This window comes from Corynebacterium sp. 045007, from assembly GCF_040743205.1.
GTDB classification, from domain to species: domain Bacteria; phylum Actinomycetota; class Actinomycetes; order Mycobacteriales; family Mycobacteriaceae; genus Corynebacterium; species Corynebacterium jeikeium_D.
In genome coordinates, this window is the sequence record NZ_JBFLKW010000016.1 from 1 (window position 1) to 57,671 (window position 57,671).

Here is a 57,671-nt window from a genome sequence, read left to right on the forward strand (position 1 = left end):
ACACTCGATAGGAATCAGAAAAGGCCCCATGAAGTAACAAACGGTGTGCCCGCCCCGCAACACGCCGAGCGGACACACTTTTTGCTACTTAACCCTCCGCTTCACCGCTAACAGCCCAGAAACAGCAAATTCCCGTCGATAAGCGAAATGCTATCGACGGGAATTTTTATTGCTTAAAGGCCTGCGGTGGGGCGTGCTGCGTGCGGAACCTACCAGCCGAAAGTATTGAACAGCAGCAACAGGACAATGCAGAGCAACCAGATAATCACGGTCACAATAGTGACGCGGTCAAGGTTCTTCTCCACCACAGTCGAACCGGACAGATTCGACTGCATGCCGCCACCAAAGAGGCTGGACAGTCCGCCACCCTTACCCTTGTGGAGCAGGATAAACAGCGTCATCAGGATGGATGTGATGACCAGGACAATCTGAATGGCGAGGTACACGCGCACTTCCTTTTGAAACGTCGCTTCTTTAAGAACTCCAACTATACTAGCGCAATTGCTCCGCTGGCTAGGTATCCCTAGCCGTATCCCTAGGCGAATTCCTAGCCGGAGTTGCGCAGTGCAGTTGCCAAACCATTCATGGTCAGCTGAATGCCCCGACGCACCTTGTCGCGATTATCGCCGGCACGGTAGCGACGCAGCATCTCCAGCTGGATGATGTTCAGCGGCATAAGGTACGGGAAGCGCATGTCCACCGAGCGCCTGAGCAGCGGGTTGTCCTCCAGCAGGTGCTTGTACCCGGTTACCTTCAGGAACATCTCCAAAGTCAGGTCGAACTCTGCCTTGATGATGCCGTAGATGCGCTCACCGTCGGCCTTATCTTGGCACAGGCTAGCGTAGGCGCGCGCCAGGTTCAGGTCAGCCTTGGACATGACCTGCGCCATGTTCGACAGCACCGAATTGAAGAACGGCCAAATCTCGTTGAGCTGACGGAGCTCAGCCAGGCGGGAACCGTCTTCGTCCTCGCCGATCCACTCCTGCAGTGCAGAGCCGACACCAAACCAGCCCGGCACCATAGAACGCTGCTGCGACCAGGACAGTACCCACGGAATTGCGCGCAGGTCAGAAATGGTCTGGGTCTGCTTGCGTGAGGTCGGACGCGAACCGATGTTCAGGCTGCCGATCTCATCGACCGGGGTCGACGACGTGAAGAAGTCAATAAAGCCCGGGTCCTCGTGCATGAGCTTCGAGTAGGCCTCGCGAGACAGGTCGGAAATCTCCGACATAATCTCGTGGGCGCGAGCTGGGTTCTTCAGGTCATCGACGTCGAGCAGAGTCGACTCAATCGTTGCCGAAACAAGTGCGGCGAGGTTCCTGCGTGCCGCTGCAGGGTGACCGTACTTTGCAGAGATAATCTCGCCCTGCTCAGTGATACGCACGGACCCCTGGACTGCACCCGACGGCTGCGCCAGGATTGCTTCGTAGGACGGACCGCCACCACGGCCGACAGTACCTCCGCGGCCATGGAAGAGACGCAGGCGAATGTCGTTGTCCTTCGCAGCTGCCACGATGGCGACCTCCGCGTCGTAAAGCGCCCAGTTTGCAGCGAAGTACCCGCCGTCCTTGTTGGAGTCGGAGTAGCCAAGCATGACTTCCTGCAGATCTCCGCGTGCGGACACGTATGCGCGGTAGACCGGAATGTCCCACGCAGCACGCAGCACGTCGGCACCAGCCTGCAGGTCTTCGATGGTTTCGAACAGCGGAATGACGTCAACAGAACCGGTCGGCTGGGAGCCATTCGGGCGAATCAGACCGACTTCCTTGAGCAGAATCATCGGCTCCAGCAGGTCGGAGACCGATGTACACATCGAAATGATGCAGTGCGGTACCGCGTCGTGACCGTACTTGCGCACCGCACGAGATGCCGCACGCATAATGCCTAGCTCGCGAGCCGTAGCTTCGGAAAGATCTGCGGAAGTCGAAACCAGCGGACGGGAGGACTGCAGTTCCTTGGTCAGCAGCTCGACCTTGTCAGCTTCCTTCAATCCCGCGTAGTTGTCCACCACACCGGCAGCGGAGAACAGCTCGGTGAGGATTTCCTCATGAGAGTCCGAATTCTGGCGGATATCAATCGAGTACAGGTGGAAACCAAATACCTCCACTGAATCCATCAGGTCGCGCAGGCGGTGATCGGCGATGAGGTCATCGTGGCTGGACCGCAGGGAGTCGTCGATAATCGAGAGCTCTTCAAGTAGCTCCTCGGCGCTGTCATACGGAGTGAATTCCGACCAGTCGCCCTCGATGATGGACTCGTCGAAGAAGTTCACCGCTGTTGCCGCCACGCGACCGCGGATACCGTGAACCGCACGACGGTACGGCTCATCTTCGCGGTTAGGTACGTCATTGTGGCCGCGGCTGGCCAGAGCGACCAGATCCACGGTGACCTTGGTCAGGCGGTCGCTGAGACTGAGCTCGCGCTCCAGCAGGTGCAGCTGCGAGAAGTAGTGACGCAGGATCGTACCCGCTGCCCTATCGGAGGCGTAGCGCAGCGTCTCCTCCGTCACGTATGGGTTGCCGTCATGGTCACCGCCGATCCACGAGCCCATGCGAATCGTTGGGTTAGCCGGCAACTTGTTTCCGCCGAGCTGACGCAAGTGCTTGACGACGTCTCGGTTAATCTGTGGCACAGCTTCCAGCAGAGAAAGCTGGTAGTAGCGAAGACCAACCTCGACCTCATCGCGAATGTCCGGGCGGTTCATGCGAATGAGAGCCGTTTGCCACAGCGTCAGGATACGGCGGCGGATATCGGCATCAATCTCAGCGAGTCGGTCCGCGGTGCGCGCATTCATCGGGGCCGCCTGAATCTCGTGGCGGCGCCGCATTGCGGCCGTGATGTGCTTCTGCACATCGAACACTGTGCGACGACGAGTTTCCGTTGGGTGTGCGGTCAGAACCGGGACGACCTCAATGTGGTCCATCATGTCCGCAATGGCGCTGCTGGAAACCTTGGCGTCGCGAAGCTTCTGCCATGTTGCCTCCAGAGTGGAGTCCTGCGGTGGATCGCCAGCATCGAGAGATGCCTCGATGCCCAGCTCCTCGTGCAAATCCTCAGCGAGGTTAGCCAAAAGTGCGAAGTGCGTGAAAGCACGGATGACAGGGCTTGCCTCGGCTGGGTCAATATCGCGGAAGAGGCCGGTGAGCTTCTCGATGTCGCCATCGCCACGATGGAGTTCGAAGGCTGCACGGCGAGCATTTTCGACCAGGTTAAAGACCTCGTCACCCTCTTGCTCGCGGATTACCTGCCCAAGAATTCGACCCAGGTGGCGAATATCCTCCCAGAGCAAGTCCTGCTGCTTCGCGGTAGCGGTCGATGAAGATTGCTCACTGCTTGCAGTGTGTCGGTCAGTGTCACGATGTACTTGTTCGTTCATTGAGCACGTCCTTTGAAAATTGCCGGGCATTCCAAGTGGAAAGCCACGGGAAATGTATTGCGCTAAAACATTGCCAGTCGGTGTGCCTGGGTTGAGTCCGCCTAAAGGCAATAACCCCGAATCGGTTTTATGAGAATCAATAAAACCAATCCGGGGTCGCGCATGACGCCTATCTTATCAGTTGTTCTGAATTTATATGCACTTAGGTGTTCTGAGCGGCATCTGCAGCAAGTGCGCAGAGCTTCGCGAATGCTTCACCGTCGAGCGAAGCGCCACCGACGAGGCCGCCGTCGACGTCGGGCTTGCCGACGATCTCAGCGACGTTCTCGGCCTTGACGGAACCACCGTAGAGGATGCGCATCTCCTTTGCGATGTTCTCGTCCGCAATTTCTGCGACGGTCTCGCGGATAGCTGCACAGACTTCCTGCGCGTCTGCAGCCGATGCGACCTTACCGGTGCCGATAGCCCAGACAGGCTCGTAAGCGATGACGGTCTTGGCTAGCTCAGCGTTGGTCAGGTTAGCCAGGGATCCCTTGACCTGAGAGACAACGTACTCGACGTGCTCTTCGGCCTCTCGGACCTCCAGCGGCTCGCCGACACAGACGATTGGGTTCATGCCCTCGCGCAGTGCTGCCTTGGCCTTCTTTGCGACCAGCTCATCGTCCTCTGCGTGCATATCGCGACGCTCGGAGTGACCGACGACGACCCAGGTGCAGCCGAGCTTTGCCAGCATCGATGCGGAAATCTCGCCGGTGTAAGCGCCGGACTCGTGGACTGAGACATCCTGCGCGCCGTAAGTGACGCCGAGCTTATCGCCCTCAACCAGAGTCTGGACCGAACGCAGGTCGGTAAACGGCGGGATGACAGCGACGTCAACCTTGTCGTAGTACTCCTTTGGCAGAGCGAACGCGAGTTTCTGCACCACACCGATAGCTTCGAGATGGTTCAGGTTCATCTTCCAGTTACCAGCAATAAATGGTGTACGTGCCATAGTGGTGGAATTCACTTCCCTATCAATTAGCGGATTTTTAAGCGATGAAAATCCGGTGGTGGAAAAATCTTAGTCTTCCAGGACGGAGACGCCCGGCAGAGTCTTACCCTCGAGGAACTCCAGCGAAGCGCCACCACCAGTGGAGATGTGGCTGAAGCCGTCCTCGTTCAACCCCAGAGTACGTACTGCTGCTGCGGAGTCGCCGCCACCGACGACGGAGAAGCAACCGTTGTTAGTGGTGGCATCGATGATGGCCTGTGCAACCTCGCGGGTGCCAGCTGCGAAAGCCTCCATCTCGAACACGCCCATCGGGCCGTTCCAGAACACAGTCTTGGACTCAGCGAGCACCTTGCCGAATGCCTCGGCGGAAGCCGGTCCGATGTCCAGGCCCATCCAGCCTTCCGGAATCTCGGTGGCGTCTACCACCTTGTTTTCAGCGTCTGCAGCGAACTTGTCAGCCACGACTACGTCGGTTGGCAGAACGATCTTATCGCCGTAGCGGTCCAGCAGATCCTTACAGGTGTCAATCATCTCTTCCTGCAGCAGGGATGCACCAACGGCGTAGCCCTTGGCAGCCAGGAAGGTGAAGCACATGCCGCCGCCGATGACCAGGGAGTCAACCTTCGGCGCGAGAGCCTCAATAACGCCCAGCTTGTCGGAAACCTTGGAACCGCCGAGCACGACGGTGTACGGCTTCTCCGGGGTCTCTGCGACCTTGCGCAGAACTTCTAGCTCAGCCTGAACCAGGTTGCCGGCGTAGTGCGGCAGCTTCTTAGCGACGTCGAAGACGGAAGCCTGGGCGCGGTGAACAACACCGAAACCGTCGGAAACAAATGCTCCGTCCGGAACAAGTGCAGCCAGCTCGGCTGCGAACTCGGCGCGCTCTGCCTCGTCCTTGGAGGTCTCGCGCGGATCGAAGCGGACGTTCTCCAACAGGAGTACATCGCCCTCGGTCAGACCATTAGCGCGCTCGTGCGCGTCCTCACCGGAGACATCACCGGCGAGCGCGACGTACTGCTCCAGGCGCTCAGACAGCGCCTCAGCGACCGGGGCCAGGGAGAACTCGGACTTAACCTCGCCCTTCGGTCGACCCAGGTGAGCCATAACAACGACCTTGGCACCGGCCTCGACAAGCGCGGACAGGGTGGGCAGCGAAGCATCGATTCGACCCGGATCGGTGATAACGCCGTCCTTCAACGGAACGTTAAAGTCGGAGCGGACGAGGACGTAACGGCCTTCAATACCTTCGTTGATCAGGTCTTTGACAGTCTTAACAGTCATCTCAATGAAATCCTTGTGAAAGTGTGTAAAAAACGGGCCGTGGGTGGCGTGCCCTACTCAGGCGCAACCACCCCGGCCCGTTCGGGGTCTGGGATTAACCAGGTGAGTTATTAGAGGCGCTCACCGACGTAGACAGCCAGGTCGACGAGGCGGTTGGAGTAGCCCCACTCGTTGTCGTACCAGGAGACAACCTTGACCTGATCGCCGATGACCTTGGTCAGCGGTGCGTCGAAGATCGAGGAACGCGGGTCGCCCTCGATGTCCTTGGAAACGATTGGGTCCTCGTTGTAGCCCAGAACACCCTTGAGCTCGCCCTCAGCAGCTTCCTTGATGGCAGCATTGACGGACTCGACGGTGACCTCGCTCTTCGCAGTGAAGGTCAGGTCGGTGACAGAGCCGGTCGGGGTCGGAACACGCAGTGCGTAGCCGTCCAGCAGACCCTTGAGCTGCGGCAGAACCAGAGCGACTGCCTTTGCAGCACCGGTGGAGGTCGGAACAATGTTCAGTGCAGCAGCGCGGGCGCGACGCAGGTCCTTGTGCGGAGCGTCGTGCAGACGCTGGTCACCGGTGTATGCGTGGATGGTGGTCATGAGACCGCGCTCGATGCCGAACTTGTCGTCCAGGACCTTAGCCATCGGAGCCAGGCAGTTGGTGGTGCAAGAAGCGTTCGAAATGATGTTGTGCTTCTCCGGGTCGTAGTCAGTGTGGTTAACACCGACAACGAAGGTTGCGTCTTCGTTCTTAGCCGGAGCGGAGATGATGACCTTCTTGGCGCCAGCCTCGATGTGAGCCTTGGCAGCGTTGGCATCGGTGAAGAAACCGGTGGACTCAATGACGATGTCGACCTCGTGCTTGCCCCACGGCAGGTCCTTCGGGTCGCGCTCAGCGTATGCCGCGATGCGCTTGCCGTTGACGGTGAGGGACTCATCGTCGTAGGTGACCTCTGCGTCAAGCTTGCCCATGATGGAGTCGTACTTGAGCAGGTGAGCCAGGGTCTTGTTATCAGTGAGGTCGTTTACAGCAACGACTTCCAGGTCAGCGCCCGCAGCGAGCAGGGAGCGGAAGAAGTTGCGGCCAATGCGACCAAAACCGTTAATACCTACACGAACCGTCACAATAATCTCCTTAATGGATTGGTGAATCGATGCCACTTGTCAGGGCGCTGATTGCGCTCCAACAGGTTCACTACAGAAGTGTACGTTGGGTTTTTCATTCGCGCAGCGGTGGTTTGGTGCGAAAATCCCAAATAAACGGAGATTTATCAAAAATTACGCACCTGACTAGGCATAACAGGTGCTTTACTCGTCAACTTCTTTGTCAAAAAGTTCGTCTGTAACGACTGCAGTTGTGGGGGGAATTCCGAGTTCGTTTGCTCTTTTGTCCGCCATGGAGAGCAAACGGCGGATACGTCCTGCGACGGCGTCCTTGGTCATTGGCGGATTTGCCAGCTGCCCAAGTTCTTCCAGTGAAGCCTGCTTGTGCTCGATGCGCAGCTGTCCTGCAGACACCAAATGGTCTGGTACATCGTCACCGAGAATCTCTAAAGCACGCTCTACTCGCGCTGCTGCAATAACGGCCGCACGAGCCGAGCGCCGCAGGTTGGCATCGTCGAAGTTTGCCAAACGAGTGGCCGTCGCTCGCACTTCACGACGCATTCGCTGTTCTTCCCACTGCAGGCGAGTAGTCTGGGCTCCCATTCGCGTCAGCAGCGCACCGATTGCATCGCCCTCCCGGATGATTACACGATCGCCACCGCGGGTTTTATTCTCCTTGCTCTTAGCCGTAATTCCGAGCCTACGAGCACATCCCACCAATGCAAGTGCCGCTTCAGCAGAGGGAGCAGTGACCTCCAAAGCTGAGGAACGGCCCGGCTCAGTCAGCGAACCATGTGCCAAAAAAGCACCCCGCCATGCAGCTTCTTGATCAATCTTCTGCCCCATAATCAGCTTGCGTGGTAGCCCACGTACGGGACGTCCCGCAGAGTCAATCAGGCCAGTTTGCCTAACGACGAGTTCCGCGCCATCGGTTACCCGCACGATGTACTTCGAGGTCTTTCGCAAGCCACCGGGAGACAAGACATTGAGGCTGGCTTTGACATCGTAGAGTTCGGCCAGCATGGAGCGTAGGCGGCGTGCGACAGCGCCGGAATCCAACTCAGCCTCCAGCACAATCGAACCTGCCACCAGGTGGAGTCCTCCTGCGAAGCGGAACAGGGTCGCAATCTCCGCTGCCTGAGCGCTTTCCTGCGAAACTGACACGCGGGCTAGTTCGTCTTTGACCTTCGCCGTCAATGCCACGATGCTGTCCATCCTCATTTCATGTGTACGAGCTGGGTTTGGGCCTGGTTAATTTAGGTGAAATTAACCCCATTTGAGCTTTAGCAATAAACCTCAAGGATAGTATCCGGAACCAATCGAGTGGCAATTAGTTGATTGCCTGCTGCATCCCCGCAGGAGAATGCATAAAAACCCTCGATTGACAGGACGCTTTAGAGGAACTGACGAAGTGCGACAGCTAGCTTCTCCGGCGAATGTCGACCTGTCAAAGCTCCGTGGTCATCAACTTCTTGCACATCGGCGAAGACAACCTGCGCGTCTAGGCTATCCGCCGCTCGCTGCAGGTATTCTCGTTCGGTATCCGCGAGCGGCGTGTTGTCGTCGACAAGCACGTAATTGAGCTTCAAGTTAGGTGCATGCTGCGTGAGCATATGGATGTGCCGTTCGGAAGAAAAACCGGCGGTCTCCCCCGGCTCGGCGACAAGATTCAGCACCACGACGGTTGTGGCATTGGTTTCTTGCAGAGCATCCCGCAGCCCGGGCACCTGAAGATGTGGCAGAACCGAAGTAAACCACGAACCCGGACCCAGCGTCACCAAATCGGCATTGAGGATAGCTTCAATGGCCTCCTCGGATGCCGGCGGAGTCTCAGGAATCAGCCGGATTCGGCGCACCTGGCCAGGTGTCGTGGCCACTGCGACCTGGCCGCGGACCTGACGCACAACGCGAGCATCCTGCTCCAAGCCAACGACTTCGGCCTCAATCTCTAGCGGGATCGGCGACATGGGCACGACGCGACCCCGGATTTGCAGCAACCGGCCAATTTCGTCAAGCGCGTCGACTTCATTTCCCATCACACTGGTGAGGCCAGCGATAATCAGATTGCCAATCGCATGCCCTGCCAGTGCGCCAGTTCCGCCAAAGCGGTGCTGCAGTGTCTTTTCCCACAGATCGCCTTTTTCCGTATCTGCGGAAAGCGCGGCGAGTGCCATGCGAAGGTCTCCAGGGGGAATCTGCCCCAGCTCACGACGAAGGCGACCCGAAGATCCGCCGTCGTCGGCAACTGTGACCACCGCTGTGACATGGTCCGCAACCTGACGGTCAGCTCTCAGCGTGGCAAATAGACCATGACCGCCACCCAGACTGGTAATTGATGTCAATTTCTACACCTCCACGAAAACCGCTAGTTGCGGTCAATATCGCGGTGGACGACGTTGACGTTGATCCCGGAAACTCCCTCGAGCTTCTTAGCCAGCGCCTCCGACATGGCCACACTTCGGTGATGGCCTCCGGTGCATCCCACAGCGATAGTCATAAAACCCTTGCCCTCACGGCGGTACCCGGGCAAAACCAATTCAATCAAGTTTGTGACGTTGTCCAAAAACCCCTGAGACTCAGGTTGGGACAGCACGTAGTCGGCCACGGCTTTGTTGGTACCGCGGCCCGCACGCAGCTCAGGTACCCAATAGGGATTGGGGAGAAAACGGACGTCGAAAAGCATGTCGGCATCGCGCGGCGCACCGTGCTTAAACCCAAAGGATTCGATGGTGATCTGCTGAATCTTGCTAGCGGTATCCGACAACTGATGCTCTAACTCACGGCGCAAATCGTGCACGCTCATGTCAGAGGTATCCACTACTAAATCCGACATGCCCTTTATTGGCAGCAACATCTGACGTTCAGCGGCAATACCCTGTGAAAGCGTGCCATTTTCCTGCAGCGGATGGGTGCGGCGGACAGAGTCGTAGCGGGCGATGAGGGTGTCGTCGTTGGCATCAAAGAAGATGACATAGGGCTGGCGCCCCTCATTGCGGAGTCCGTCGAGCACCTCCCCCAAACTGCCGGCGAACGCGCGCGAGCGCACGTCGGTGACGATAGCGAGGCGCTCTACTGGAGAGTCCGCCTCAAACGACAACTCGACCATGCGCATAATTAACTCCGGTGGCAGGTTGTCTGCGACATACCAGCCCATCTCCTCCAAGACGCTGGCGGCCGTATTGCGTCCGGAACCGGACATGCCGGTAATCAACACAAGTGACTTTTCAGCCTGAGGGGAATAACCCGAAGTAATCATGCCATCACTCTAATACAATTCCGCCCAACCGCTCTCGGTTTTACTAGCGGAAGTAAACCCCCTAGCACTGTTTCAAGTGCGGTTTTAGCCACTTGTTTACCTACTTCTACGCCTACTCTCCCGGACCGACATCCGAGTTTGGATCTGACGGCTTCTCGTCTGGATGGAGGTAATCGTAAACAGTTTTCGCGAGCATCGGCCCGAAACCAGCCACTTCTTCGATCTGCTCGACGCTGGCCTTCTTCAGCGCCGCAACGGAACCAAAGTGCTTGACCAACTCACTGCGGCGTGCTGGCCCCAGCCCCTTAATGCCATCAAGCACCGAAGAACGCATGCGTTTAGAGCGCTGCTGGCGGTGATAATTAATGGCAAAGCGGTGCGCCTCATCACGAATTCGCTGAATAAGGTACATCGCCTCCGAATTGCGCGGCAGAATGAGTGGCTCATCATCGTCGGGAATCCACAGCTCTTCTAAGCGCTTGGCAATCCCCACCAACGTCACATCGGTGACCTCGAGTTCATCGAGGACCGCCTGTGCGGCTGCGACCTGCGGTGCACCACCGTCGACGATGAACAACTGTGGCGGGTAGGCAAACTTGCGGTTACTCCGCGACTGCTCATCGACGGCATCAGTCGTCTCTTCGACGAACATCTCGCTTGCATCATCGGGCATGGCGAGCTTGTCCTCGTTATGGCGCAGAAAACGACGGCGCACCACCTCAGCGATAGAACCGACGTCGTCCGAGCGACCGTCACCCGCTGCATCTTTGATTCGGTAGCGGCGGTAGTCGGACTTCTTGGGCAATCCATCCTCGAAGACCACCAACGAGGCCACCACATCGGTGCCCTGAATATGCGAGATGTCAGTGCACTCGATGCGCAGCGGCGCTTCATCCATAAATAGCGCGTCCTGGAGTTCGGAGAGAGCCTGCGATCGAGTAGTTAGATCTCCACTTCGCTTTAGCTTGTGCTGGCGTAGCGCTTCAGCTGCATTTTTCTGCACGGTCTCCATGAGCGTCCGCTTGTCACCGCGTTGTGGGACGCGAATATCTACATTGGTGCCACGAATATCGGTCAAAAATGCAGTAACCTCGTCAAGATCGTCGGGCGTGGCCTGAACGAGAATTTCGCGTGGCACAACCTGGGCGGCAGTGGTTGATTCATCGCCGTCGACATCCGCGTGCTTGGCGGCGTCGCCATAGAACTGTGTCAGGAACTGCGTTAGCAGCCCACCCAAGCTGGGGTCAGTTTCTCCCTCTCGAAACTCCGTAGTCGCGTACTCGCCGGACTTCTCCACTACCCAGCCGCGCTGACCGTAAATACGTCCCGCCCGAACATGGAAAATCTGCACGGCCGCTTCCAGTTCGTCGGTTGCCAGCGCAATAAAGTCGGCATCGGCGGCGTCGGAAAGCACGACTGACTGCCGCTCCATGACCTTGTCGATGGCAGCGAGGTTGTCGCGCAGACTAGCGGCGCGCTCGAAGTCTAACTCGCCGGCAGCTTCCTCCATTTCCTTTTTTAAGCGCCTCGTGACCGGGCCCGTATTTCCCGACATGAAGCTGGTAAAACCACGGACAATTTCGCGGTGTTCCTCGGCACTGACACGGCCGACACAAGGCGCCGAGCATTTGTCGATATAGCCGAGCAAACAGGGCCGCCCCAGGGCTTGCTGCCGGTTGAAGACTCCCTTTGAACAGGTGCGGGCTGGGAAAACTCGTGTAAGCAAGTCGAGCGTTTCTCGGATAGCCCACGCGTGTGAATAAGGCCCGAAATAACGCACGCCCTTCCGGCGCGGTCCTCGGTAGAGAAAGAGCCGCGGGTACAGCTCTCCAACGCTGACGGCCAACATCGGATACGACTTGTCGTCGCGGTACATCACGTTGAACCGCGGATTAAAGCGCTTGATCCAGGTGTACTCCAACTGCAGCGCTTCGACTTCATTGTGGACGACAGTCCACGTCACCTTCGAAGCGGACTGCACCATCTGGCGGGTGCGGGGATGAAGCCGAGTTAAGTCCTGGAAATAGTTAGACAAACGCGCACGGAGATTCTTCGCCTTGCCGACGTAGAGAACGCGCCCGGTTGAATCGAGAAAACGGTACACCCCCGGCTCCGTGGGAATGGTGCCGGGGGCGGGACGGTACTGAGAAGGGTCAGTCACTTACGGTGTCCTTAAAACGTGTCCTTGGGTTAGTCCTCCGGCATGAACTCGTCTTCAAGTTCACGGAACCGGCGGATGTCTTCCACGACGCGGCTGCCGTCGGCCGACTGGATCGCGAGCATCGGCACAAACTCAAAGTCAGGCAGCTCCAAGCGAGCCCAGCGGGACTTCTTTGGAAAACTCAGGCCGTAGATATCGACCCACGGGTAAAACTTCGCATTGAGTAGATTGCGGACTTCCACACCCCTGGCATTGACGCGAACGCGAGCCCGAGTCAGCAGCAGGATTACCCCGGCGATGATCAAACCAATCATTGGGAAAGCCAGCTGGTCGATAGCGGTCACCGAAGCTCCGGTGTTACCAAAGTCCACCACGATACCCATGAAGATATGGATAGCGAAAACCACAACTGCAGCGATAATCGCCCACAGACGCAGCTTTTGCGAGGTGATTTCCAACAGCCATTTGTCTTCGCTACCGGTGTCGACGGCAGTCGAATTGCTGTGGCGTTCGGAGTTACCCATTCTTACTCAGCTCCACCTTCACGAAGGGACTTCAACACTGCGACGGTGTGCAGCGCTGCGGCCATGGCCTCGCGACCTTTATTCTCCGCGGCGCCCTCACCGCCGGCACGATCAATTGCTTGCTGTTCAGTGTTGCAGGTCAACACACCATTGCCAACTGGCGTTTCACAGTCCAGTGCGATCCGCGTCAGGCCCTCAGTCACCGAGTCGCAGACATAGTCGAAGTGCGGCGTACCACCGCGGATAACGCACCCCAGCGCCACCACGGCGTCGTGAGTTCGCGCGAGCTGTTGCACCACAACCGGAATCTCCAGAGCACCGACGACAGTCACATCCGTGACTACAGCGCCGACCTCCTCGGCCTGGGACAGCGCTTCACGACGAAGCTGCCCAGTAATCTCCTCGTTCCAGTGAGAGGTGACCAGACCGACGGTCACACCAGTGGAATCGGGAACGGAAATTTCAGGAAGACCTGCGCCACTCATCTACTGTGCTCCTTCTGTCGAAATGCCGTGGGTCTCCATGTACTCATCCAACCAAGGGAGCTCATGGCCCATGCGTTCGCGCTTTGTCAACAAGTATTTCAAGTTATCCTCGTTGACCTCAACTGGCACCGGTACCCGGCGGCTCATCTCCAGTCCATAACCACCTAGGCCGGCACGCTTGGTCGGATTGTTCGTCAGCAGCGCCATAGTGGTGACTCCAAGATCCTGCAGAATCTGTGCACCAGTGCCGTACTCACGGGCATCCGACGGCAAACCGAGCGCAAGATTGGCATCAACGGTGTCAGCGCCTTCATCTTGCAGATGGTAGGCCTGCAGCTTCGGCATCAGACCAATGCCTCGGCCTTCGTGACCGCGCATGTAGAGGATGACGCCACGCCCCGCTTCGTGAACCATGCGCATGGAGTTGTGCAGCTGCTGACCGCAGTCGCAGCGGCGAGATCCCAGTGCGTCGCCAGTGAGGCATTCGGAGTGCACACGCACGAGGACGTCCTGACCATCGTTGGAAGACACATCCCCCACAACGAGAGCGACATGCTCAACACCGTCGATAAGGCTCCGGTACCCAATGGCACGGAACTCGCCGTAGTCGGTCGGCAGCTTGGTTTCGACAACGCGTTCAATCAAGTGCTCGTTGTGGCGACGGTATTCGATCAGCTGCTCAATGGAGATCAGCGCTAAATCGTGCTTGTCGCAGAAGCGACGCAGTTCCTCCGCGCGCGCCATACCGGTCGGGTCTTCCTCGGAGACAACCTCACACAGCACGCCAGCAGGACGAAGCCCTGCCAGGCGGGCGAGATCGACCGCAGCCTCGGTGTGGCCGGCACGGACGAGGACGCCACCATCGCGAGCTCGCAACGGAACCACGTGTCCTGGTCGGGTGAAATCGTGCGGGCTCGACGTGGGATCAGCCAGAGTACGAATGGTGTTCGCACGATCTGTGGCGGAAATACCGGTCGTACCGGTGTTGGCATCCACGGTCACTGTGTATGCGGTACCGCGGGCATCCTCATTCTCTGACACCATCGGTGGCAAATTCAGACGCTCGCAGTCCTCGGCGGTCAGCGGCGCGCAGATGTAACCAGAGGAATAGCGAACCATAAAGGCAACAAGTTCAGGCGTTGCCTTCTCGGCGGCGAAGATGATGTCGCCCTCGTTCTCACGATCTTCATCGTCGACGACGACCACGGCCTTACCGGCTGCGATGTCCGCAATGGCCCGCTCTACAGAATCGAACTTAATCACAGTCTTGTAGCTTATCTTTCCAACATTTTCTCGACGTACTTGGCTAGCACATCGACTTCCAAATTGACCTTGGCGCCTACCGCGGTCGAACCAATAACGGAGTCCGTCAGCGTCGTCGGTATCAGGCTGACCTCAAAGAACCCCTCGCCTACTGCAGAGACGGTCAACGAAGTACCATCCACGGCAATTGAGCCCTTTTCCACGACATACTTGGAGAGATGCTCCGGCAGCGAAATCCGCACTACTTCCCAGCGCTCCCCTGGCGTGCGCGAAATAACCTCGCCGGTGCCATCGACATGTCCCTGCACGATATGGCCGCCGAGGCGTTGACCCACTGCGGTTGCACGTTCGAGGTTGACCTTGGAGCCGACCTCAACCTGGCCGAGGCTCGACCTATCCAGAGTCTCTTGCATGAGATCAGCGGTAAAGAAATCATCGCCAAACTCCACGACGGTCAAACAAACGCCATTGACAGCAATGGAATCACCGTGGTGCACGTCGTCAAGCACGGTGGTCGCGCGAATGGTCAGAGTAATGGAATCGGCTTCGCGGTGGATTTCGCGAATTTCGCCGAGTTCCTCAACAATTCCCGTAAACATAGTGGTCAGGAAAATCCTTTACCGTTTGTTATAAATTGAAAGATTTTTACAAAATTAACTCTAGCCGGTCTACCCGCGATCTTTGCCACTGCGGAGAGCCGTAATCAAAATGTCATCTCCCAGAGTCTCGACCGCGACGGTACGAAAGCGCGAGATGTCAGTGATGGTGGTCTCATGGTTGGCCGATGTCACCGGCAGACCAGCTCCGAGAAACGCCGGGGCAATGTAAGACTCAATCGCGTCGACAGCATCGGCTTCTAAGAAAGCGCTGGCGAGCCGTGGGCCGCCTTCTACCAGCACGTCAATAAGTCCCATATCCGCCATTGTCTCCAGCGCCACTTCCACATCGTGAGTGCGAATGTGGCGGAAGTTATCGCCGCGGATATTCGCATCGGCGGCGACCTCCGAGGTGCCGATCGCGATGCGCAGGGGTTGCGTTGACAGCTCCTCGCCGTCTGGTGTGCGCGCGGTCAATCGCGGATTGTCAGCGAGCACTGTTCCCGTTCCGACGACAATCGCTTGCCGACGTGCACGATCGATATGTACCCGTGCCCGCGCCTGCTCCCCCGTAATCCACTGCGAGGTGCGGTCGGTAGCGGCGGCGAAACCATCCAGCGTGCCCGCCGTCTTCAGCGTGATGTGTGGGCGCCGAGTGCGCTGCCAGTGTAACCATGGACGCAGATAGCCATCCGCCACACGATTGCGTTGGAACTCCTCGACCACGTCGATTCCCTTGTATCGCAACCACTCGCTGCCGCCAGCGGCCACGGGATTAGGATCGGCGACCGCAAATATGACGCGGGAAACTCCGGCTGCCGCAAGTGCCTCGGTGCACGGTGGTGTACGGCCGATATGATTGCACGGCTCTAGTGTGACCACTGCAGTACCGCCCTGAGCTCGTGCCCCCGCCATTTCTAATGCTTGTGGCTCTGCGTGTCGGCCACCTACCGGCTCAGTTCCGGCCACTCCTACCGCAATCCCTGCGGTATCGAGGATGACGCAACCAATCGGTGGATTGGGATAGGTGGTGCCCCGAACTCGCTGGCCGGCTTCTATGGCCAATGCCATAGCTTGAGCGTCAGTCAGCGGCTGTGCGGAGACGAGATCCGGAAACTGTGCCACCGTGCTTCACCGCCGTCTACTTAGTTGCAGCAGTAGTGGCCAATGCGCGCAGCTCATCGACAGCCGCCGCACGATCATCAGCGCCGAAAACGGCCGACCCTGCAACGAAGGCGTCGCAACCGGCGGCGGCAGCGGATTCGATGGTCTTGGCGGAGATACCACCGTCAATCTCGATCAGAGTATCCAGACCTTCGGCATCAATGCGCTGACGCAGCTTCTCGACCTTGGTTAGCTGATCCGGCATAAAGGACTGGCCCCCGAAACCGGGTTCGACACTCATGACCAGCACCTCGTCGAATTCGGCGAGGTGATCCAGCCACGGCTCAATTGGGGTACCCGGGCGCAGCGAGAACCCGGCCTTCACGCCCTGGGAACGAATGTGGCGTGCCAGTGCGATGGCATCGTCGACGGCTTCCACATGGAAAATAACGGAGCTCGCCCCCGCCTTAATGTAGGTGTCGACCCACTTCTCCGGGTTCTCAATCATGAGATGGACATCCAAGTACTTGTCCGTCACCGCAGCTACGGCCTCCAGCACCGGAGCGCCGAAGGACAGGTTGGGAACGAAGTGGCCATCCATGACGTCGATATGCAGCCAATCTGCATTGGCTACAGCCTCAACCTCGCGGTCGAGGCGAGCGAAGTCAGCAGCGAGAATGGACGGGGCAATAATTGGTGCGCTCATAACCTCTGAGCCTAGTCGTTCTTGCGCAAAACTGAGAAGAACATCGCATCGGTACCGTGGCGGTGTGGCCACATCTGCACAGATGGATACGGTCCGACATCAGTCATCGGCGCTACCAACTCGTGTGCATTCAGCTCCGTCACCGGCAATTCCGTCACTGCCCTATCGACAATGCCCCTGGTTTCCCGCAGATGCGGAGAACACGTGGAATAGACGATGATGCCACCCGGCCGTGCCAGACGCACAGCTTCACTGAGCAGTTCAAACTGCAGCGCAGTCAAGGAGTTCAGATCGGACGGCGACTTCCGCCAGCGCGCTTCCGGGCGACGGCGAAGCGAGCCCAAACCAGAGCACGGCGCGTCTACCAAAATGCGGTCAAAGCCTGCCTCCAGCCCGGTATCGCGACCATCCGCAACGGTTACAGTCACTGGCAGCCCGGCCGTGGCCTTCTTCACCAGTTCTGCGCGAGTCGCAGATACCTCAACAGCGTCGAGCTTCGCGCCCTCAATAGCTGCGATGCCGCCGATGAAAGCTGACTTACCACCGGGGCCGGAACACAAATCTAACCAGCGGCCGCTGTCTTCACCGGCAACGGGTGCCATGGTGACGGCACGCGCAATGAGCTGAGAACCCTCGTCCTGCACCGCAGCCAAGCCCTGTCGGACCGGCTCCAATTCTCCTGGGGCACCGGAATCCAAGCGCACGCAGTACGGCGACCACGGTCCCTCTTCACCGCCGGTGATCAGTGCCAATTCCTCAGCAGTAATCTCGCCCGGACGAGCGACCAAGTGCACCAACGGGCGCGCATCGTCGGCAGCGAGTGCCTGCTGCAGCTCACCGGCTTGTGCACCGAGTGCGCGGGCAAACTCCATCGCAATCCAGCGCGGGTGGGCATGCTTCATCGCTACGTAGCTAATCGGATCGGTCGCAGGATCCGGCGCGACCTCAGCCACCCATTCGCCTTCGGTCTTCGAGGAAACTTTCCTCAAAATGGCATTGACAAAGCCGCGCGCACCAGGTCCCGCTACCTTCGCCACCGCCCGCACCGAGGTATCGACCGCCGCGTAGGCATCGACGCGCGTACGCAGCAGCTGGTACGTGCCCAGGCGCAACACATCCATCACCGGTCCAGCAATATCGTTTAACGGGCGTGACGACGATGCCTCAATCACGGCATCCAACAGGCCTTCCGCCCGCAGTGTGCCGTACGTCAGCTCAGTTGCAAAAGCAGCATCCCGACCCTTGAGCTTGTGTGCCTTCAGCAACCTGGGCAGCAGCAGGTTCGCGTAAGCATCATTCTCGCGAACGTCGGCTAGTACCTTCAGTGCGACCTTGCGCGGTTGGTCAATGCCACCGCGATTGTCCCCACCTCTGTTGTCACGGTTACGGTTGCGGTCATTGCGGTTCTGTCCGCTGCGGTTGCCGCGCTGCCGTCCGCCACCGGTGTGGCGGGGTTTGTCGTTGCCCATTTACTCGCAGACCTTTCCGCCGGGTTGGCTACCTCGCGCCCAGTCGGACGCATCCATCTTCTTCTTACCCTGTGGCTGCACCTTCACCAGCTGCACATAGCCATCGGCACAACGCACAGATACTCGGTGCTTCTCCACTACCAACTCACCCGGTGTGGCGGCTGCCGCCTCCGGAGCAGCTGCCTTTCGCACCTCGTCGACCGCGGCGCTGTCCTCGTCGGAAAGCGGGGTGAGCTCTCCGACCTTCAAACGTGCGCCGTCGAGAGTTGTCCACGCACCTGGGGCAGGCGTGAATGCACGAGCGCGGCGGTCAAGAAGATGTCGCGGCTGAGTCCAAACGATTCGGGCATCCTCCGGCCCGAACTTAGCGGCGTAACTGACATCCTGTTCTGGCTGAGCGGTCGGACGCAACGCACCGGCTTCGATGCCGTCCATGGTGGCGGCTAGAAGATCCGCGCCGGAGTATGCCAGGCGGGTCAAAAGGTCGTCGGCATTATCGGTCGGGCGAATCGCTTCGGTGACGGTACCGAAAACTGGTCCGGTATCCAGACCCTTTTCAATCCGGAAAGTACTGGCACCCGTGACTTCATCGCCGGCAGCGATAGCTGCCTGCACCGGCGCGGCACCTCGCCAAGCAGGAAGCAGTGAGAAATGCAGATTGACCCAGCCGTGCGTCGGTACATCGAGCAATTCCTCCGGCACGAGATTGCCGTAGGCGACCACCGGGATGCAGTCGGCGTTTAATTCGCGGATCTGCTGCTGGATCTCTTCATCGCGCAGGGTCGTCGGGGTGAGCACGGGAATGTCGTGTTCCAAGGCCAGAGCCTTCACCGGCGAGGGCGAAAGCGACTTACCGCGGCCACGGCGGGCATCGGGGCGAGTGAGAACAGCGACGATTTCATGACGGGAGTCTTCGAGCAACTTCTTCAGTGCAACGACAGCAGGTTCCGGGGTTCCGGCAATAATCAGGCGCACAGTAAGTGGATTCCTTCCTGGTGGACCTAGTTGTTCTAGTTAATCTAGTGATGAAACTCGGGGCGCCACACCCAGGGGTCTAGGCGCAGGTGAGTTAACCGCGGTTGAGGAACCAGTCCTGCTCACGCAGAGAACGCATCGCGGTCTTGCGCTCGTCGCCCTCGAGACGCTTCAAAAACAGCACACCATCCAGGTGGTCGCTTTCATGCTGCACACAGCGAGCCAGCAAATCATCAGCTTCGAAGCTCACCGGTGTGCCGTGGCGATCCTGGCCAGTAACGCGCACACGTGCGTGTCGAGTCACGGGTCCATTAATACCCGGGATAGATAGGCATCCTTCGATTTCGTGGACAGTCTCGTCGCCGATGGCTTCCCATTCCGGATTGACGATGTGCCCGCGGGTGCCGTTGCAGTCGTAGACGAAAACGCGCTGCAGCACGCCGACCTGGTTTGCCGCGAGCCCGACGCCCTGTTGCTCGTCCATCGTGTCGAACATGTCATCAATCAGGTGCGACAGCGTCGCGTCGAAATCAGTGACGGTATCCGCCTTGGACAGCAACACCGGATCGCCGAAAAGACGTACCTCACGAACTGCCATGAACTTAGAGCCTCCAAGAAAACTGGTGTGAATCAAGCGATAACGCGCTCATTTTAGCAGCTAGCCGAAATTAATCGGATCGACGACAACGCGCACCGGCGTCGGGTCCTTCCTGGTCGCTCGAACGACCTGTGCTGCCTTCAACGCCGCTCCCACCGCCCGTGCTTGCCGACGGTCACAGCGCACCAACATCCGCTGAATAGGTGTACCCGGTTCCACGCCTGCTGGTGGTCTGGCGTTGCGGGGAAGGTCTACCGGCCCCAGGATTTCCGCGCCCGATGGAACCTCCAGGGACTCCATGAAGTTACGCAGGCCCTCTTCAGTCCCGTCCACCGCTGCCACGTGAAAGGCCGGAGGCAGAGCGGCGGCTGTACGGTCGGCCAATTCCCTGTTCGCAGCGCCTACCGCGTCCCATGCCAAAAGATCGGCCACAGTCGGGACTGCAGCATCCGCATCGATAACCACTGCCCCTCCTCGCTCCCGCGGTCGCGCAAGCGTGACAGCTCGAGACCAATGCGCATAGGCCTCTTCATGAGCGCGCAAGTCCTGCCGGCCGAGCATCGCCCAAGTGTCCAGCAGCATCACTGCACCGTAGCCCTCCGGCGCATAAGGCTCGGCTCCCGGCGTGGCCACCACGACCCTCGGGCCTTCGGGAATGTCGTCAACAATCCGTTCGCCAGAGGAAGCGACGACTGGGAATGGACTGAAAATACGACCAAACTCTTCCGCCGTACGTTCACTGCCGACCACGACTGGCCGAATCTTGGTGGAACCGCAGCTATGGCAACGGTGGTGGATGTCGATGCGGCCACACCACCGACAGGTCGGCGGCGCCGGATCGTCCGGGTTATCGGACGGTGGAATTCCCAGTGGACCGTTACACCAGCGACAGCGCGCAGGAGCACCACAGGAACGACACGACAATGTCGGTACATATCCCTTGCGGGGTACCTGGACTAGAATCGGAAGCTCTTCGCGCAGCGCGGCTTTTGCCCGTCGAAAAGCGATGGCAGGAAGGCGTCCCCTACTGACGTCATCCGGGTCTTCGGAAGTGTCCGTGGAGGCAATCATCTCCGGCATGGATTCAGCCAGGGCGTCGGCGCCTGCAACCAGATTGTGCGCCCAACCTGAGGAGACCAGCAGCTGCACCTCTGCTGTACGGCTATACGATGCAAAAATAAGAGCGCATCCCTCCTGCGCACTTCGCGTGACCAGCACCTCGCGAGAGTGGACGTAGGGTGCGCGGGGGTCTACGAGGTTGTCATCGCCATCATCGACAATCACTGCTAAACGCAGATTCTGCACTGGGGCGTACGCTGCCGAACGCGTGCCGACGACTATGCGCCCCTGGCCGTGCAGGATATCCAGGTACCGGCGATAGCGGGACTCGGGCCCGAGACCAGCCCCGAGAAGAGTGAGCTGACGGGCAGAAATGAGCTCGCGAAAAGCGCTCTCGAAGCGCGCCTGCATGCGTGCGTCCGGCACAATGATGAGAACACCGCCACCATCGCGGGCGACCGAAACGCTGAGCTCGGCGAGCATGGCTGCCACCTGTTCCCCTGGAACTGGCTGCCACGCTGCGCGTGCCGGGGCGCCCTTGCGGACGGAATCGACAAAGGATTCGCCGAAGACATAGTTGCCCCAAGCGGAAAGATCCGGATCCTCGGTGGCAAGCTTTCCCAATTCCTCCCACGTCGGGGGCATGTTCTCCTTGCGAGCACGTTCGGCCCGTGCATGACGGGTTGGGATGGCGGAGCGAATGATGTTTGAGCGTGTTGCGCCGTAATACTCCGCCAGAGAATCCACCAACCGTCGAAGCTGTGGCGGATAGACAACCTCAGTGCTGATGACATCCTTGAGATAGGACAGTTTGCCGTCGTGAGTGGGCGTGGCACAGCGCTCCAGCACCAGCGCATTGACCAATTGGCCGTGGAATCGAATCCGCACCCGGCAACCGACAACCGCTTCCTCCGCTAGCGCGCGCGGAACCAGGTAATCGAAGGGGCGATCCAACTGCGGCAGCCCCAAAAGTGGAAGCACCCGCGCGACTGGCAGCTTCTCAGCTGCGGCGGCGGGTGCGAAGGGGGCGTCGGTCATAGAGTCTTACTCTACTTCCCCACCCCAGGGTCATGCTGGCGGGTGGTGTTTATCCCAGGCCAGCGGCTGCGCGGAGCTCTTCAACACGGTTGAGTTGCTCCCACGGCAGGTCCAAGTCAGTTCGGCCGAAGTGACCGTAGGTGGAGGTCTGCGCATAAATCGGGCGCAGCAAGTCCAGGTCACGAATAATAGCGGCCGGACGAAGGTCGAAGACCTTGTTGATAGCCTCGCGGATGGCGTCGTCTGAAACGTGACCGGTGCCGAAAGAGTCGACGTAAAGGCCTACCGGGCGAGCGCGGCCGATAGCGTAGGCGACCTGAATCTCCAGGCGGTCAGCCAGACCCGCAGCCACGGCATTCTTCGCAACCCAACGGGTGGCATAAGCGCCGGAGCGGTCCACCTTTGACGGGTCCTTACCCGAGAATGCGCCGCCACCGTGACGAGCCATACCGCCATAAGTGTCGACGATAATCTTGCGGCCGGTCAGGCCGGCATCGCCCATCGGCCCACCGATAATAAATTGGCCAGACGGGTTGACCAGCAGCTTCAATTCTTCGGTAACAAAGCGCTCGCGCAAGTTAGCGTCGTCGAGCACCCAATCGACTACGTGAGTCTTAATCTGCTCGGTAATCCACTCCTGGGTCACATCCGGGTCGTGCTGCGTGGACACCACAACAGTGTCCAAGTACACCGGGTTATTGTCTTCGTCGTAAGCGAAGGTGACCTGAGTCTTACCATCCGGTCGAAGCGATGGGACGATGCCTTCCTTGCGTACCTGCGTCAAGCGGCGAGCCAGGCGGTGTGCCAGCGCAATCGGTAGCGGCATGTACTCCGGAGTTTCGTTGGTAGCGTAGCCGAACATCAGCCCCTGGTCGCCAGCGCCCTTGAGATCTTCTGCTTCGACTTCGCCACCAGAGCTGCGTGCTTCCAGAGAAGTGTGCACACCGTCGTGGATGTCTGAAGATTGCTCACCGATCGAAATGGAGACGCCACAGGTCTTGCCGTCAAAGCCCTTTTCAGAAGAATCGAAACCGATCTCCTTCAGTCGACTCCGTACAATTCCAGGGATGTCAACGTAGCTCTTCGTGCGAACCTCGCCAACAACATGGACTAAACCGGTAGTCACCACAGTCTCAACGGCGACCATCGATGCAGAATCCTGCGCGAGCATAGCGTCAAGGATGGAGTCCGAAATCGAGTCGCAAATCTTATCTGGGTGCCCCTCGGTAACAGATTCACTGGAAAACAGCCGAAGATTAGAGGCCACGAGCAGTACAACTTTCTTCTAGATCATTTCCCCACGCCTGCGGTGACGCTGCGGCGTGGGTTTTCGTTTGATTCGATAATTATAGACCAAGCGGTTCAGTCGCCGTAGTAGGCACCGGCTACTCCGCTGGCTGAGGTTCCTGTCGCAGCTCGGAGACTGCATCCAAAATCGAACCGGCTACCGAGAACTTTGAGCCTCGCGGCACGTCCCACTGCTCTCCATCGAGAGACAGCAACCATCCGACATTGTCCGTCGCACCGAAAGTTTGCCCACCTGAGACGTCGTTACACATAAGCAAATCGCAGCCCTTGCGCACAATCTTCTGCTTCGCAAGCTCGAGCGGCGTCGTCGTCTCGTCGCCGGTCTCAGCCGCAAAGCCCACCATCGTCGTGGTTGCCGGAATCTCGCCCGCTTTACGACGCTCCACAGTGGTAGCCAGAATGTCAGGGTTTTCTACGAGCTGGATGTTGCTTAAAGCGTCGTCTGCGACGCCCTTCTTCATCTTGGCCCCAGCGGTCGATGCCGGACGGAAGTCGGCGACGGCAGCGGCAAAAATGCAGACATCGGCCAACTTGGAGTGTTCGTGGGCGGCCTCGGCCATCTCCAAAGTGGAATCAACCTTTACAACATTCGCGCCCAGCGGTGTCGGCAACTGATCTGTATGCCCTGCCACCACAGTGACCTGAGCGCCACGCTGTGCTGCCATCTCAGCCAGCGCGAAGCCTTGGCGTCCGGAAGAGTGATTGCCGATAAAACGTACCGGGTCGATAGCCTCACGGGTGCCACCGGCAGTAATCATGAAGCGCACGCCCTCGAAGTCGCGGCGGAAGTGGCGCGGATTCTCGACTGCCGCTAATGCCAGTGAAACTATCTGCTCTGGCTCTGGCAAACGACCTGGACCGGTGTCCTTACCAGTCAAACGGCCATGGGCCGGATCGAGGACAATAGTGCCATGGCGACGAAGAATCGCGACATTATCCCGCGTAGCTGGATGGTTCCACATCTCAGTGTGCATGGCAGGAGCCAGAACCACCGGGCAGGTCGCCACAAGCAAAGTTGCGGTGAGAAGGTCGTCGGCACGCCCGTGTGCGGCACGCGCCATAAAGTCGGCAGTCGCGGGAACCACGACGACGAGGTCGGCCTCCTGCCCCACGCGGACATGCTGAACTTCATCGACTGCGTCAAAAACCGTAGTCGACACCGGGTTCCCCGACAGCGCCTCGAAAGTAGCCGCACCTACAAAATTCAATGCGGACTCGGTGGGAACGACGCGAACATCGTGACCGAGTTCCTTGAAGCCACGAACAACGTGTGCGGCCTTATATGCAGCGATGCCGCCGGCAACCCCGACGACAACCTTTAAACATTCGGATACGTCAGTATTACCGGCGGCATGCATACAGATATCTCCCCTTAAGGAAATGCTCTAGCCCTCAGTGTGGTCCAGCAGACCAGCGTTGATTTCACGAAGAGCGATGGACAGAGGCTTCTCAGCGACCCCCGGAGTAACCAGCGGGCCAACGTACTCCAGCATGCCTTCGTCAATCTGCTGGTAGTAGTCATTAATCTGGCGTGCACGCTTGGCAGCGAAGATAGCCAGAGCGTACTTCGAAGAAGCCTTACCAAGCAGCTCATCGATCGGCGGATTGGTAATACCAATTGGCGGGTCGAACACTGCCTCGGTGGCGGTATTTTCCTGGGTCACGAGAAATCTTTCCTCAATAGAACGTGAGTTACTGGGGTGACAATAGAAACCGTCGGAGCAATAGAAACACCATTGCTTGGAAACGATTTCTACTATCGATGATGTGGAGTCGCCCTGTTACTTGCCAGTAGTCAGCGCCCGAGCGATGGCCGCCACAGCATCATCGACATTGTCGTTGACAACAACCTCATCGAATTCGTGCTGAGCATCCATTTCCACTCGCGCGGTTTCCAGGCGACGCTTGACTTGCGCCTCGGTTTCCGTGCCACGACCAGTGAGCCTGCTGACGAGAATCTCCCAGCTTGGCGGAGCCAAGAACAGCAGGTGAGCATTCGGCGCTACCTTACGGATGGAGCGAGCTCCCGCCAGATCCACCTCAACGAGTACCGGACGTCCCTCGGCGAGAGCTTTATCCACCGGGCCACGCGGCGTACCAGAACGCTGCAGACCACCGTGGATTTCAGCCCACTCGAGCATCTCTCCTGCATCAATATGCTGTTGGAACTTCTCCGGGGTCACGAAGAAATAGTCGCGGCCATCGACCTCACCCGGCCGTGCGGCGCGGGTGGTCATGGAAACGCTGAAGTACAGTCCGGGAACCTCGGCACGGAGCCGACTGACAACAGTGGATTTTCCCACACCGGCAGGGCCGGCGAGGACTACCAGCTGACCGTTTTCATTCCCGGCCACTGCGACTAGTCCTCCACTGCGTAGCCGAAGCGCTCCAGCAGAGCGCGACGCTGACGGTCACCCAGGCCACGCAGGCGGCGGGTCTGAGCAATCTCCAGGTCATTCATGATGTCCTGTGCCTTGACCTTGCCGACCTTCGGCAGAGCCTCGAGCAGAGCGGAGACCTTCATCTTGCCGATGATCTCGTTCTCGTCAGCCTGCTTGAGAACCTCTGGCAGGTCGATAGCGCCACGCTTCAGCTTGTCCTTGAGCTCTGCGCGTACCTTGCGGGCCTGAGCTGCCTTCTCGAGTGCTGCTGCACGCTGCTCCGGGGTCAACTGCGGAAGGGCCACGTGTTCCTCCGTAAAAATAGATTGGTTAGCTTCTTATTTACTTGCACGAGCCTCGCGTCCACCAAGGGCAGGCAACGACACCGTGCTTAACGATTGGAGACCGTACCGCACTTACCGGTTGTTGAGGCAAATGCTGACGGGGTGTCGATAAAAATGACACCAGGGCTTTATCCGCCCTACCTTTCGGTCGTGGTCAACCAACTCCGGCGATTGTAGCACCGTTTGCCCAGGAGAATGGAAATTGACCACGGTTTTTGTACGAAATCTCCCAGGAATCGTCACAGTAACTTGCCTATACCTACTCCGCCGCCACCTGAGGCTCATTAGGAAAATCTCGGCAGCTAGGTACGGAAGAAGCCCGCAGGGGCACCTGTTCTATGAGGTGCGCCCTGCGGGCTTCTTCCAAATCGTCGATTCGCTGCTACCTCTCGGATAGGAACGGAGCCGCAGCTTCAATAGTTGCGCGCCGCAGCGCAGCAGGATCAGGCCCAGCGGAGAGAATTGCACGCGAAATATTTGGCAGTGCAAGCCCCTTGGATTCCCCTGCCAGACGATCTACATCGGCCGGGGTTCCACCCTGAGCTCCCACACCGGGCATGAGAATGGGACCGCGCAGGTCACTGAGCACCGGGGCGTCGTCAAGCGTTGCGCCAACAACAACGCCGATGCTGCCCGCCTTTGCACCAGCGTCAATCTGGCGGGCATTAATAGCGGCTGCCTGGTTGACCATGGTCTGAGCCAAACTCTCACCCGAAACCGTCGCCTTCTGTACGGACGCACCTTCCGGATTGGACGTTGCGGCCAGCACGAACAGGCCGCGTCCGTTCTCCAACGCCAACGAAACCGCCGGATCAAGAGCACCGAACCCAAGGTACGGAGATACCGTCAGTGCGTCGGCGGCTAGCGGCGAGCTATCCGACAGCCAGGCATCAGCGTATGCAGCCATCGTCGAACCGATATCGCCACGCTTGGCATCTGCAATCGACAGCGCACCGGCGTCCTTCAGATCCGCCAACGTCCGCTCCAGGACGGCAAAGCCCTTGGAGCCGTAGGCTTCGAAGAACGCCACCTGGGGCTTGACGACGGCAACGATGTCACCGAACGCCTCGACGCATGTGGCGGCAAAGCGCTCTAGACCGTCAGCCGAATGCGGTAACTGCCAGGCATCCAGCAGCCCCGGGTGCGGGTCGATGCCCACGCAGAGCCGACCGCGCTCGGCGACAACCTCGCTGAGGCGATCGCCGAAACCTTTGACTGTCCGCACTGCGGAACCTTCAGCTTTCGCGGTCATGTTAGGCCTGCTCCTGAGCAGCCAACTCTGCCGGGTGGAGTTCCTGCAGAGCCTTAACGCTCATCTCACCGTTGCGCAGTGCCAGAATGCCCTGCAGTGCGGCGACGGCACCCTGAGCGGTGGTCACACAAGTTACGCCCTGGCTCACAGCAGCAGCGCGAATCTCATATCCGTCAGAGCGTGCGCCAGCAGAACCGGACGGGGTGTTGATAATGATGTCAACCTCACCGTCGCGAATCATGTCGACGATGTCGCGCTCGTCCGTCGGCGCATCGGAATCAGTCGTACGCTTTGCGACGACCTCACACTCAACACCGTTGCGGCGCAGCATACCGGCCGTACCCTCCGTTGCCAGGATGCGGAAGCCCATATCCGCCAGCGTGAGAATCGGGAAGACCAGAGTGCGCTTATCGCGGTTGGCCAGCGAAACGAAGATCGTGCCCTCGGTCGGCAGCTCACCGAAACCGGCCAGCTCGCCCTTGGCGAAAGCGGCACCAAAGTTGTCGGCCAAGCCCATGACTTCACCGGTGGACTTCATCTCCGGGCTCAGCAGACTGTCGAGAGCGCGGCCCTCGAAGTCGCGGAAGCGGTTGAACGGCAGGACCGCTTCCTTAACCGCGATCGGAGCGTCAGCAGGCAGAGAGCCGCCGTCGAAGTTGGACGGAATCATGCCCTCTTCGCGCAGTTCCGCGATAGTATCGCCCATCATGACGCGGGACGCGGCCTTAGCCAGCGGAACCGAGGTTGCCTTGGAGACGAACGGTACGGTACGAGATGCACGCGGGTTGGCCTCGATGACGTAGAGCGTCTCGTCCTTGAGTGCGTACTGAACGTTCATCAGGCCCTTGACACCGATGCCGTGTGCCAGTGCCTTGGTGGATTCACGCACCTTGTCGATGATGCCTGCAGACAGAGTCATCGGAGGCAGGGCACACGCGGAGTCACCGGAGTGAATACCGGCTTCCTCGATGTGCTCCATAACGCCGCCGAGGTAGACCTCCTCCCCATCACACAGTGCATCAACATCAATCTCGATGGCGCTGTCCAGGAAGCGGTCAACCAGTACCGGGTGCTCATTGGACAGCTCGGTAGCGCGGTTGATGTAGTCCTCCAGAGTGGCCTCATCGTAGACGATTTCCATGCCACGGCCGCCGAGGACGTAGGACGGACGGACCAGCACCGGGTAACCGATACCAGCGGCAACCTGGCGAGCTTCTGCGAAGGAGGTGGCGGTACCGAACTCCGGCGCCGGCAGCTTGGCCTCAGCCAGCACCTTGCCGAACTCACCGCGGTCCTCAGCCAGGTCGATTGCCTCTGGGCTAGTGCCGACAATCGGAACACCTGCGGCCTGCAGACGCTCCGCCAGGCCCAGCGGGGTCTGGCCACCGAGCTGAACAATGACGCCTGCGACCTTTCCGGACTGGCTCTCAGCGTGGTAGACCTCGAGGACATCCTCGAAAGTCAACGGCTCGAAGTAGAGGCGATCTGCGGTGTCGTAGTCGGTGGAAACCGTTTCCGGGTTGCAGTTGACCATGACGGTCTCGTACCCAACCCGGGAGAGCTCGAGCGCCGCGTGGACACAGGAGTAGTCGAACTCAATACCCTGGCCGATGCGGTTAGGACCGGAACCGAGGATGATGACCTTTTCCTTTTCGGTCTGCGGGGCGACCTCGGACTCAGCAGCCGGGTCCAGCTCGTATGCCGAGTAGTGGTACGGAGTCTGTGCTTCGAACTCGGCGGAGCAGGTATCGACAGTCTTGAATACGGGGTGGATGTTCAGGCGCCAGCGCAGCTCGCGCACGCCGTCTTCCCCGGCCAATTCCGGACGCAGCGCAGCAATCTGGGCGTCGGACAGTCCCCAGTACTTAGCCTCACGCAGCAGGTCGGAGGTCAGCACCGGAGCGTCGATAAGCTCCTTGCGGATATCCTGCAGGTTTTCCATCTCGGCGATAAACCACGGATCCAGGCCGGAAGCTTCGTGGATCTGCTCGATGGAAGCACCCAGACGCTGAGCCAGCTCAACGTCGTAGATGCGACCTTCAGTCGGACGCTTCAGGTCCTCAAGGACAGCGTTGACATCGTTTGCGCGCTCACCTGCAAAGTCCTCATCCGGAACAGTCCAGAAACCAGCTGGCTTGTTCTCCAGCGAACGCATGACCTTACCGAGCGCGCCGATGTAGTTACGGCCGATAGCCATGGCCTCACCGACGGACTTCATGGTGGTGGTCAGCGTATCGTCAGCACCTGGGAACTTCTCGAAAGCAAAGCGTGGAGCCTTGACAATCACGTAATCCTGCACCGGCTCAAACGCTGCCGGGGTTTCACCGGTGATGTCGTTGGTGATCTCATCAAGGGTGTAGCCGATAGCCAGCTTGGCAGCAATCTTTGCAATCGGGAAACCAGTTGCCTTGGAAGCAAGCGCCGACGAGCGGGAGACGCGCGGGTTCATCTCAATGGTGATGATGCGGCCGTCATTCGGGTTGATGGCGAACTGGATGTTACAGCCACCGGTGTCAACGCCGACCTCACGCAGAATTGCGATGCCCTGGTCACGCATGGTCTGGAACTCGCGGTCGGTCAGAGTCATCGACGGAGCGACAGTCACCGAGTCACCAGTGTGGACACCGAGGGCATCAACGTTTTCAATGGAGCAGACCACGACAACGTTGTCGTCGCCATCGCGCATGAGCTCGAGCTCAAATTCCTTCCAGCCGAGGATGGACTCCTCGATCAGAACATTGGCCTCGGGCGATGCGGCCAGGCCGCCACCTGCAATACGGTCGAGGTCTTCCTGGTTGAAGGCCAGACCGGAACCCAGACCGCCCATGGTGAACGACGGGCGCACAACGACCGGAAGACCGAGCTCTGCAACAGTCTCATGGACTTCTTCCATGTTGTGGCAGACGCGGGAACGAGCGGATTCGCCACCAATCTTGGCGACGATGTCCTTGAACATCTGGCGATCCTCACCGCGCTGAATGGCCGGAATATCAGCACCAATCAGCTCGACATTGTACTTCTCCAGAATGCCCTCGCGGTCCAGCTGAATAGCTGCGTTCAGTGCAGTCTGGCCACCGAGAGTTGCCAGGACAGCGTCAATCGGGTTGCCCTCTGCAGCTTCCTTGGCCAGGATCTTTTCGATGTACTTGGTTTCAATCGGCTCGATATAGGTGGAGTCTGCGAACTCCGGGTCAGTCATAATCGTTGCCGGGTTGGAGTTGACCAGCGTGACTCTCAGGCCCTCTTCGCGCAGCACGCGGCAAGCCTGGGTGCCGGAGTAGTCGAACTCGCAGGCCTGACCGATAACAATCGGGCCGGAGCCGATAACCAGTACGTGGTTGATGTCTGTACGACGTGGCATGGTGTTAGGTCCCTTAGCCCTTTCCTACTTGTTCGAGTTTCCGGTTGCGGACTTGTTGAAATCGACCTTCTGGATCAGCGCCAGGAAGTCATCAAAGAGAGAGTGCGCATCGTGCGGGCCGGCTGCGGACTCCGGGTGGTACTGCACAGAAAAGGCCATGCCGTTCTTCAGTGCGACACCTTCCACGACGTCGTCGTTAAGGCAGGTGTGCGTAACCTCTGCCTCGCCCCACGGGGTATCGAAACTCTCGCCGGCCTTGCCTTCAAGTGCGAAGCCGTGGTTCTGAGCGGTGATAAAAATACGGCCAGTGCGGTGGTCCTTCACCGGAACATTGACGCCGCGGTGACCGAAGACCAGCTTGTAGGTATTGAGGCCGAGTGCGCGGCCAAGAATCTGGTTACCGAAGCAGATACCGAATAGCGGCATGCCGTCATCGAGGGCAGCCTTGGCGACCGCAACCATCTCATCAGCAGTTGCCGGGTCACCCGGGCCGTTGGACAAGAAGACACCGTCCGGCTGGTATTCCTTCTTAATATCTTCGTACGGAGTGTTAGCCGGAACAACTACGACTTCCAGGCCACGCTTAGCCAGCTCACGCGGGGTGTTGGACTTGATGCCCAGGTCGTAGGCCACAACACGTGCCTTCTTCTCCCCCTGTGGTTCCACGACATAGGCCTCATCGGTGCTGACCTCGCGAGCCAGATCCGCGCCCTTCATCGCAGGCTGAGCGCGAACGATTTCCACCAGCTTATCGACGGGCTGCTGTGCGTCCTCACCGGAGAAAATACCAGCGGCAATCGAGCCATTGTCGCGCAAATGGCGAACCAGCGCGCGGGTATCAATCTGGCGGATACCGATGATGCCCTGTGCCTTCAGTTCATCTTCCAAGCTGCGCTCCGAGCGCCAGTTGGAGGGAATGCGCGACAAATCGCGGATAATAAAGCCAGCTGCCCAAATCTTGTTTCCGCGGGACTCGTAGTCCTCATCGTTCCAACCGGTGTTGCCGATCTGTGGTGCGGTAGCCACAATCAGCTGGCGGTGGTAGGACGGGTCCGTCAGGGTTTCCTGGTAGCCCGTCATAGCGGTGGTAAAAACTGCCTCACCCAGGGTTGTACCGGTGGCGCCGAAACCGCGTCCGCGGAACACTCGGCCATCTGCCAATACCAGGACTGCCGCTGTAGCGGCCGCGGCCTGCGACTCGTTGCTCACGTTATTGCCTTTCAGTTGGGTAGCGTGCGAGGAATTTACATTAATCATACGGGACGCATGTGAATGTTTATGCGTTGACATGAATATTATCCAGCGACCTCTCCGTTAAGAGCGGTCACCTTACCGCGCAGCACGGTAGCTGCCACGGACACGGCCATCTCCATTTCCTCATATGGAGTGTTCTCAGACTTCGACGCCAGGTCTTCACCGCGGACCGTCCACTTTTTGCCCGGGTCAACAACGGTCAGGTTGGCAGGCTCACCGACAGCAATCGGACGGCCGTGCCCCGGTAGCTTCACGATTTGAGCGGGACGCTCACTCATGACCTTGGCCAGCCAGCGCCAATCACAATCGCCCTTCAAAACGAACTCTTCGGCGATGATTGGCATCGAGGTCTCCAGACCAAGCATGCCGGGCTTAGCGTGCTCGAACTCGCAGCACTTTTCTTCAGAGCCGTGCGGAGCGTGGTCGGTAGCGACACAGTCAATGATCCCGTCAATCAGAGCCTGACGCAGAGCCAGGGTGTCGCGCTGCTCGCGCAGCGGCGGATTGACGCGGTAGACGCCGTCGTAGGTCTCCAACTTCTCATCGGTGAGAATCAGGTGATGCGGGGTAACCTCGGCGGTCAGCGGAATATCATGCTCCTTTGCCCACTTGACCAGCTCAACCGTGCCTTCGGTGGAAGCGTGGCAGATGTGCATGCGTCCGCCGTAGTCGCGAGCCATAATGGCATCTCGGGCCACGATGGACTCCTCAGCTACGCGCGGCCACCCGGTCAGGCCGAGTCGTGCGGCGGTCGGACCTTCGTGAGCCGATGCATCTGCGGTCAGACGCGGATCTTCGCAGTGCTGCGCAAGCAATACGTCTTCGCCGCGGGCGTATTCAATCGCGCGGCGCATAATCAGCGGATTATCAACGCACTTACCGTCATCGGAGAACATGCGTACCTTCGCCTGCGAGTCTGCCATCATGCCGAACTCAGTCAGCGTCTCGCCCTTCAGCCCCTTAGTAATGGATCCGACCGGGTGAACGTCGCAGAGGTTCAGCGCCTGGCCCTTGAGCCACACCGACTCAGCAATCGAGGGGTCATCGGTTACCGGCGCGGTATTGGCCATAGTGAACACTGCGGTGAAACCACCGCGTGCTGCGGCGGCGGAACCAGTGGCCAGGGTTTCCGTATCTTCACGGCCCGGCTCGCGCAGGTGCACATGGATGTCAACCAGGCCTGGCAAGAGAACGAGGGAGTCGAACTCCAGGACCTCTACCCCGTCCTCGGCCGTGAGATTTTCCCCAATCTCAGCGATAACGCCATCTTCGATCAAGACGTCGACGTCTTCGCCTTCACCGTAGGGACGCACACCCTTCAGCAGCAGCTGTCCCCGTGCGGGTGCTGCCAATGGTCCTACCTCGGGGTACGAGGCTTCGTCATACTCATTGCGATTCGACATTTATGCCTGCCCTTCCAAGTTGGCGGAAACACCTGAGGTCAGCAGTGTGAAAAGAACTGCCATACGGACGTGGACACCGTTGGCTACCTGCTGCAGCACGGCAGTGCGCGGCAGATCAGCGACGGCATCGTTAATTTCCATGCCACGAAGCATCGGGCCTGGGTGCATCACAATGCAGTCGTCGCGAAGCATCTTCTCGCGAGCCTTCGACAGCCCGTAGCGAGTGGCGTATTCGCGATGGGATGGGAAGAAGCCTCCGTTCATGCGCTCCTGCTGAACGCGGAGCATCATCACGGCATCAGCATCGCGGATCTCGTCTTCCATGCGGTAGGCAACACGCACCGGCCAGGTCTCGATGCCAAACGGCAGCAACGTCGGTGGCGCGACGAAGACGACCTCGGCGCCGAGCTTGCTTAGCAGATCGGCGTTAGAGCGAGCGACGCGAGAGTGCAAAATATCGCCAACGATGACGACCTTGCGCCCCTCAATTCCACCGAGGCGCTGACGCAACGTCACCGCGTCCAGGAGAGCCTGCGTCGGGTGCTGGTGCTTTCCGTCACCCGCGTTGATGATCGATGGACCGTTGCCAAATTCCTCAGTCCACTTGGCGATCAGCTGTGCCGCGCCCGACGATGGGTGCCTAACGACGATGGCATCGCCGCCGATAGCATCCAAAGTCAGCGCGGTGTCTTTCAGACTTTCGCCTTTCTTCACAGAGGAAGAGGAAGCCGAGATATTAATAACATCGGCGCTCATCCACTTACCCGCAGTCTCAAAAGAAGAGCGGGTACGCGTGGAATTCTCGTAAAAGAGGTTGTAAATAGTGCGGCCGCGCAGGGTCGGCAGCTTCTTAATTTCCCGACCGCGGATGACCTCCTTGAAACGATCGGCCTCATCCATCAGGCCGACAATTTCATCCTTGGTCAAATCCGCAATGCTAATCAGGTGTTTCACTGTTCCTCCGCCCGGGTGAGAATAACCGCGTCACGGCCGTCAAGTGCCTCTACCAGCACATCGACGTCTTCGTCGCGGGAAGTTGGCAGATTCTTACCGACGTAATCGGCGCGAATTGGTAGTTGACGATGACCACGATCAACCAGCACTGCAAGCTGAATTACTCGCGGGCGACCCATGTCAGCAATAGCGTCGAGTGCGGCACGAATTGTGCGACCTGAGAAGAGGACATCGTCTACGAGAACAACGGTGGTGCCGTCGATTCCGGAGTTTGGAATGTTCGTGGGCTGCAGGGCGCGGTGCGGGCCCTTGCGCAAGTCATCCCTGTACAGGGTGATATCGAGCGATCCAGTTTCCGGGCGAATGCCGGAGAACTGTTCAATCAAATCGGCTAGCTTCTCCGCCAGCGGTACGCCACCAGACGGAATACCGAGGAGAACTACGCGCCCAGCATTTGGGCTATCCAGCGCAGTTTTTTCAATAATTTGGTGCGCGATGCGCGCGATGGTACGTGCAACTTCGTCTGCATTGAGCAGCTCGGTTGTTTGCGGCGTTCCTTCGCTCATCGTGACCTCCTTCCCCGCCTCTCAGTGCGGTCCGTTAAAGGATGTCTTGATTGTGGATATTTGATTATCAGTTTGCGTGACCCGCAACTACGGGCGCGGTGCAAACTTCCGCTGACCAGAATAGCACTCACACTTAAATTGCCTCTAAATGCAACAAAACTCCAAGCACCCAAAAAAGGGACTTGGAGTTTCAGACAATCCGCGAGAACCGACTGCGATCGGCTCGCAGTGAGCCCGGCCGCTTTGATTGGCTAGGACCCGTTCTCGCTCTTAGCCACGTCTTCAGCCACCAGCTTGGCAATATCGCTCATGTCCAGGCCGGTAATCTTAGCCATCTCATCGGAGTCAGCCAGTGCCTTGTCAGCTTCCTCATTTGCAGCAGCCTGTGCCTGAATAGCCTCGTCGAACTGGGACTCGCCCACCGAAGTGCTAACAGCTGCTGCTGCCAGGCGTGCCTGGTCGGCAATCTTGGCCTCGGCATCGAGAACTGCGTTGATGTACGGTGCCGCCACATCAGTGGAGTATTCCGATGCCAGCTCAACGCCTTCCACCACGGCCACACGCGGAGGCACGTCGGAGTTGTAGAACAGCTCCCAGGTGGAAAGACGCAAAATAGCACGGTCGACTGCCGGTAGGCGACGCAGCGGCCACTCCTCCGTCAGGTACGAAGAAATCGTCGAGTCGATACCGATAATTTCCGCAGCTACACCGCGCACGATCTGCTCGGTGTACTCCGCAATTGGATTCACATCCAGATCGGGATTACGGACCATTTCCAGCCGCTCTTCAAGAAGCTTGACGACGTCGACGCCTCGCTGCTCGGCCTCAAATAGCAGATCTACCGCACGACGGCGCGCACGGTAGCGCGCGCCGTGGCGCTTGTAGTTAGGTTCGCGAACTTTCGCGGACTCCTGCGCATCCGGGGTCTCGACGGACTTGTGATCCTTTTCAGTCATGGATGTGTATGTATCGCTCTCAACAAAAGGGTGAACTAGATGAGGGAATTAGTGGTTGACGCGGGACAGGTAGGAGCCGTCACGGGTGTCGACCTTCAGTACGTCGCCGGTTTCGATGAACAGCGGCACCTGAATCTCAGCGCCAGTCTCCAAAGTTGCCGGCTTGGTGCCACCGGTGGAGCGGTCGCCCTGCAGACCCGGGTCGGTCTGCTCAACCTTCAGTTCAACCGAAACAGGCATTTCAGCGAAAAGAACGTTGCCCTCATGGAAGGACACCTGGCAGGTGGTTTCCGGAAGCAGGAACTTAGCACCCTCCGGCATCTGAGCGTCCAGGATGGAAATCTGGTCGTAGGTCTTGTCATCCATGAAGACGTATCCTTCACCGTCGTGGTACAGGTACGTCATGTCGCGGCGGTCGACGGTAGCAGTCTCAATCTTGACGCCAGCGTTGAAAGTCTTGTCAACAACCTTGCCGGTCAGAACGTCCTTCAGCTTGGTGCGGACGAATGCCGGACCCTTACCTGGCTTGACGTGCTGGAACTCCACGATCTGCTGAAGCTTATTGTCGTGCTTGATAACTAGACCGTTTTTAAAATCTGCGGTGGTAGCCAACTAAACTCTCCTGAAATTGTTAAAAAGCTCTCTGACGAAACCACGATACTCCGTATCTCATCGAGAGAAAAATAAAACGCCGTGATGTTAGGCTCGCGGTTTTGGCAGCTGCGTAATAATTTCCGGCTCGGTGTCGGTGATAATCAACGTATCTTCGATGCGCACACCGCCGAACCCCGGCACATAAATACCAGGCTCGATGGTCAACGTCATGCCAGCTGCCAACTTCCCCTTGCCGGTGCGAGCAGCAAATGGAGCCTCATGCACCTCAATACCGATTCCGTGGCCGGTGGAATGAACGAAGTGCTCCCCATAACCAGCCTTTTCAATAATGTCCCGGCATGCTGCGTCTACAGCCACAACATCAGCCCCTGGCACGGCCGCTTTTACGCCAGCCAGCTGGGCTTCCAGCACGACATTGTAAATCTCTCGGGCCTTCTCGCCTGCGAACTCCACCCCGGCAACAATCGCGCCGTCCAAATCTGACGACGTATTGTTCGGACCGTTTTCGCTTGACGACGTTCCCGCCTCACCGGCAAAGAGGGTACGTGTCATATCTGAGTTGTAGCCCCCGGCAAAGGCGCCAAAGTCAATAGTGACCAGGTCACCTGCCTCGATTACGCGATCTTCCGCTCCGTGGTGTGGCTTGGCGGAATTCGGGCCGCTCGCGACAATCGTGTCGAAGCTTGGCCGATCGGCGCCATGCATGCGCATGCGGTACTCCAACTCTGCGGCGACTTCGCGCTCCGTGCGGCCGGCGACCACGATGCCGTCGTGAAGCAAGTCCTCGAATGCGCGGACCGCGATGTCGGCGACCTGGCGCAGAGCGACGAGTTCTGTATCGGACTTGACCTCCCGCAGTTTAGAGACGACGCCCGTAGTCGATACCAGCTCGAGTGCCTGTGGCCGGGCATCCTCTAGCTCTTGATAAGCGGCCATAGTGAGGAACTCAGATTCAACACCAAGACGCGAGATATCCAGCTTTCGGCATTGACCGACGAGTGCCACGCCGGTGTTGCGGGCGGTGAGTAACTCCACGTCCGGTGCCTGTTTGCCAGCCTGAACCGTATAGCGGCCGTCGGTGGAAAGCAGCGCTTCCCCACTGGCCGCAACAATCAAACCAGCATTCGAGCCGTGGAAACCTGTAAGCCAACCAACATGCGTCGGATCGACTGTGAGGAAACCGTCGCAGTCGTTGTCGGACAATGCGTCGATAAGAGCGGCTCTGCGGGCGGCGTAGTTCGTGGAGATATCTGTCATAGTTTCGTACTCACCCTTCTCAGTGCCATGGAATACCCATCAGTTCCGCATCCGACGATAACGCCCGCGGCAAGCGCCGACAGGTACGAGTGGTGCCGAAACTCCTCCCGGGCGTGAATGTTTGAAATATGGACCTCGTGGAAGCCCGCGCCGTCGGCAATTTCGGCAAGCGCGTCACGTAGGGCGACGGAGGTGTGTGTCAACCCCCCTGGATTGATAATGACTGGCCAACCGTAGTCGGCAGCTTCGTGAACCCACTCGATGAGTTGACCTTCATAGTTGGATTGGCGGCAATCCACTACGACGCCAAGCTCCTTGGCTAGGGTACGAAGTTCAGATTCGACATCAGCCAAAGTAGTGGCACCGTAAATTTCTGGCTGACGCTTGCCCAGACGATCGAGGTTCGGGCCGTTCAGAACAAGCACGGTCGGAATCGCCGTTGTGGCATCAGTTGCTGCGCGAAGAGAGGTCATGAGCGGGCTGACTCCTCCGATGCGGCGTGCCCATTGTTGCAGAGCAGTTCGTATGCACGCTCGAGGTCATCCATTCCCGGGCCTTCAAGACGGGCTGTTTCACCGGGGTTTTCTAGAATAACGAATCGGATCGCACCGTCGCGGTTCTTCTTATCCCTGGTCATCGCATCGTAGAGCTCGGTAAAACGACCTGTCTGGTAGGTCGTTGGCAGACCAATGGACTCTAGGATGCGACGGTGGCGGTCGACGAGTTCCTGATCAATATGTCCGGTGATCTTGGCCAGCTCGGCAACATAAACCATGCCTACAGCTACGGCATGGCCATGGCGCCAGCGGTAGTTTTCAAAGTGCTCAACGGCATGACCGAAAGTGTGGCCATAGTTCAGGATCTCACGGAGGCCAGATTCCTTCAGATCCTCAGCGACAACGCGTGCCTTGACAGCAATCGCGCGCTCGACCAGTTCTGGCAGGTCACCGTCAACATCGAGGCAGGCCTGCGGGTTTGCCTCGTAAAGATCGAGAATCTTCGTGTCCGCGATAAATCCAGCCTTGATAATCTCTGCCGAGCCCGCGATCAGCTCGGCCTTCGGCAAGGTGCGCAGGACATCAAGGTCACAGAACACCGCGGCAGGCTCGTGGAAAGCGCCGACCAGGTTCTTGCCGGCTGCAGTGTTGATACCGGTCTTACCGCCGACAGCTGCGTCGACCATGCCGAGCAGCGTCGTCGGGACCTGGATAACCTTCACTCCACGCATCCACGCGGCGGCGACGAATCCACCGAAGTCTGTAGCTGCACCGCCGCCAATCGCGATTACCGCGTCACGCCGGCCCAGACCGCGTTCACCAAAAGTGTCCCAAACTGTTTCAGCAACTGCGAGCGTCTTGCCCTCCTCCGCATCCGGAACCTGGATGCTGAAGGAGTCGACTCCTTTGTCCGCCAGAGCCTTGATGACGCCGAAGCTCAGCTCTTGAACGCTCCCCTGGTGAATTACCGCAACCTGGGAAGCAAAGGTAGCGGCCTCCGCAATCTGCTCGGTGAGTCCATGCCCCATGGTCACCGTGTACGGCGATGGGCCTTCAACACGGATTGTGCGGGTTGAGTTCATTGTCAGTCCCTAGTCGTTAGCGTAAGAAATGTATGGAGTTGCTGGTTATACGGCAGTGATTAGCTGCCGCCTTTTAAGAGTCGCCAGTTAAGCCTCGTCGCAGGTTTCATCGAGGTAGCTGAGGATCTCGGCCACAACGCGCTGCGGGGAACGTTCGTCGGAACGCACCTTGAAAGTGGCTGCATCTTCGTAAAAAGCTCGGCGAGCCTCATAGAGCGCGCGGTAATGAGCCTCAGGATCATCCGCCTGGAGCACCGGGCGCGAATTGTTACCCGCTGTACGACGGACACCCTCTGCAATGCTGATCTCGAGGTAGACGACGTTATGGTCTGCCAGCAGGTCACGGGTCGCCTGCGAAATCACGGCACCACCGCCAAGTGAGACGATTCCGTCGTGGGTCAGAGCCTCCGCCACGATTTGTTCCTCGATACGGCGGAATTCCGGCTCTCCCAGCTCGGAAAAGACTTCCCCACAAGTCTTGCCCATGCGCTGTTCAATCATCTCATCGGTATCGGTGAGTTTTGTGCTCAATGCACGAGACAGTCGACGACCGATGGTGGACTTTCCCGATCCGGGCGGTCCGACAAGGACAATAGTAGGAACGGACATTCCCCTCGTTTTACCCTTCTTCGTGTGCGCGACTGTGGCGCTATTTCCAATCAAGGCGACGTCGAGTCTGCTCCAAGTAGCCCTCAACGTTACGCTTGGTTTCCTCCAGGCTATCGCCGCCGAACTTTTCCATCACTGCACGCGCCAGTACCAGCGCGACCATTGCCTCTGCGACAACACCGCCGGCCGGGACCGCGCAGACATCAGAGCGCTGGTGGATTGCGGTAGCTGCATCGCCGCTGGCCATATCGACGGTCTTCAGCGCACGCGGAACGGTCGAAATTGGTTTCATCGCAGCACGCACAACGAGAGGTTGAGCATTAGTCATGCCACCCTCCAGGCCACCGGCGCGGTTAGTTTCCCGATCCACGCCGTCGTCGGTACGCACCATTTCATCGTGAGCCTCGGTGCCACGGCGACGGGCTTCCTCAAAACCGTCGCCGATCTCCACGCCCTTGACGGACTGAATTCCCATCAAGGCAGCCGCAAGCTGCGAATCCAGACGGGCATCACCGGAAATGTGCGATCCCAGACCCACCGGCAGACCGTGGACAACGACCTCGACGATGCCACCGAGGGTGTCGCCCTGCTTCTTGGCGGCCTTGATTTCGTCAATCATCGACTCCTCCGCAGCTGCGGAGAATGCACGCACTGGCGACTCGTCAATCTTGTCCTGATCAGCGAAGGTCGGCAGTGGCCCCTCGCAGGGCTCCGAACGACCGATGGAAATAACGTGGCTGACAACTTCCACACCGAGAGTCTCACGCAGAATTGAGCGTGCCACAACCGATGCCGCCACACGTGCTGCAGTCTCGCGAGCCGATGAACGCTCCAGGATGTTTCGAGCATCGGTGTGGTTGTACTTCAGCATGCCGTTGAAATCGGCATGCCCCGGGCGCGGGCGGGTTAAGGTGGCGCCACGAGCTGTATCCAAAACAACTGGGTCAACTGGATCCGGGCTCATGACCTCAGTCCACTTGGGCCATTCGGAGTTGCCGACCATAATGCCAATCGGCGATCCCAGCGTCTCACCATGTCGAATGCCAGTCAGCAGGGTGACCTCATCAGCCTCAAACTTCATTCGCGCCCCGCGACCATAGCCGAGGCGGCGGCGTGCGAGGTGGCGTGATACGTCATCTGTAGTCAGGGGAAGTCCGGCTGGCGCGCCTTCTACGAGAGCGATAAGCGCTTTGCCGTGAGATTCACCCGCGGTAGTCCAACGAAGCATAGGTATCATAATGTCACGTTTGCCGTACTTCTTGTGCATTTGGGGGCATACAAGTTTCAAATATGCCCCAATTCATCGCCCCTGGTCTACCGCTTCAGGGGACTTGTAGGTACCCTCCGCTTATCCCCCACACAATGGCGGTTGCTGCAAGCATCGCAGGCCCATGAGGCACGCTCGCCGGTACAGGCGCTGTTTTTGCTTTACGACGGTCACCCCAGCCCCGCTTTCCCGCGGTGACTCCTGCCATGAGGAGAGTGAGTCCGGCAGCCAACAGAATTGCCACTGCAATCCAAATTGCTGTCGCCACTGGCTCGCCCGATACCAGACCGACACCGCCCCCGAGAATTGCTGCGAGCTTCACATCTCCAGCCCCCATAGAGCGTGGGTTGAAGATGAAGACTGCTACATAGAGGCCAAACCAGAGGCCTATTCCTGTTCCTATGGCTGCGACTGCACTGGCGAGATTGTCAGCCAAGGTGCGCTTTTGCTGGAGCACCATTCCAGTGGTTGCTATCAGACCCACTGCCCCTAGCACTAACCACCAGTTCGGTAGTCTTCGCCGAGTCACATCCAACCAGCAGCCAACACCGCCCCAGCCGAGTACAAGCATCACGACTAGGAAATAGAAAACCCGGTCAAGGTAGACCGGGTCAATCCTGTGCTGTCCAATCGGAGACAGCCCTATCTCAGTTATTCCCCACCCCATAACTTTGGGATTGTAACGGTTGTGAGCTAGTTCGGCAGCGCTGCACGCATCGCCTCGACATCGGGAGTGCGTCCAGTAAACTGCTCAAACTGTCCCACCGCTTGATGTAGCAACATGGACAATCCACCGACCGCCTGTGTCCCTCCGCGTTCCGCTGCTTTCACAAGTGGGGTTGGCCAGGGATTGTAAATGACGTCGAGAATCTTCGGTGCTCGAGCGAGGTAGCCAGCAACCGACTCAATTGCGGCTGACGGCACCGTAGAGACCAGCACGTCGGCATTACCAGCAATATCTGCCAGGTTTGGAACATCAAAAGTCACCCAAACAAATTCCATCCCCAGCGCGGCAGCTAATGGTTCAATGTCATATGCGCGCTCGGAGCGCGCTACTACGGTCACATGATTGACACCCAGCTGCGACAGCGCCCAAAGTGCCGGTCGTGCCGTGCCACCGGCACCAACAACAACGGCGCGGCCACGTGGTGCGTTCGTGCAGTCTATCTCGCGCAGTGCTCCCAGTACGCCGTCGCCATCGGTGTTGTCGGCAAACCAGTCCGAATCGCGACGGACCAGAGTGTTCGCTGAACCTATGAGCCGTGCGCGCTCACTGACTTCATCCGCGAAGTCCAGCGCGGCAAACTTGCCAGGCATCGTGACGGAAAATCCCTGGAAACTGGGGTCTGCTCCACCAACGACGTCGGCAAGTTCTTCGGCGTTGCAGCGAATGCGGTCATAGTGCCAGTCATTCATTCCCGCAGCGCGGTAACCGGCGTTGTGAATAGCCGGCGAGTACGAGTGATCAATCGGATCTCCCAGCACGGCTGCGCGATGAGTTATAGGCATAGGAGTTCTACCTCTTAGCGGTTGGAATCCAGCACGCCATTGTTGCGTGACTCGTCGATAGCGGCCTCGTGCTCTTCGAAGGTCGTGCTAAAGACAGTATTTCCTTCCTTGTCCACCGTGACAAAGTACAGCCAGGTGCCGTCAGCCGGATTTTCCATGGCACGAATCGCCTCGATGGAGGGCGAAGCAATGGGGGTTTCCGGCAGCCCCTCCTTGGCGTAGGTGTTCCACGCGGTCTTTCGCGCGCGGTCCTCATCCGTGGTTGCGATTTCCTGATCTGGCAGGTCGTAGTTGACTGTCGAGTCGAACTGCAGCTGCATCGGTTCGTCGAGACGGTTGAGAATAACGCGAGCGACCTTATCGAAGTCGCCATCTGGCGCCTCCATCTGGATCAAAGAAGCTGCGGTAATCAGCTCGTATGGAGTAAGACCAACCATGTCCGCTGAAGCCATGAGACCCGTGTCCTCATATTTCTTCACCGATTCCTTGACCAATTTTGCCAGCATCTGTTCGGGCGTCTGCTGCGGGTCAAGGTGATGAATACCCGGCGTAATGAGTCCCTCAAGACGACGAGGGTCGTTGCCACGCGCAGCTACCGCGTCCCGTGCCCATTCTGGAACACCCAGCGCGGCCAAATCGGCCTCGCCAGCAGCACGTTCGAGATCGGCCTTGGATACGCAGTCATTGTCTTCAACACAAGTGGCCTCAGAAATAAGCGAGAAAATTCCCTTACGTACATCCGATGAGGACACAATGCGGGTATCGGCGAAACGGGCGCCAGTCGGAATGTCAACGGTACCGACCTGATTTTCGACATCCAGAAGAGCCTCGACGGTCTCGTCGGCCTTCATCCGCTGATGGAGTCGGTAGAAACCAGGCTGCAATTCACTTGAATGAGAGTTCTCATTCGCGGCCTGGATGAACGCACGGGAAGACTTGACGACGCCGCTTTCCACCAACTGGTTGGACAAATCAGTAAGTGACGTGCCTTCACTGACCTCAACAATCGTCAATGGACCCTCAGCTTTGCCATCGTAATCGTCAACAATGCCGCCACGATTCCAGACGAGGCCAATCACTCCGAGGACCAACACGCATAACAGGACAGAAGTTACATTGATTGCCACTGCCGTTTGGCGGTGACGAACTCGAGGCTTTGCCCCACCGCTGCGAGCACCAGCGCGGTCCCGGTCGGCACCGCCGCTATCAGTGCGGCGCGCAGTCTGCGCGTCTTTACTCATCAATAATCTCCTCGAATGCAGCTCACTCTCCCATCGGTATCAGCAAGGAGTCTTCCCATTCAGGTACGACACGCGACTAATAACGACTGGTGCGACATAGCTTTACGACGAAGTCGTAGCACTAGGTTGCATTGTAGGTGTGAATCGCCACTTCAACTTTTCAAATCCTATGCACGCGACAAACGTGCTTAGGTATTACACACTTAATAATTGCGCAAAGGTGGGTGAATTGTCACCTTTCGGTAACTTTTGTGTGCCCCTACTCGGTATTTTCGTCCAAAGCTTTTGCCCGTCTGTCCAACCAGGACTGCAGAATTTCTACTGCCGCAGCCTGGTCAATAATCTTCCGACCGGACTTAACATCAATACCTGCTGCGTGCAGTCGTGATTGGGCCATTACCGTCGTCATCCGCTCGTCGGCGTAATGCACTACGACTCGATCACCGAGTCGGCGCTGCAGCCGGAATCCAACGTCAGTAGCTTTCCGCGCAGAAGTCCCGAACGAGCCGTCGAGCATAAGGGGCATGCCGACAACAATCTCGACGACCTCAAGTTCAGTGGCAAGTTCCACGAGCCGGTCAATATCCGGCCCGTCAGGATCTTTTCGCCCCGTTGCTCGAGTGACTGTTTCAACCGGGATCGCCAGGATACAGTCGGGGTCAGAGACCGCGACGCCAACGCGGACATCGCCGACGTCGATTCCGAGCCGTCGACCCCGACCAGGATCATCCTGACCGGGGGTATCAATACGGGGCTTAGCCATTGTTTACTGCTCTTCCGATAGCACAGCCGTTAATTGGCTACTTGGACAGTTCGGCCTCAACAGCGGCCAATGCTGCGTCGATTCCGGAAGCATCAGAGCCGGAGCCCTGTGCCATTGCCGGTTTACCGCCGCCCTTGCCACCGACCTCAGCGCCCATCAGCTTCACCAAATCGCCGGCCTTAATACCGCGATTGACGGCTTCATCCGAAACCGAGGCCACAAACGGAACCTTGCCGCCAGCGTTGGAAATCAACGCAATGACGCTTGGGCGATCCGCAAGGCGCTTCGCCAAGTCATTAGCCAGCGAACGGATGTCCTTCATCTCCGTACCGTCGGGAAGCTTAAGGCCGAGGTAGGTGACATCGCCGATGGTGCGAGCGGACTCCAGGTGAGACGCGGCATTGGCCAGCAGCTGTCCGGCCTTGAAATCAGCGAGCTGCTTCTCTGCAGCCTTGAGCTTTTCAGCCAGTGCTGCAATGCGGTCTGGCAGCTCAGCAGAAGGAGCCTTGAATTCAGTGGCCAGTCGTTCAGCCAGGAGACGCTCGGTGGACAGGTAGCGGAAGGAATCCATACCCGAGTAAGCCTCAATACGGCGCACGCCCGATCCGACCGAGGACTCGCCCAGCACAGCTACCGGACCAATCTGCGAAGAATGCGAAACGTGGGTACCGCCACACAGCTCAATTGAGAACGGGCCACCGACCTCGACAACGCGGACGATGTCGCCGTAGTTCTCGTTGAACAATGCCATGGCACCAGCTGCCTTGGCCTCTTCCAAAGGCATCTCGGCAGTATTGACAGCCCAGTCGTTGTCGACAGCCTCATTGGTGATCTGCTCAATCTCACGGAGCTGTTCCGGTGTGAGCTGCTCACCGTACTTGAAGTCGAAACGGAGGTAGCCCGGCTTATTCATGGAACCAGCCTGAGTTGCAGTATCCCCCAGTACCTGACGCAGAGCACCGTGAATCAAGTGAGTTGCAGTGTGCGCCTGACGAGCACCGTGACGCCACTGCTCGTCGACCAAAGCTTCAGCAGAGACACCCGGAGTGAATTCACCAGCGGTGACAATGCCCTTGTGCAGCCACAGTTTCTTGCCCACCTTTTGAACATCGTTGATGTGGACCACAGCGCCGGAATCAGTCACGATACGACCACGGTCAGCCAGCTGACCGCCGGCCTCGGCGTAGAGCGGAGTGCGATCGAGGATAACCTCAATCTCATCGCCCTCTGCGGCAAACGACTGCTTCTGGCCATCGGCAATGATGCCAAGAATCGTGGATTCGTCGGCAAGCCGATCGTAACCAGTGAAGGACGTCGGGTGTTCATCGATGAACTCGCGGTAGACATGCAGGTCGGTGTGAGACTGCTTCTTTGCCTGGCTGTCGGCCTTTGCGCGCGCACGCTGCTCAGCCATCTCGCGATCGAATTCCTCGCGGTCGATGGTCAGGCCGGCCTCTTCGGCCATCTCGATGGTCAGGTCGATTGGGAAGCCGTGGGTGTCATGCAGGGTGAAGGCGTCGTGACCGGATAGAACGGTTTTACCCTCTGCCTTGGCCTTGGTGGCAGCACGTTCGAACAGCTCCTCACCGGCGGACAGAGTCTTGGTGAAGGTCTTTTCCTCGGCGACGGCGACGCGGCGAATACGGTTCCAGTTCTCCGCGATCTCTGGGTACGACGGGGTCATGGTCTCGGCCGCAATACCAATCAGCTTCTCCAGCACTGGACCGTTAGCGCCGAGCAGACGCGCAGAGCGGATGATGCGGCGCAGCAGGCGACGCAGGATATAGCCACGATCGGAGTTCGAGGGGGTGACACCGTCGAGCATCAGCATCAAGCCGGTGCGGCTGTGGTCAGCGATGACGCGGAAACGGATGTTGTCCTGGTGGTTGGAGCTGTACTTCGAACCGGTGAGCCGCTCAGCTTCGTCGATAACCGGACGCAGCAGATCGGTTTCATAGACGTTGTCGACACCCTGCAGCAGAAAAGCAACGCGCTCGATGCCCATACCGGTATCGATGTTCTTCTTCGGCAGCGGGCCAAGAATCTCGAAAGAGTCCTTGCCTGTTCCTTCGCCACGCTCGTTTTCCATGAAGACGAGGTTCCAAATCTCGATGTAGCGATCCTCGTCCGCCTCTGGGCCACCGTCAGCGCCGTACTCCGAGCCGCGGTCGTAGAAAATCTCTGAACACGGGCCACACGGGCCAGGCACACCCATGGACCAGTAGTTGTCCGCCATGCCTCGGCGCTGAATGCGCTCTTCCGGCACACCAACCTTCTCGTGCCAGATGTCATGAGCCTCATCGTCATCGAGGAAAACCGTCACCCACAGCTTCTCAGCCGGGATGCCAAAGCCGCCGTCCTCAACAGCACCAGTCAGAAGGCTCCATGCATGAGTGATGGCACCTTCCTTGAAGTAATTTCCGAAGGAGAAGTTACCCGCCATCTGGAAGAAGGTGTTGTGGCGGGTGGTGATACCCACCTCTTCAATGTCCAGTGTGCGCACGCACTTCTGAATTGAGGTCGCGGTGGAGAAGTCCGGAGTCTCATTGCCGAGGAAGTAGGGCTTGAACGGCACCATGCCGGCATTAACGAACAGCAGGTTCGGGTCATCCAAAACCAGGGAGGCACTGGGGACCTCGGTGTGTCCCGCCTTTACGAAATGCTGGATGAAGCGATTTCGAATTTCATGAGTCTGCACGGTGTTCTACTTCCTCGTTTCACGTCGAGCGTCCGAGATGTTTAATACAAAACTAGCAGTCTACCCGCTCGGTTCGAGCAACTTTAAAACCACCCCACCGGCACCCCGTAGATTCCGACCGATCTCGCCTACTTCGATTTCCGGCGGCTCCCCCGGATAATTCGGCGAATGCGTCCGAGGTATTCAGCCATGCCGTTTTCACGACCGTGATTGGATGGGACGAAATAATCAGTGCCCACCAACTGATCTGGTGGATACTGTTGGGCGACGACACCCATGGGGTCATTGTGCGGGTAGATATAGTCCACCGCGTGACCAAGGTCCTTAGCCCCGCTGTAATGTCCGTCGCGCAAATGTGGTGGCACCGGTCCGGTCTTCCCGGAACGAACATCCTTCAATGCCCCGTCGATTGCGCTTATGACCGAATTCGACTTCGGTGCTGTTGCCAAGTGAATCGTGGCCTGCGCCAGCGTCAGCCGGGCTTCCGGCATCCCTATCAAGGCAACTGCCTGCGCCGCGGCGACGGCGGTTTGCAGAGCTGTCGGGTCGGCCATACCGATGTCTTCGCTGGCCAGAATTACGATTCGTCGGGCAATAAACCGAGGGTCTTCCCCACCCTCAATCATCCGCGCCAGGTAATGCAGGGCAGCATCGACATCAGATCCGCGGACGGACTTAATAAACGCGCTGGTGACGTCGTAATGCTGGTCGCCGTCGCGGTCATAGCGAACCACGGCTCTGTTGATCGAATTGGCAAGCGACTCAGCGGTAATCTGCTCACCATCGGCGACGGCTTCTGCGGCTGCCTCGAGGTACGTGAGGGAACGACGAGCATCACCAGCTGCCAGCGCAATGAGCTGTTTACGTGCATCGTCTGTCATACTGACGCGACCATTCAGGCCGCGCTCATCGGTAAGTGCTCGATCAATGAGCGTGCCGACGGCTTCGTCGTCCAGTGACTGCAACTGCAACAGCAGTGACCGACTGAGCAGCGGGGACACCACTGAGAAGGATGGGTTTTCCGTCGTTGCCGCGACGAGAAGGACAATCCGGTTTTCCACGGCACCCAACAGGGCATCCTGCTGGGTCTTGGAAAAACGGTGCACCTCGTCGATGAAGAGCACCGTTTGAATGCCCTGGTTAACGAGTGTGCGACGAGCAGTATCGATAACCGCACGCACTTCCTTCACTCCTGCATTAAGCGCGGAAAGCGCTTCAAAGTGTCGTCCGGTCGCCGCGGAAATCAAACTGGCGAGAGTGGTTTTGCCAGTTCCAGGAGGACCGAACAGAATAACGGAAGTGTCGCCGCCACCTTCGACCAGACGGCGCAACGGTGCTCCGGGGGCTAACAGGTGGTCTTGACCAACGACTTCATCGAGGTTTCGCGGTCGCATCCGAACCGCCAACGGCGCGTGTGCACCTGGGTGAAAGTAGGCGCTCGCATCGGAGTTCAGGCCAGTGCTTGCTGGCCCCGCACTCCGACCTTGGCTCTTGGCCGCTGTAGGTCCGGCGACCGAAGGCTCGTCGAAAAGCCCTGGAGCGTCATCGGCGGAGCCGTTTGCACCGCCTGACGGCAGCTTATTCGGATCCGCCACGTGTGCCCTAGCCTTCCTCTTGCTCTAAGAAATCGATGACTGCATGCGCGAACTGTTCCAGCTCGTCGGCACGATCGTCCTCACACTTATGGGCGAACTGTGCAATCGCGCGAGCCGTGTTAGCCATGTCGCGCCGCTCCAGTGCTGAGCCGCCAACTTCCGGCTTCAGGTCCGTGCGTCCTTCATGCCCCACCCACAGCGCTTGTTTTGGAGAACCGAAGAAGGAAACCGTTGCGGAGATGAAAAACCAACCGAGCAACGCCGCAGCGATGAACGCCATCAAACGGCGGTCGCTCGTGCCGCGATACCAATGGTCACGAATCTCTTCCATCCAGGCACGGACAAACACGTCGACCTCTGCCTCCGATGGACGCTCCACGAAAACGTGCAGCGGGAAGCCTGCGACGACGCTGGCCACGTCGAAGATGACATCGCGGTAACCAGCCCACTCATAGTCGAGGAACTGGACCTTATCCGCCAGCAGAATGTTGTCCGGGGCGAGGTCAAACGGAGTAAACGCCCTATGCGTGCCCTTCTCAATTCGACGAGCAGCATCCTCACCGAAAGAGCGCACAGCGTCGGGAACAGGAATGCCGGACCCCTCGACAGCTCGCATACCAAAGCGAATCCCCGACACAATGCCGTGGTCACGCGCCTCGAGAGCCTCGCGATCGACCTTGTTCTTCACCCACATACGACGACGCAGGGTCTCAAATCCCTCTTCACGAGTATGCGTGTGAATATGCATCCGACCCAGCGAAGCGCCGAGGCTGCGGAATGCGCGCAATCGTCGCTCTTCATCGCCACGAAAGAGTACGTCCGCAAGAGTGTCCACGACACCGACGTCGCTGAGAACCAATAGCTGCTTTGAAACATCGTAAGCAAGAAGCTGAGGCCCCGGGCGGACGTCGTCAGGCAGTGTATTGATGAACTGGTACGCCACGACTTCCCGTAAAACGGCGGGATCGACGCCTTCAGTCGTCGTAGGAATTTGCTTTACGACGACCGTGCGTTCCTGCATAAAGGGATTTGTGGCGACCCGTACGCGGACAACAAGAGCGTTTGACTGACCTGTAAGTACTTCTGGATCCGACAACACTGGAGTGCCGCCGAATCGTGCGGAAAGCAGTGTCTCTGCATCTTTAACTACGCTGTCAACTTCTGCTGCAGCGTCGTCCGAGTACTCCATTGAATGCCCTTTCAATGAGCCAGTTTCAGTCAGGCGATACGGATGTTGCGTTGTGGCCAGTACCGCCTTGGTTAGGAGGAATTGGCGCCACTCGCGCTGTTCACGCTGGAGTGGCAGATCACATTCCTCGCAATGTGATTTCTTTGTTTACTTGCTGTCGCCTGCGTCGGCTGCTGCCTTAACGCCGTCTGCCTTCTGCTTTGGCTTCGGCTTGAAGTCGATACCGGTCTCCTTGCGCTGCTGAGCGGTAATCGGAGTCGGGGCGTCAGTCAACGGATCAACGCCGCCACCGGACTTCGGGAAGGCGATAACTTCGCGAATGGAGTCAACGCCGGCCAGCAGGGAAACGATACGGTCCCAACCGAATGCGATACCACCGTGCGGCGGAGCGCCGTACTGGAAGGCATCCAGCAGGAAGCCGAACTGCTCCTGTGCCTCTTCCTCGCCGATGCCCATAACATCGAAGACGCGCTTCTGGACATCTGGGCGGTGAATACGAATGGAGCCGCCACCAATTTCGTTACCGTTGCAGACGATGTCGTAGGCGTAAGCCAGTGCGTTGCCAGGATCCTTGTCGAAGGTATCCATGTGCTCTGGCTTCGGCGAGGTGAAGGCGTGGTGCACAGCAGTCCACTGCGAGTGGCCCAGGGCAACGTCACCGGAAGCGGTAGCGTCGGCAGCCGGCTCGAACAACGGTGCGTCGACGACCCAGGTGAATGCCCAGTCGCCTTCCTTGATAAGGCCGAGCTTCTTGGCAATCTCTCCACGAGCAGCACCCAGCAGTGCACGGGAGCTCTTAGCGTCACCTGCAGCGAAGAAGATGCAGTCACCCGGCTTCGCGCCTACGTGCGCCGCGATGCCTTCACGCTCTGCGTCAGTAATGTTCTTGGCAACCGGGCCGCCCAGAGTGCCGTCCTCCCCAACAAGGATGTAGGCCAAGCCCTTTGCGCCGCGCTGGCGGGCCCAATCCTGCCAAGCGTCGAGCTGACGACGAGGCTGCGATGCGCCACCGTCCATAACAACTGCACCGACGTAATCGTTCTGGAAGACACGGAAAGTGGTGTCCTTGAAGAACTCGGTGCACTCCACCAGCGGAATGTCGAAGCGCAGGTCCGGCTTGTCAGAACCGTACTTCTCCATGGCCTCCTTGAAGGTCATGCGTGGAATCGGGGTCTGAACAGTGACACCGGCCTCGGCGAAGATAGCAACCAGAATCTCTTCTGCCAGCGCAATGACATCGTCCTGCTCGGCGAAGCTCATCTCAACGTCGAGCTGAGTGAACTCCGGCTGGCGGTCAGCGCGGAAGTCCTCATCTCGGTAGCAGCGGGCGATCTGGTAGTAGCGCTCCATGCCAGCGACCATAAGCAGCTGCTTGAACAACTGAGGGGACTGCGGCAGTGCGTAGAAAGTGCCCGGCTTCAAACGAGCCGGCACCACGAAGTCACGAGCACCTTCCGGCGTAGAGCGAGTCAACGTCGGGGTCTCGATTTCGGTGAAGTCGTGGCTGTCCAGCACCTTACGGGCTGCGCGGTTGACAGCCGCACGGAGACGCATAATCTTGGCCGGGCCTTCACGGCGTAGGTCTAGGTAGCGGTACTTCAGGCGGGCTTCCTCGCCGACAGTGCCAGAAGTTCCAACATCCTCGAGCTGGAACGGCAATGCCGCCGACTCGTTGAGGATGGTCAGCTCCGTAACATTGACCTCAATTTCACCCGATGCCAGGTTCGGGTTTTCGGAGCCCTCCGGGCGCTTCTCAACGACACCGGTGACCTGAATGCAGTATTCGCTGCGCAGGTGGTGTGCACGCTCAGCAACTTCGCTGTTGCGGAACACAACCTGGGCGTAACCGGAGCGGTCACGCATGTCGATGAAGATCACGCCACCATGGTCACGGCGGCGTCCTACCCAACCGGTCAGGGTTACTGTGCTGCCGGCGAGGTCAGCGCGGAGGTCTCCGGCAAGATGCGTACGAAGCACTGCGAATTGGTCCTTCCAAAATTGGTGCTATAGGGATTAACGCTGTGGATAGCGGTTTCGTCCGTGTAGTCTACCTTGAAGCCAGAAAGGTGAGAAGAAGACCCCGGCTATTTTGCTTATTACCGGTCATCGCCTTGGGCCTACCTCGGGCTTCATGTACTCACTTAGACAAAGCTCTCCGTAGATCCTGACGTTGATTTACATGCGGATACTATGACGCAGCGCTATTCAATGGCCCGTTTTCCGCACCTTATGCAATAGTCTTACTCCTATGACCTTCCGGAATGACTTCCAAAAGAGCTCGGCTCGTGCCGAGCGACGCTCGGGTGGTGGCCGCGCTATCGCCGTAGGCGGTGGCGGTATCGGCGGCCTTGTCCTCATCGGCCTGTACTTACTTCTCGGCGGCGACCCGGGACAATTGGGACAGCTGACAGGTGCCCAGAACAACCAGTCCTCGCAGACTGCACAGCAGTCCCCTGGCGAGGATCCCTGCAAGACCGGCGAAGATGCCAACAGCCGCATCGATTGCCGGATGGAATTCACCGGTATTTCGGTCGACCGAGTCTGGGAAGAACAACTCCCCGCACAGGCCGGCATCGAGTACACGAACCCAGGCTTAGTCCTCTTTGAAGGCTCCACTCAGTCGGGCTGCGGCGCAGCGTCCTCGTCCACCGGCCCGTTCTACTGCCCCGCCGATCAAACGGCCTACTTCGACACGGAGTTCTTTAGCACCCTGGAGCGCATGGGCGGAGGCAACGGACCGCTCGCCCAGGAATACGTCGTGGCCCACGAATTCGCCCACCATATCCAAAGGTTGGAGGGCACACTCGGCCGCAGTAACTACAACGAACCGGGCCCCGATTCCGACGCTGTAAAGATCGAGCTGCAGGCCGACTGCTACGCGGGTATCTGGGCTCATTACGCGGACAAGGGGCCGGACGCAATCCTCGAACCGCTTTCCGACGAGCAAGTTGCCGATGCCCTCAAAACTACGAAGGCCATTGGCGATGACACCATCCAGCAGCATTCCGGCGGTGGTGTTCAACCGGACTCCTGGACCCACGGCTCGGCCGAGCAGCGTACGAAGGCATTCCTCACCGGCTACAAGTCAGGAAAGATGTCTCAGTGCGACACTCTCGAGCGCGGCGTCTACAGCTAGACTCCGCACTTAACAAATGCGCGTTTCCTAGATGCGCGACTGCAACTCCTGAACCAGTGCATCTAGGGCGACTGCGTGCTGCTCGTGGGACTCAAGGTTCTTCAGCTGAACCTCGCCCGCGGCCAATTCAGACTCGCCGAGGACCAACGCAAATCGGGCTCCAGCGCGATCGGCACCCTTCATCGCGCCCTTCAGACCGCGGCCGCCGTAGGACATATCTGCGCGGATACCCGCTTGGCGCAGCTTATTGATCTGCACCGCCATAGCGTGAGCGGCTTCTTCACCGAGCGCAACACCATACACATCGACGCGTCGACCATCGCTGGCATGCTTGCCCTCTGCTTCCAGTGCGAGCAGCGCGCGATCCACACCCAAACCAAAGCCAATTCCAGACAGCTCTTGGCCGCCTAGCTGCGCCATCAGCCCGTCGTAGCGACCACCGCCACCGATACCCGACTGAGCACCAAGGCCGTCGTGAACAAACTCGAAGCACGTCTTGGTGTAGTAGTCCAGTCCGCGCACCATTCGAGGATTGATGACATAGGGCACCTTCATGTCATCCAACAGTCCAGTCACAGCTTCAAAGTGACCGCGAGCGCTGTCAGAAAGGTGGTCCAGCATCAGCGGCGCGTCGGCAAGCATTTCCTGCATTTCCGGTCGCTTATCGTCGAGAACGCGCAGCGGGTTGATGTTTGCACGGTGGCGCGTTTCCTCATCCAGAGGCAGGTCAAACAAGAACTCCTGCAGCTTAGCGCGATATTCAGGGCGGCAGGTGTTGTCGCCAAGGCTTGTCAGTTCAAGGCGGAAGCCTTCGAGCCCGATACCGCGGAAGCATGCGTCGGCAAGCGCGATGACTTCAGCGTCCAGCGCAGGATCATCGACGCCGATTGCCTCTACGCCCACCTGCTGCAACTGACGGTAACGGCCTGCCTGCGGGCGTTCATAGCGGAAGAATGGCCCCGCGTAGGAAAGCTTGACCGGCAACTGACCGCGGTCCAAATTGTGCTCAATGACCGCGCGCATCACGCCCGCGGTACCCTCCGGGCGCAGGGTGACCGAACGGTCGCCGCGGTCGGCGAACGTGTACATCTCCTTGGTGACGACGTCCGTCGATTCACCTACGCCACGTGCAAAAAGCCCGGTTTCCTCGAAAATTGGCAGCTCAATGTGCTCATAGCCCGCAAGTCGTGCGCGGTGCTGGAATGAGTTTCGCACCGCCTCGAATTCGCGGGAGACCGGCGGGACGTAATCCGGCACGCCCTTGGGCGCGGAGAATGGCTTCAACTTCTTTGGCTTCTGGCTAGAGTTCACCCCGCTAACTCTACCTGCCAACTCTCACGACGTGTCAGCCAGGCTAGGTGAGGTTTTGCAGGAACGGGTTGGTCGCGCGCTCCTCGCCTATCGACGATGCGGAGCCATGGCCCGGAAGAATCATGAGGTCATCCGCCAGCGGGAGGACCTTATCCTTCAACGACTGCTGCATGTGCTCCGGACTACTGCCCGGCAAATCTACGCGACCGATAGCCCCCTTAAAGAGGACGTCCCCGCTGAAGACAATCTCATCTTCCCCATCGGAAGCGCGCAGCATCACGCATCCCGGAGAGTGACCCGGAGCGTGAATGACTTCGAAATTCAACCCTGCCCACTTTACTTCGTCGCCATCCTCGAAGAAATCGGCTTCCGTATAAGCCTGCATAGAATCGATGTCAAAGAGGTGTCCGAAAGAAGAACCGCCGAGCTTCGGATTGGCCAGCAACACATTGTCGCTTTCGTGAATGAAGACGGGGATATCCCAGAAGTCGGCGGCCTCCGCGACATCGCGGACATGGTCGATATGACCATGGGTCAGCAGAATTGCTTCCGGCTTCCAATCTCGCTTCTCAACCTCGCCGCGTACTACCTCGAACGCCCCCATGCCCGGGTCAACAATGACGCATGGGGTGGACAGGCCGTCCATTTCCGGAGCGCCTGTTGCCACGTAGCAGTTGGTCTGAAAAGGGCCGGCTGCAAAACCAAATATCTCCATGGCGCTCCATTGTAACGATTGTGTACAGCCCCCGGCAGGCTATTTGCGCCTTCCAACAACGGGAAGAGAGCACCTTTCCCCTTGCTCGTTGGCCTGTCATCTCGCAAATGGGAAGCAATCCCGGGCATAATGGTCGATTGTGTACGCGACGGTGACCGACTGAGCTGTTACTTCAAATGCGGTCACTATCAATGGGCAAAATCGTCCGCTGGTGTTCCGTCACCAGCAATAGATGACTAACAGATACGGAGAAAGACTAGTGGCCAATAATGAGCAAAGGCGCAAAGATGCGATGCGGACGCTCGAGCGCGAACTTAAGCGCCGTGCACGTGCCGAGAAGCTGAAGCCACTGGGCGTTGTCGTAACTACCTTGGCTATCCTGCTCTTTATCGGTGGCGGCATCTACTTGCTGACCACGGCTGGCGGCGCTGACGACAATGAGGCCGCTGATGAATCCACGACTCCAGTCGAACCTGCAGCTCTGACAGCTACTCCCGTCAGCGGTGAAAAGGTTCCAATGAAGCGCTCTTCCCCACTTCCGGAAACCGTGACCTGTGACTACCCGGATGATGGCGAGGCATCGAAGGACATAGATAAGCCAGCTACCGACAACGTTCCCGCCACTGGCACTGTAACCATCACCCTGAAGACTAACCAGGGCGACATTCCGATGGAGCTGGACCGCGCTATTTCACCTTGCGGCGTCAATGCAATTGAGCACATGGCCAAGTCCAACTACTTCAACGACACCGTGTGCCACCGTATTACCGGTGGTGGCCTGAACGTTCTGCAGTGTGGCGATCCGACTGGTACCGGTACCGGCGGACCGGGCTTCAAGTTCGCTGGCGAGTGGCCGGTCAAGGATTCCGGCCTGGATCAGAACACCCCGTTGGTGTACCCGAAGGGCTCTATCGCCATGGCAAACCCGAGTGACCCGGATGCCAACGGCAGCCAGTTCTTCCTCAACTGGGCAGATTCTCAGCTGCCTCCGCAGTACACCGTGCTTGGCTCCATGACTGACGAGGGCACCAAGACGGTTGCGGACATTGCGAAGAACGGTATCGAGGGTGGCGGTACCTCTGACGGTAAGCCAGCTAAGGAAGTCCGTATTGAGAAGGCGGAAGTCAAGTAGTTGACTCAACTAACTGATTGAGAAATTAATCAAAAACAGGGTCAAGGTGAATCACCTTGGTCCTGTTTTAGGATCTACGCGGTCTCATCCTTTTTCACATATCGATGGCTACTAAACCGCCTACTGACCAGAAGTAATGCGGTAGACATCGAACACTCCCTCGACACCGCGCAGAATGTTGAAGATATAGCCCATCTGCTTAGTGTCCGAAACCTCGAAGCTAAAACGCATTACGGCAACGCGGTCATCGGAGGTATGAGAGGACGTCGACAGGATTGAGACCTTCTGATCGGAGAAAACGCGAGTGATCTCCGAGAGCAGTCCGTGACGGTCAAGTGCTTCGATTTGCACCGTAACCATGAAGACCGCACCGGAGGAATCCGTTGCCCAGGAAACCTCGATAATGCGCTCGGGCTCCTGGTGCAGTTTCTCCGCATTAGTGCAGTCCGTACGGTGCACACTGACCCCACCGCCGCGGGTGACGAAGCCAAAGATGGCATCGCCCGGCACAGGCGTACAGCATTTGGCGAGCTTAGCGGCCATATCCGCGCTGCCTTCTACCAACACACCCGTGCTGTCAGCGCGGCGCGGAGTGTCGTGCACGTTCATCTTTGAAATTGGCGTGCGGGAGACCAACTGCTCTTCGGCATCGTCCGCGCTCGAGAACTGCGCCATCAGCCGGTGAGTCACATGCTGCGCTGAGACCTGCCCCTTACCGATAGCGGTATAGAGCGCATCGACATCCGCATAGTGCAGCTCGGAGGCAATCTGCTTGATGGACGCCGGAGTGAACAGGCGGTGCATCGGCAGACCGCCGCGCTGTACCTCTGCAGCCAGCGCGTCACGGCCGGCATCGAGTGCCTCTTCGCGGCGCTCCTTGGCAAACCACTGACGGATCTTTGCCCGCGCACGTGGAGTTTTAACAAACTTCTCCCAGTCCTTAGACGGACCGGAATCGGCATCCTTGGACGTGAAAATCTCGACGCGGTCGCCAGTTTTTAGCGGTGATTCCAACGCCACTAGCTTGCCGTTGACTTTGGCACCAATACAGCGGTGACCTACTTCAGTATGGACCGCGTAGGCAAAGTCGACCGGCGTGGAGTCCGCAGGCAATGTGATGACATCGCCCTTAGGCGTGAACGCAAAAATTTCAGTGACTGAGAGGTCATAGCGCAGGGAGTCCAGGAACTCGTTAGGATCTGCGGCCTCGCGCTGCCAATCCAGCAGCTGACGCATCCACGCCATCTGATCGACTTCGGCGGAATCTCCCTTGTGAGAGCCCTTGGTTTCCTTGTAGCGC

General features: G+C 58.5%; 50 protein-coding genes (1 of these 50 running past the window's edge). 2 read left to right on the forward strand and 48 right to left on the reverse strand.

Annotation, left to right across the window (positions count from 1 at the left end; all coding sequences use genetic code 11):
- Positions 1-209 precede the first annotated feature (209 nt).
- The 45 genes from secG to aspS form a co-directional block, all read right to left on the reverse strand.
- Positions 210-446, reverse strand: a complete 237-nt coding sequence (gene secG, locus AB1Z34_RS08540) for a preprotein translocase subunit SecG (RefSeq protein WP_005510775.1) — start codon at positions 444-446, stop codon at positions 210-212.
- A gap of 101 nt (positions 447-547) precedes the next feature.
- On the reverse strand, positions 548-3,376 hold the full coding sequence (gene ppc / locus AB1Z34_RS08545) for a phosphoenolpyruvate carboxylase (RefSeq protein WP_367158218.1): 2,829 nt from the start codon (positions 3,374-3,376) through the stop codon (positions 548-550).
- Positions 3,377-3,578: 202 nt separating this feature from the next.
- The gene (gene tpiA, locus AB1Z34_RS08550; RefSeq protein ID WP_367158219.1) at positions 3,579-4,367 is read right to left on the reverse strand and encodes a triose-phosphate isomerase; all 789 of its coding nucleotides are present in this window, start codon (positions 4,365-4,367) and stop codon (positions 3,579-3,581) included.
- A gap of 69 nt (positions 4,368-4,436) precedes the next feature.
- Complete coding sequence (pgk, locus tag AB1Z34_RS08555; RefSeq protein ID WP_049172950.1) at positions 4,437-5,648, reverse strand: phosphoglycerate kinase; 1,212 nt, start codon at positions 5,646-5,648, stop codon at positions 4,437-4,439.
- A 110-nt stretch (positions 5,649-5,758) separates the two neighbouring features.
- Positions 5,759-6,763, reverse strand: a complete 1,005-nt coding sequence (gap, locus tag AB1Z34_RS08560) for a type I glyceraldehyde-3-phosphate dehydrogenase (protein WP_048731894.1) — start codon at positions 6,761-6,763, stop codon at positions 5,759-5,761.
- A 183-nt stretch (positions 6,764-6,946) separates the two neighbouring features.
- On the reverse strand, positions 6,947-7,945 hold the full coding sequence (gene whiA / locus AB1Z34_RS08565; protein ID WP_187400150.1) for a DNA-binding protein WhiA: 999 nt from the start codon (positions 7,943-7,945) through the stop codon (positions 6,947-6,949).
- Between the two features lie 191 nt (positions 7,946-8,136).
- Entirely contained in the window at positions 8,137-9,084 is a 948-nt protein-coding gene (yvcK, locus tag AB1Z34_RS08570) for a uridine diphosphate-N-acetylglucosamine-binding protein YvcK (protein ID WP_048731879.1), read from the reverse strand.
- 23 nt (positions 9,085-9,107) lie between these two features.
- Positions 9,108-9,998, reverse strand: coding sequence for an RNase adapter RapZ (rapZ, locus tag AB1Z34_RS08575; RefSeq protein WP_005510809.1), 891 nt, complete (start codon positions 9,996-9,998; stop codon positions 9,108-9,110).
- 112 nt (positions 9,999-10,110) lie between these two features.
- Positions 10,111-12,159, reverse strand: a complete 2,049-nt coding sequence (gene uvrC / locus AB1Z34_RS08580) for an excinuclease ABC subunit UvrC (RefSeq protein ID WP_016422728.1) — start codon at positions 12,157-12,159, stop codon at positions 10,111-10,113.
- A 29-nt stretch (positions 12,160-12,188) separates the two neighbouring features.
- Complete coding sequence (locus AB1Z34_RS08585; RefSeq protein WP_016422727.1) at positions 12,189-12,683, reverse strand: PH domain-containing protein; 495 nt, start codon at positions 12,681-12,683, stop codon at positions 12,189-12,191.
- A 2-nt stretch (positions 12,684-12,685) separates the two neighbouring features.
- Positions 12,686-13,168 (reverse strand): 6,7-dimethyl-8-ribityllumazine synthase, encoded by a 483-nt coding sequence (ribH, locus tag AB1Z34_RS08590; RefSeq protein ID WP_016422726.1) that lies wholly within the window; start codon positions 13,166-13,168, stop codon positions 12,686-12,688.
- Entirely contained in the window at positions 13,169-14,431 is a 1,263-nt protein-coding gene (locus AB1Z34_RS08595) for a bifunctional 3,4-dihydroxy-2-butanone-4-phosphate synthase/GTP cyclohydrolase II (protein WP_016422725.1), read from the reverse strand. It lies immediately after the preceding gene.
- Positions 14,432-14,442: 11 nt separating this feature from the next.
- Positions 14,443-15,030: a riboflavin synthase gene (locus AB1Z34_RS08600; RefSeq protein ID WP_016422724.1), complete on the reverse strand. Its 588-nt coding sequence runs from the start codon at positions 15,028-15,030 to the stop codon at positions 14,443-14,445.
- Positions 15,031-15,099: 69 nt separating this feature from the next.
- Positions 15,100-16,152, reverse strand: coding sequence for a bifunctional diaminohydroxyphosphoribosylaminopyrimidine deaminase/5-amino-6-(5-phosphoribosylamino)uracil reductase RibD (gene ribD / locus AB1Z34_RS08605; RefSeq protein WP_016422723.1), 1,053 nt, complete (start codon positions 16,150-16,152; stop codon positions 15,100-15,102).
- Between the two features lie 16 nt (positions 16,153-16,168).
- Positions 16,169-16,837, reverse strand: coding sequence for a ribulose-phosphate 3-epimerase (gene rpe / locus AB1Z34_RS08610; protein ID WP_016422722.1), 669 nt, complete (start codon positions 16,835-16,837; stop codon positions 16,169-16,171).
- An 11-nt stretch (positions 16,838-16,848) separates the two neighbouring features.
- Complete coding sequence (locus tag AB1Z34_RS08615) at positions 16,849-18,306, reverse strand: transcription antitermination factor NusB (RefSeq protein ID WP_016422721.1); 1,458 nt, start codon at positions 18,304-18,306, stop codon at positions 16,849-16,851.
- Complete coding sequence (fmt, locus tag AB1Z34_RS08620; RefSeq protein WP_367158220.1) at positions 18,307-19,281, reverse strand: methionyl-tRNA formyltransferase; 975 nt, start codon at positions 19,279-19,281, stop codon at positions 18,307-18,309.
- A 94-nt stretch (positions 19,282-19,375) separates the two neighbouring features.
- Positions 19,376-19,879, reverse strand: a complete 504-nt coding sequence (gene def, locus AB1Z34_RS08625) for a peptide deformylase (RefSeq protein ID WP_016422719.1) — start codon at positions 19,877-19,879, stop codon at positions 19,376-19,378.
- A 60-nt stretch (positions 19,880-19,939) separates the two neighbouring features.
- Complete coding sequence (locus AB1Z34_RS08630; RefSeq protein WP_367158221.1) at positions 19,940-21,976, reverse strand: primosomal protein N'; 2,037 nt, start codon at positions 21,974-21,976, stop codon at positions 19,940-19,942.
- Positions 21,977-22,025: 49 nt separating this feature from the next.
- On the reverse strand, positions 22,026-23,243 hold the full coding sequence (gene metK / locus AB1Z34_RS08635) for a methionine adenosyltransferase (protein ID WP_258225237.1): 1,218 nt from the start codon (positions 23,241-23,243) through the stop codon (positions 22,026-22,028).
- Between the two features lie 118 nt (positions 23,244-23,361).
- Positions 23,362-24,642 carry a bifunctional phosphopantothenoylcysteine decarboxylase/phosphopantothenate--cysteine ligase CoaBC gene (gene coaBC / locus AB1Z34_RS08640; protein ID WP_101687874.1) on the reverse strand — a complete coding sequence of 427 codons (1,281 nt, stop codon included), beginning with the start codon at positions 24,640-24,642 and terminating at the stop codon, positions 23,362-23,364.
- Between the two features lie 27 nt (positions 24,643-24,669).
- Complete coding sequence (gene rpoZ, locus AB1Z34_RS08645) at positions 24,670-24,948, reverse strand: DNA-directed RNA polymerase subunit omega (protein WP_005510796.1); 279 nt, start codon at positions 24,946-24,948, stop codon at positions 24,670-24,672.
- Between the two features lie 117 nt (positions 24,949-25,065).
- Positions 25,066-25,638 (reverse strand): guanylate kinase, encoded by a 573-nt coding sequence (gene gmk, locus AB1Z34_RS08650; protein ID WP_016422715.1) that lies wholly within the window; start codon positions 25,636-25,638, stop codon positions 25,066-25,068.
- Between the two features lie 5 nt (positions 25,639-25,643).
- The gene (gene mihF, locus AB1Z34_RS08655) at positions 25,644-25,970 is read right to left on the reverse strand and encodes an integration host factor, actinobacterial type (protein ID WP_016422714.1); all 327 of its coding nucleotides are present in this window, start codon (positions 25,968-25,970) and stop codon (positions 25,644-25,646) included.
- A gap of 421 nt (positions 25,971-26,391) precedes the next feature.
- Complete coding sequence (pyrF, locus tag AB1Z34_RS08660) at positions 26,392-27,261, reverse strand: orotidine-5'-phosphate decarboxylase (protein WP_048731858.1); 870 nt, start codon at positions 27,259-27,261, stop codon at positions 26,392-26,394.
- Position 27,262: 1 nt separating this feature from the next.
- Positions 27,263-30,622, reverse strand: a complete 3,360-nt coding sequence (carB, locus tag AB1Z34_RS08665) for a carbamoyl-phosphate synthase large subunit (protein ID WP_076771762.1) — start codon at positions 30,620-30,622, stop codon at positions 27,263-27,265.
- 24 nt (positions 30,623-30,646) lie between these two features.
- Positions 30,647-31,831 carry a glutamine-hydrolyzing carbamoyl-phosphate synthase small subunit gene (gene carA, locus AB1Z34_RS08670; protein ID WP_042389304.1) on the reverse strand — a complete coding sequence of 395 codons (1,185 nt, stop codon included), beginning with the start codon at positions 31,829-31,831 and terminating at the stop codon, positions 30,647-30,649.
- 86 nt (positions 31,832-31,917) lie between these two features.
- Complete coding sequence (locus AB1Z34_RS08675) at positions 31,918-33,279, reverse strand: dihydroorotase (protein ID WP_016422710.1); 1,362 nt, start codon at positions 33,277-33,279, stop codon at positions 31,918-31,920.
- On the reverse strand, positions 33,280-34,233 hold the full coding sequence (locus AB1Z34_RS08680; protein ID WP_016422709.1) for an aspartate carbamoyltransferase catalytic subunit: 954 nt from the start codon (positions 34,231-34,233) through the stop codon (positions 33,280-33,282).
- Complete coding sequence (gene pyrR / locus AB1Z34_RS08685; RefSeq protein WP_049193730.1) at positions 34,230-34,799, reverse strand: bifunctional pyr operon transcriptional regulator/uracil phosphoribosyltransferase PyrR; 570 nt, start codon at positions 34,797-34,799, stop codon at positions 34,230-34,232. Before pyrR ends, AB1Z34_RS08680 begins: the two co-directional genes overlap by 4 nt.
- 251 nt (positions 34,800-35,050) lie before the next feature.
- The gene (gene nusB / locus AB1Z34_RS08690; RefSeq protein ID WP_016422707.1) at positions 35,051-35,755 is read right to left on the reverse strand and encodes a transcription antitermination factor NusB; all 705 of its coding nucleotides are present in this window, start codon (positions 35,753-35,755) and stop codon (positions 35,051-35,053) included.
- Positions 35,756-35,803: 48 nt separating this feature from the next.
- Positions 35,804-36,367 carry an elongation factor P gene (gene efp / locus AB1Z34_RS08695; protein ID WP_016422706.1) on the reverse strand — a complete coding sequence of 188 codons (564 nt, stop codon included), beginning with the start codon at positions 36,365-36,367 and terminating at the stop codon, positions 35,804-35,806.
- A gap of 87 nt (positions 36,368-36,454) precedes the next feature.
- Positions 36,455-37,627 carry a Xaa-Pro peptidase family protein gene (locus tag AB1Z34_RS08700; protein WP_076771764.1) on the reverse strand — a complete coding sequence of 391 codons (1,173 nt, stop codon included), beginning with the start codon at positions 37,625-37,627 and terminating at the stop codon, positions 36,455-36,457.
- Positions 37,624-38,100, reverse strand: a complete 477-nt coding sequence (gene aroQ / locus AB1Z34_RS08705; protein ID WP_016422704.1) for a type II 3-dehydroquinate dehydratase — start codon at positions 38,098-38,100, stop codon at positions 37,624-37,626. The genes AB1Z34_RS08700 and aroQ overlap by 4 nt, the downstream gene beginning before the upstream one ends.
- Positions 38,097-39,206 (reverse strand): 3-dehydroquinate synthase, encoded by a 1,110-nt coding sequence (gene aroB, locus AB1Z34_RS08710; protein WP_048731847.1) that lies wholly within the window; start codon positions 39,204-39,206, stop codon positions 38,097-38,099. The genes aroQ and aroB overlap by 4 nt, the downstream gene beginning before the upstream one ends.
- An 87-nt stretch (positions 39,207-39,293) precedes the next feature.
- The gene (locus AB1Z34_RS08715) at positions 39,294-39,815 is read right to left on the reverse strand and encodes a shikimate kinase (protein ID WP_070858631.1); all 522 of its coding nucleotides are present in this window, start codon (positions 39,813-39,815) and stop codon (positions 39,294-39,296) included.
- A gap of 40 nt (positions 39,816-39,855) precedes the next feature.
- Positions 39,856-41,043: a chorismate synthase gene (gene aroC, locus AB1Z34_RS08720; protein WP_180802971.1), complete on the reverse strand. Its 1,188-nt coding sequence runs from the start codon at positions 41,041-41,043 to the stop codon at positions 39,856-39,858.
- 94 nt (positions 41,044-41,137) lie between these two features.
- Complete coding sequence (locus AB1Z34_RS08725; protein WP_076771765.1) at positions 41,138-41,749, reverse strand: prepilin peptidase; 612 nt, start codon at positions 41,747-41,749, stop codon at positions 41,138-41,140.
- Positions 41,750-41,775: 26 nt separating this feature from the next.
- Positions 41,776-42,591 (reverse strand): shikimate dehydrogenase, encoded by an 816-nt coding sequence (locus tag AB1Z34_RS08730; protein WP_016422699.1) that lies wholly within the window; start codon positions 42,589-42,591, stop codon positions 41,776-41,778.
- Positions 42,592-42,605: 14 nt separating this feature from the next.
- Complete coding sequence (gene mltG / locus AB1Z34_RS08735) at positions 42,606-43,832, reverse strand: endolytic transglycosylase MltG (protein WP_076771767.1); 1,227 nt, start codon at positions 43,830-43,832, stop codon at positions 42,606-42,608.
- A 259-nt stretch (positions 43,833-44,091) separates the two neighbouring features.
- Positions 44,092-44,595, reverse strand: coding sequence for a Holliday junction resolvase RuvX (ruvX, locus tag AB1Z34_RS08740; RefSeq protein WP_076771768.1), 504 nt, complete (start codon positions 44,593-44,595; stop codon positions 44,092-44,094).
- Between the two features lie 37 nt (positions 44,596-44,632).
- Positions 44,633-47,293 carry an alanine--tRNA ligase gene (alaS, locus tag AB1Z34_RS08745; RefSeq protein ID WP_076771770.1) on the reverse strand — a complete coding sequence of 887 codons (2,661 nt, stop codon included), beginning with the start codon at positions 47,291-47,293 and terminating at the stop codon, positions 44,633-44,635.
- 128 nt (positions 47,294-47,421) lie between these two features.
- The gene (locus AB1Z34_RS08750; protein WP_224433708.1) at positions 47,422-48,747 is read right to left on the reverse strand and encodes a replication-associated recombination protein A; all 1,326 of its coding nucleotides are present in this window, start codon (positions 48,745-48,747) and stop codon (positions 47,422-47,424) included.
- A gap of 148 nt (positions 48,748-48,895) precedes the next feature.
- Positions 48,896-50,077: a phosphotransferase family protein gene (locus AB1Z34_RS08755; RefSeq protein ID WP_016422694.1), complete on the reverse strand. Its 1,182-nt coding sequence runs from the start codon at positions 50,075-50,077 to the stop codon at positions 48,896-48,898.
- A 147-nt stretch (positions 50,078-50,224) separates the two neighbouring features.
- On the reverse strand, positions 50,225-52,054 hold the full coding sequence (gene aspS / locus AB1Z34_RS08760) for an aspartate--tRNA ligase (RefSeq protein ID WP_016422693.1): 1,830 nt from the start codon (positions 52,052-52,054) through the stop codon (positions 50,225-50,227).
- Between the two features lie 271 nt (positions 52,055-52,325).
- Between aspS and AB1Z34_RS08765 the strand changes: the two genes are divergently transcribed.
- The gene (locus tag AB1Z34_RS08765) at positions 52,326-53,213 is read left to right on the forward strand and encodes a neutral zinc metallopeptidase (RefSeq protein ID WP_016422692.1); all 888 of its coding nucleotides are present in this window, start codon (positions 52,326-52,328) and stop codon (positions 53,211-53,213) included.
- Between the two features lie 27 nt (positions 53,214-53,240).
- On the opposite strand, the gene hisS is transcribed toward AB1Z34_RS08765, so the two are convergent.
- Positions 53,241-54,524 (reverse strand): histidine--tRNA ligase, encoded by a 1,284-nt coding sequence (gene hisS / locus AB1Z34_RS08770; protein ID WP_070438365.1) that lies wholly within the window; start codon positions 54,522-54,524, stop codon positions 53,241-53,243.
- 43 nt (positions 54,525-54,567) lie between these two features.
- Complete coding sequence (locus AB1Z34_RS08775; RefSeq protein ID WP_016422690.1) at positions 54,568-55,239, reverse strand: MBL fold metallo-hydrolase; 672 nt, start codon at positions 55,237-55,239, stop codon at positions 54,568-54,570.
- A gap of 292 nt (positions 55,240-55,531) precedes the next feature.
- Here AB1Z34_RS08775 and AB1Z34_RS08780 point away from each other — a divergent pair, with 292 nt between their 5' ends.
- Entirely contained in the window at positions 55,532-56,371 is an 840-nt protein-coding gene (locus tag AB1Z34_RS08780) for a peptidylprolyl isomerase (protein ID WP_016422689.1), read from the forward strand.
- A 120-nt stretch (positions 56,372-56,491) separates the two neighbouring features.
- Here the strand turns inward: AB1Z34_RS08780 and AB1Z34_RS08785 are convergent, their stop codons facing one another.
- Positions 56,492-57,671 carry the 3' portion of a bifunctional (p)ppGpp synthetase/guanosine-3',5'-bis(diphosphate) 3'-pyrophosphohydrolase gene (locus AB1Z34_RS08785; RefSeq protein WP_076771772.1) on the reverse strand. It continues 1,082 nt past the right edge of the window, so only the last 1,180 of its 2,262 coding nucleotides appear in the window; the start codon falls outside the window, past its right edge; its stop codon occupies positions 56,492-56,494.

Bases quoted from the DNA above. Each gene is read 5' to 3' on its own strand.
- aroB (WP_048731847.1), bottom strand. From the start codon at position 39,206: ATGAACTCAACCCGCACAATCCGTGTTGAAGGCCCATCGCCGTACACG.
- AB1Z34_RS08700 (WP_076771764.1), bottom strand. From the start codon at position 37,627: ATGACAGATATCTCCACGAACTACGCCGCCCGCAGAGCCGCTCTTATC.
- AB1Z34_RS08715 (WP_070858631.1), bottom strand. From the start codon at position 39,815: ATGTCCGTTCCTACTATTGTCCTTGTCGGACCGCCCGGATCGGGAAAG.
- AB1Z34_RS08755 (WP_016422694.1), bottom strand. From the start codon at position 50,077: ATGGAGTACTCGGACGACGCTGCAGCAGAAGTTGACAGCGTAGTTAAA.
- AB1Z34_RS08675 (WP_016422710.1), bottom strand. From the start codon at position 33,279: ATGTCGAATCGCAATGAGTATGACGAAGCCTCGTACCCCGAGGTAGGA.
- AB1Z34_RS08630 (WP_367158221.1), bottom strand. From the start codon at position 21,976: ATGACCGACGCCCCCTTCGCACCCGCCGCCGCAGCTGAGAAGCTGCCA.
- nusB (WP_016422707.1), bottom strand. From the start codon at position 35,755: ATGACTGAAAAGGATCACAAGTCCGTCGAGACCCCGGATGCGCAGGAG.
- tpiA (WP_367158219.1), bottom strand. From the start codon at position 4,367: ATGGCACGTACACCATTTATTGCTGGTAACTGGAAGATGAACCTGAAC.
- aroQ (WP_016422704.1), bottom strand. From the start codon at position 38,100: ATGACCTCTCTTCGCGCAGCAACTGATGCCACAACGGCGATTCCGACC.
- AB1Z34_RS08725 (WP_076771765.1), bottom strand. From the start codon at position 41,749: ATGGGGTGGGGAATAACTGAGATAGGGCTGTCTCCGATTGGACAGCAC.
- AB1Z34_RS08780 (WP_016422689.1), top strand. From the start codon at position 55,532: ATGCGGACGCTCGAGCGCGAACTTAAGCGCCGTGCACGTGCCGAGAAG.
- ruvX (WP_076771768.1), bottom strand. From the start codon at position 44,595: ATGGCTAAGCCCCGTATTGATACCCCCGGTCAGGATGATCCTGGTCGG.
- aroC (WP_180802971.1), bottom strand. From the start codon at position 41,043: ATGCTTCGTTGGACTACCGCGGGTGAATCTCACGGCAAAGCGCTTATC.
- AB1Z34_RS08765 (WP_016422692.1), top strand. From the start codon at position 52,326: ATGACCTTCCGGAATGACTTCCAAAAGAGCTCGGCTCGTGCCGAGCGA.
- pgk (WP_049172950.1), bottom strand. From the start codon at position 5,648: ATGACTGTTAAGACTGTCAAAGACCTGATCAACGAAGGTATTGAAGGC.
- ribH (WP_016422726.1), bottom strand. From the start codon at position 13,168: ATGAGTGGCGCAGGTCTTCCTGAAATTTCCGTTCCCGATTCCACTGGT.
- AB1Z34_RS08730 (WP_016422699.1), bottom strand. From the start codon at position 42,591: ATGCCTATAACTCATCGCGCAGCCGTGCTGGGAGATCCGATTGATCAC.
- rpe (WP_016422722.1), bottom strand. From the start codon at position 16,837: ATGAGCGCACCAATTATTGCCCCGTCCATTCTCGCTGCTGACTTCGCT.
- AB1Z34_RS08615 (WP_016422721.1), bottom strand. From the start codon at position 18,306: ATGGGCAACGACAAACCCCGCCACACCGGTGGCGGACGGCAGCGCGGC.
- coaBC (WP_101687874.1), bottom strand. From the start codon at position 24,642: ATGCATGCCGCCGGTAATACTGACGTATCCGAATGTTTAAAGGTTGTC.
- AB1Z34_RS08585 (WP_016422727.1), bottom strand. From the start codon at position 12,683: ATGGGTAACTCCGAACGCCACAGCAATTCGACTGCCGTCGACACCGGT.
- AB1Z34_RS08775 (WP_016422690.1), bottom strand. From the start codon at position 55,239: ATGGAGATATTTGGTTTTGCAGCCGGCCCTTTTCAGACCAACTGCTAC.
- AB1Z34_RS08600 (WP_016422724.1), bottom strand. From the start codon at position 15,030: ATGTTTACGGGAATTGTTGAGGAACTCGGCGAAATTCGCGAAATCCAC.
- ppc (WP_367158218.1), bottom strand. From the start codon at position 3,376: ATGAACGAACAAGTACATCGTGACACTGACCGACACACTGCAAGCAGT.
- rapZ (WP_005510809.1), bottom strand. From the start codon at position 9,998: ATGATTACTTCGGGTTATTCCCCTCAGGCTGAAAAGTCACTTGTGTTG.
- mltG (WP_076771767.1), bottom strand. From the start codon at position 43,832: ATGAGTAAAGACGCGCAGACTGCGCGCCGCACTGATAGCGGCGGTGCC.
- carB (WP_076771762.1), bottom strand. From the start codon at position 30,622: ATGCCACGTCGTACAGACATCAACCACGTACTGGTTATCGGCTCCGGC.
- def (WP_016422719.1), bottom strand. From the start codon at position 19,879: ATGGCAGTTCGTGAGGTACGTCTTTTCGGCGATCCGGTGTTGCTGTCC.
- pyrR (WP_049193730.1), bottom strand. From the start codon at position 34,799: ATGAGCGAAGGAACGCCGCAAACAACCGAGCTGCTCAATGCAGACGAA.
- pyrF (WP_048731858.1), bottom strand. From the start codon at position 27,261: ATGACCGCGAAAGCTGAAGGTTCCGCAGTGCGGACAGTCAAAGGTTTC.